We start from the raw sequence: 53305 nt of genomic DNA on the forward strand, positions 1-53305 counted from the left end.
ACCATCTTTCAGCACACCTGAAATCTGTACTGCCATACTCACTCCACAAATAAAAAAGGCGCCATTTCTGGCGCCCGTATTGGGGTTATAAATATTTCAACGGATACTGATACCGGAAGCAGCTTTTTTGGTCACAATCACTGTACAGTCTGTGATGTTACCTGCGCCCTGATTGCCTTTCTGGAAAATCTTAAACTCCAGAGTGACGCTACCACCACCACTCGGCATATCAATAACCGCACTGTAACTACCGGGAATGGCTCCTTTAGTTTCTCTGGTTGCGATTAATACGCCGTTTTTGCGAACTTCAAAACCATAACCCGTGTATCGCGTACCACCCGGGTTATTACCGCTCCCCGGATCGTCATACGCCACACCATTAAAAATAATGGGCGGAATAATGATTTGGCGGTCAAAGTTATGATCATCGTAAATGGTGACTGTAACCGTCCCGCCTGGTGTTTCCGTATCGCCCCACGAGCCAGTTTTTTTCGGGAATGGCTTAGATACAGCTTTAACGAAGTCACCTCTGACCTGAGTAGCCTCGAGCATTCCCTTAATCGTACAGTTCTCATTTATCGTGACGTTGTTGAGCGTCCCGGAGTTCGCATTCACGTTACCGCTGATATCGGCATTTTTCGCCGTCAGCCGCCCGTCCGGTGTCAGGGAAAATACCGGCGGATTGCCACCGCTGGTAATGGTGGGAGCCGTCAGATACTTCAGGAACACTTCGTTCATGAATATCTGGTTGCCCTGCGCCACAAACATCGGAGTTTCATTCCCGTTTGCCGGGTCAATAAACGCGATACGGTTAGCGGCAACCAGGAACTGGCTCAGTTTACCTTCCGGCGTGTCCTCCATACTGAGGCCAAGCCCCGCGACATAATGCCTGCCGTCTTTGGTCTGCTCAATTTTGACGCCCCACATGGCATTCCATTTATCGTTGGCGTCTTTCCACTCTTTCGAAAACTCCTCCAGTTTGCTGGCGTTATCCTCCGTCAGCTCGACTTTTTCCAGCAGCTCCTTGCCGAGATGGGATTCGGTTATCTGGCCTTTGAAAAAATCCAGGTAACCTTCCGCATCATCGCTCGCCCGACCGACAGCCTCCACGAATGCCGATTTGCCAACAGTATTCACACTGCGGATATAAAAATAATAATCATGGCCCGGCTTAATATTGATACTGGCAGCTATCCAGTACAGCGCCGTGCCAAGATAGCGGGCTGTAGTTTCAACCTGCCTGATATCCGCAATCCGCTTTTCCGAGAACCAGAACTCAAACTGTACCGTCGGATCATAAACGGCAAGATGGGGCGTGGCGGTTATCTGAAAATAGCCCGGCGTCAGCTCAATCCGCGACGGCGCTGCCGGTGCGGCAATCCGGAACGATACCGACGCCGGATCGCCCTGCTGTCCCCACGCATTTACCGCCCGGACTGTCAGCCTGTAGTTTCCCAGCGCCAGTTGCCTGAAGCGGTATGTGGTTTCCGTCGTCCGGGCCGTGCTGACCAGCCGTTCACTGCCATCATCCGCAGCCACAGTCAGGCGAAGCAGGAAGCTCACGCCCTTCACCACCTTCGGCGTGTCCCAGCGCGCCAGCACCTGATGTTCCCCGCTGTCTGCGGTGACTTCTGCAGTCAGGTGCTGCACCGCTGGCGGCGTGACACCATTCACCGTGCCGCTCTGGTCGCCGTCAAAGTGCGCCCCGTTATCCACGATGGCTTCTTTCTCCGGTACATGCTGCACGGCGGTGATGGCATACGTGCCGTCATCGTTCTCACGGATACTCACACAGCGGAACAGGCGCTGGCGCAGCGTCGGCAACTTCAGCCCCCACACGCTGTATTCAGCAACGCCGTCAGGAACACGGCTCACTTTCACCTTCACACCGTCGGTGACGGACTGGACCTCCACGCTGACCGGATTCCCCTGTCCGTCAACCAGGCTTATCAGCGTGGTGCCGGAGGATGGCAGCGTGATTTCACGGTCGAGCGTCAGTGTCCGCGTCTGGCTGTTCACCGCCAGCACGCGCCCGCCGATGCTGATCCCCGCATAGTCATCATCACAGATTTCAATGACATCGCCCGGTACATGGCGAAGCCCTTCGGCACCCACGCTGAAGTCCACAGTCTGCGTTTCCAGCAGTTCCGTTTTAATCAGCCATAGCCCGGCGCGGTGCGCCTGCCCCCGGCTGGTACAGCCAAAGGCATCCATCTTCGTGACGTTACGACCGTAACGGGCAATGGCCTGCGTGTCCTCCACAAGCTCTGTCGCCGTCTCCCAGCCGTTATTCGGGTCAATCCAGTTCACCTCAACGGCATTATGGCGGTCCTTCAGGGCGCTGAAGCTGTACCGGAACGGCGCGCCATCATCCGGCATCACCACATTACTGCGGTTATAGGTCCACACCTTATCTGACGGTCGGTCCTGCACGAACGTCAGCGTCTGCCCGTTCCATACCGGCATACAGCGCATCGCCGAGCAGAAATCACTGAGAACATCCCACGCCTTACGCTGTGTGGTCAGGTAAGCGTTACAGGTGATGCGCGGCTCCGTGCCACCAAAACCATCCGGCACCGACTGGTCGCAATACTGTCCGATGACATACAGCGCCCATTTGTCCACATCCGCCGCACCAAGACGTTTCCCCATGCCGTAGCGCGGATGGGTCAGCATATCCCACAGACACCAGGCCATGTTGTTGCTGTATGCTGGTTTTAACGTTCCGTCCCAGATACCGCTGTATTGTCGCGTCTGCGGATTATAGTTCGACGGCACCTGCAGAATGCGCCCGCGAAGATGATAATTACGACTCACCTGCTGGCTGCCGAACTGCTCCGAGTCCACCTGTACGCCGACCAGTGCCGTGTTCGGGTAGCACTGTTTCACATCGATGATTTCGGTGTATGACGACCAGAGCGTTTTGTTCTGCAGCTGGTCTGTAGTGCTGTCCGGCGTCATCCTGCGCATCCGGATACTGAACGGGCGCGGCGGCAGGTTACCCACCACCACCGAGGCCAGATACTGTGAGGTGGTTTTTCCCTTAATGGTGATGTCTTTTTCCGTCACCCAGCCACCGTTACGTTGTATCTGAACCAGCAGGCGGACTTCCGACGGATTCCGGTCCCCCTTTGAGGTGGTTTCCACCAGTGCCTGCACACCGAAGGTAAAGCGCAGACGGTCGATGTTTGCAGACGTGATGGTCCGGGTGATCGGCGTGTCATATTTCACTTCCGTACCCAGCACCGTCTCGGATCCGGAGGATTCAAAACCCTCCGGCGGTGTCTGCTCCTGCTCACCTGCCCGGAACACCACTGTGACACCGGAGATATTGGTATTCCCCTCACTGTCCAGCACCGGCGTACTGTTCAGCAGCACGCTTTTTAATCCATCCACCGGACCTTCAATCGGCCCTTCGCTGATGGCATCGATCACACTCAGCAGCTGCGTGGATTTCAGGTTGTCCTTCGCTTCGCGCGGGGTATGCCCCTTACTGCTTCCTTTACCCATTCGTCATGCTCCATAAACGACAAAACCGCCCGGAGGCGGTTTCACATAAAACATTTTGCATCAGCGACCAATCACCACAACCTGACCACCGTCCCCTTCGTCTGCCGTGCAGATCTCCTGAGATACCACGCGTGACCCCACGCGCATTTCACCGTACAGAACGGGCAGAACATTCCCCTGGGCAACCATGTTATCCAGTGAGGAGAAATAGGTGTTCTGCTTACCGTTATCCGTTGTCTGTGTGCGGGGAGTTCTGGCTTTCGGTGCCAGCATCTGAGCCACACCGCCGAGCACCATACTGGCACCGAGAGAAAACAGAATGCCGGTCATACCACCGGCCCCAATGGCTGCCCCCCATGCTGCAAGGGTGGCTCCGGCGGTAAAGAATGATCCGGCAATGGCGGCTGCCCCCAGGACAATCTGGAATACGCCACCTGACTTGGCCCCGGCGACTCTGGGAATGATATGAATCACAGCGCCGTCAGGCAGAGCCTCATGTAACTGCGCCGTTAATCCGGACGTGCTGACATCCTGCCCGGCAATACGTACCTGATACCAGCCGTCGCTCAGTTTCTGACGAAACGCAGGGAGCTGTGTGGCCAGCGCCCGGATGGCTTCGGCCCCCGTTTTCACACGAAGGTCGATGCGGCGGCCAAATCGTTGTAAATCCCCGTAAAGGCAGATGCGTGCCATGCCCGGTGACGCCAGAGGGAGTGTGTGCGTCGCTGCCATTTGTCGGTATACCTCTCTCGTTTGCTCAGTTGTTCAGGAATATGGTGCAGCAGCTCGCCGTCGCCGCAGTAAATGGCGGCATGATTCGGCACCGATGAACCAAAACAGCACAGCAGCACATCGCCCGGTTGTGCTGATGACAACGGAACCTGATACAGCCCTGTGGCCTCCAGATTATCCAGATAGAGATTCTGACCGTTACGCCACCAGTCATCCTCGCGATGAAAATCCGGCATCTCAATCCCAGCCAGATGATAAGCATCCCGGAACAGCGTGTAACAGTCCGTCACCCCGTGCTCAAAGCGCCGCCCGGTGAGATGCGGCACACAGCGGAACTTATGAATCGCCCCCCGGCAGACCAGCCACCACGGCAAATCACTCTGCACCTGCAGCCGCCGGTCGGCCTCACTCAGCCAGGACAGACCACCGGGGTGGCTGTGGACCAGCGCCACAATCTCACCCTGTATTTCGGCCTGCAGCCAGTCCTCCGGAGCCATCCGGAAATAATCCTCCGGCTCACCGGAAATATTCACGCAGGGAAAATATCTTTCCCCCTCCGGCGTTCTCACCACGAAGCCGCACGACTCCGCTGGCGCACATCGTCGGGCGTGCGCCAGAATCGCTGATTCTGTCTCTGTCATGGGATTACTGCGAAAGTTTGTTAATGGAAAGGAAGCCGCCAAAGTTGCCGACGTTATTGCGAAACTTACAGCCACTCAGGCATTTGCTGCATTTATCCTTCGTGATATCGGTTGTCGTCTGGTCATATTCATCCGCGACAGCCGGACCGTGATAACCGCACTCATCGCCGCGATAGGTCCAGGTGCAGGTGTTGGCCAGCATGATACGTCCCGGAAAAACAGCGCCGTCCGTTTCCGTCGGCGTGGCCAGTACAAAAGAGGCACTGACCGCGCTCAGTTCGCTGCACTGCTCGATGCGCCAGCGGCTGATCACCTCCTGCTCCGGATCGGCGTCACTGTTTCCGTTGACGAAGTTCACCGCATCCAGAAAACGGGCGTAAACCTTGCGCCGGACCACCGTTCCGCCGACCAGACTCTGCAGGTCTTCCACCATCCCGGTGGCCATACCGTACAGGTTAGAAACCGTCAGCGTGGGGCGCGCACTGGTGCCTTTGCCATTCAGTTCGAAACCACTCCCCTGAATGGGATACGCCTGATACTGCCGCCCCTGCCAGGTGACCGGCTCACCTTTTTCGTTCTGCTCATTACAGAAAAAATAACGTTCTCCACCAACCTCTGTCAGATCGATTTCCCAGAGCACCACGCTGGCAGACTGCTCCGCACGGGTGCATTCATTCAGTGTTTCCTGTCGGATATCCTGCATCAGTTCACCACCTGTTCAAACTCTGCGCTGAACTCAACACGCAACATACTGACCCGCGACGACCATTTTGCGCAGGTCACCTTTATCTGCCGGTAGCCATAAGGCGGCGTCCACAGAAAGGCCTTCCAGCCCCCGTGCTCAGCCAGAAACGACTCCAGCGCCGCGGCCTCCCAACGGGGAACAGAAAGCGTCACGCTGTACGTTTTCAGGTCGACATTCAGCCCGGCAGGCGCTCGCTGGGAATAGCCATCACCAAAGCGCACCTTCCTGACGGAAGGGGCCGAAGCCACATCCATACCGGGTTTCACTTTCCAGCGGAAGGTTTTCATCGTCCACCTCCGGAGAACAGGCCACCATCACGCATCTGTGTCTGAATTTCATCACGGGCACCCTTGCGGGCCATGTCATACACCGCCTTCAGAGCAGCCGGACCTATCTGACCGTTCGTGCCGTCGTTATTAATCACTACATGGTTATTCTGCTCAAACTTCCCGGACGCCTTCGACCGGCTGTCCGCCAGACTGCCAGGTGTACCGACATAACCGCCGGTGGCATAGCCGCGCATCAGCCGGTAGAGATTCCCCACGCCAATCCGGCTGGTTGCCTCCTTCGTGAAGACAAATTCGCCCCGGTGAACAATCCCCGCTGGCTCATATTTGCCACCGGTTCCCGTAAATCCTCCGGTCGCAAAATGGAATTTCGCCGCAGCTGCCTGAATGGCTGTACCACCTGACGCTGATGCGCCACTACTGGTAGCACCGCCAATGGCGCTGCCGATACTCCCGACAATCCCCACCATTGCCTGCTTAAGCAGAATTTCTGTCATCATGGACAGCACGGAACGGGTGAAGCTGCGCCAGTTCTGCTCACTGCCGGTCAGCATCGCCGCCATATTCTGCGCAATACCATCAAAGGTCTGCGTGGCAGTACTTTTAACCTGCGACATACTGTCCGTGGCACTCTCTTTCCACTCGCTCCAGCCGGACTTGAGGCCAGCCATCCAGCTCCCGCGAAGCAGGTCTTCAGCTGCCCAGGTCTTTTTCTGCTCTGACATGACGTTATTCAGCGCCAGCGAATTATCGCCATACTGTTCCTTCAGACGCTGTTCCGTGGCGTCCCGCGCTGCCTGCCGGTCAGTCAGCCCCCGGTTTTTCGCCTCAATGGCTGCCCGTTTTGCCCGTTGCTGCTGTGCGAATTTATCCGCCTGTTGCGCCAGCGCATTCAGGTGCTCCTGATACGTGACCTTATCGCCAAGTACAGCCAGCTGGCGTTTGTACTCCAGCGTCTCGTCTTTATGCGCCAGCAGGGATTTCTCCTGTGCGGACAGCTGGCGACGTTGTGCCGCCTCCTCCAGTACCGCGAACTGACTTTCTGCCTTCCACAAATCCCGGCGCTGCTGGCTGATTTTCTCATTCGCTCCGGCATGCTTCTCCAGCATCCGGAGTTCTGCCTGAAGCGTCAGCAGGGCAGCATGAGCACTGTCTTCCTGACGATCGCCCGCAGACACCTTCACGCCGGACTGTTTCGGCTTTTTCAGCGTCGCTTCATAGTCCTTTTTCGCCGCCGCCATCAGCGTGTTGTAATCTGCCTGCAGGATTTTCCCGTCTTTCAGTGCCTTATTCAGTTCTTCCTGACGGGCGGTATATTTCTCCAGCGGCGTCTGCAGACGTTCGTAAGCCTTCTGCGCCTCTTCGGTATATTTCAGCCGTGACGCTTCGGTATCGCTCTGCTGCTGCGCATTTTTGTCCTGTTGAGTCTGCTGCTCAGCCTTCTTTCGGGCGGCTTCAAGCGCAAGACGGGCCTTTTCACGATCATCCCAGTAACGCGCCCGCGCTTCATCGTTAACAAAATAATCATCCTTGCGCAGATTCCAGATGTCGTCTGCTTTCTTAAACGCAGCCTCTGCCTTAATCAGCATCTCCTGCGCGGTATCAGGACGACCAATATCCAGCACCGCATCCCACATGGATTTGAATGCCCGCGCTGTCCTGTCTGCCCAGGTCTCCAGCGTGCCCATGTTCTCTTTCAGGCGGCGGGTCTGGTCATCAAACCCTTTCGTTGCGGCCTCGTTCGCCGCCTGCAATGCCCCGGCTTCATCGCCGGAACGCTGCAACTGAGCAACATACGCAATCTGCTCCGCCGTCACGTTATGGAACTGGTGTGCCATCGCCGTCAGCCCCGACGTCGGGTCTGTGGTCAGCTTCCCGAAGGCTTCAGCGACCTTGTCCACCTCCACACCGGATGCAGAGGAGAAACGCGCCACACTCTGGCTGATGGACGCAATCTGAGCCTCACCGCTTACCCCCGCCTTAACCAGTGCGCTGAGTGACTCGCTGGTCTGGTTAAACGTCAGCCCTGCCGCCTGCCCGGCTCTGGACAGGACCAGCATACGATCTGCCGTCAGACCCGACTGATTACCGGAAAGGACCAGCGTTTTGTTGAAATCGGACAGGGTTGAGTTGCCCTGATACCAGGCATACGCCAGCGCCCCTGTAGCCACCGCCAGCGAGGTGGCCCCGACCATCGGCAGGGTGATCGCACCGGCAAGCCCCCTGAACATGGGGATCATCCCGCCGAAGGAGTCCTTCACCTGCCCCCCCTGTTGCAGCAGGATCAGCCACGGACTTTGCCCGCCTGCAAGCTGTGTGGTCACGTCGGTGAACTGCGCAGGCAGCATACGCATGGCGGCTTTATACTGCCCGACGGAAATCCCCGCTTTCTGTGCAGCCAGCGCCTGCCGGTTCATTGACTGTTCAACGACTGCCGCTGTTTTTTTCGCATCACTTTCCGTACCGGAAAAATGACGCCTGACTCTGGCCATCTGCTCGTCAAATCTTGCCGCATCCAGACTTAAATCAACGACCAGATCGCCTACCGGTTCAGCCATACCGGACTCCTCCTGCGATCCCTTCTGATACTGTCATCAGCATTACGTCATCCTCCGCCATGTCTGCCACATCCGGGGAAGCGGGGATCACTTCATTCCCGTCCGGGTCAAAGCGGACGCCTCCGGCAAGCCCTGCCGCTTTCTGCATCAGCACATCATCTTCAGGCTCTTCGTCAGCCTCACGCCGGTTCAGCAGACTGAAATCCAGCGGATGCATATCCGGATCGCTGAAAAACAGGCTGAGTACGGTGTACGTCAGCCCGGAAAAGTGCATATCCAGCAGAACATCATGAAAATAGTGGGTACTGTAAAAGCGGTGCCAGTCGGCATACTCCGTGGATGACATCCCGGCAAGCATGGCGCGCCAGTCGGGTCGCCCCATCTCACGCGCCAGTTTCAGGGCAAAACTCAGCTCACCGTCGAACACTTTCCCGCAGAAACAGGCTCTGCAGGCCCGGCGTCCTCTGTCTGTTCAGGGGCATTATTCACCACAAACTCATACATACCGGACAGCCGGTACACCACGTTTTCAGCATGAGAAATTGCCTCTGTGGGCCAGGTGGTAAGCACTTCCTGCTCAATCTGTTTAACGGCTTCATTCATGGAGGGCATCTGCGTCTTCTTCGGATGGTTATGCCACAGGGACATCGCCACCACAAAAGCACCGGTTCTGATGACGTCTTCCACAGTAAACTTCCGGTTGCTGTCGGATTCTGCCTGCTGTTTCATCAGGGCGAGATGCTCAATACGCTGCAGGGCTGACAGTTCAGAAAGCGTGACGGTCACGCCGTTATGTTCAAATGATTCTGTTTTCAGGAACATCGCTGACTCTCCGGATTAACTGGCGGTGACGGTGATTTCTGCAACCGCAGCAAACTCACCATTACCGGATACGACCGGAATGTTGACCTTACCTGCAGCAACGCCGTTCACGGTGATGGTCATACCACTGACCGACACGGTGGCTTTTGTTTTATCCGCAGACACCGCACGGAAGCTCTTGTCGGTTACACCTTCCGGCTGGAATGCCACGGTCAGCGTGGTGCTCTGCCCTTTCACTACGGAAGCACTGGCGGGCGTCACCGTCATGCCGGTTGCCGCCGTCACCGTACTGCGATCTTCAGCCATCGACGGGCGTCCCACATTGGTGACCTTCACCGTGCGGGTGATCACTTCCTTCGCCGTCACCGCTTTACCGATACTGCTGACCCAGCCACGGAACACATCGACCGTGCCGTTTGGGAAGCGGATTTTATAGGCACGGGTATCACCTTCATTAAACCACGCCAGCAGCGCCTGCTGCCCCTGCTCTCCGGGCATCCACGCCAGCGTGAAGCTGGTATCTCCGGCTGATTTCTGCCCCTGCCCGGTCGCAGTCCAGTCCGCATCTTCATCATCGAGATAACTGTCGTCATAGGACTCAGCGGTCAGTTCGCCGGGCGTCAGGTCTTTAACTTTTGCCAGACGCGACCAGTCAACGTCTGAAAGCGGGTTCGCATAAGGGTCACCGTTCCCCTTATAAACCCACAGTGTGGTTCCGGCCCCTTTCACCGGCATTGTAGGATTTGGTACAGGCATAGCGTCCTCACATTTCATAGGTAATGACATAAGTCAGATCGGCTGAACTCCACAGGCCCGCATCATCGTCGCGTCGGTAGTCATAGCCACTGGCCACCATACTGGTGATCAAATCTGACAGTGCCGGGATATCGCTCATCACCGGATAAATCCGGGACTCCATCCACGAATCCAGCTCTGAATCCGGCACCTGAGCAGGCAGGAAAACTTCAATATGCAGCTCCGCCTGCCAGGTATCGCTGTCCAGCTCTTCGCCCGTGTATTCAGCGCCGGTGAGATAAACGGCAATTGCCGGAAAATCCGCCTCATCAAAAACGGCGGGGCGACCATCAAAAAGCGTCGCCCCGGTGTCATGCTTCTCCAGTGCATCCAGTACGGCTGCACGGAGTTCAGTATGTTTCATCGCTTTATTACCATTCTCAGTTGATGCTGCAGCGCATAGCCCAGCTCTTTCGGAAGACGTTCACGCCGTATCCGTTCAATATTCTGTTTAAACGCCGTGGTCAGCGGCACCGCCATCGGGATTTTCACCACATCAATGGGGTAACGGTTTTTCCCGGCCACACGCTGCATGACATGCCACCGGCCATTTTTCAGTTGCTGAATAAACGCGCCGGGAATACGACGGTTTCCCACCACAAGCACGCTGCCGCCACCTTTCAGGGATGAACGCTGCCCCTTTTTACGACGCCTGCGGCGGGACAGGACAACCCGCGCATTACCCAGCTTGATTACGGGCAAATCCCCCCGGTTAACTTTGATTCTGGCCTGCGGATTTTTGACCGTGGCCCTTTTCAGCCTGGCTCTTTCCTTTACCAGTTTCCGGCGTACCTTTGTCTCACGGGCAACCTGTGACGCCGACTGCGATATCGCGGATGAAGCAACGCGGTTAATGGCCATTGCGGCGGCACCAGGCACCGCCGTTTTGCTTATACGGCTGAGGTTTTCAACGGCCTGCACAAGACCTTTTATGGCCATACATCCCCCTTTCAGCGGCGACGGTTAACGGCAGGCGGCACGCCCCGTCCAAGCCAGAGATGACAGCTTCCGCCATCATCCGGCGAAACCCGGTCTACCCAGAAGTTTTCCTCACCGATGGTCAGCGTGTCTCCACGCCGCAGCTGCCGCACATCATCAGTCCGGACAAACAGGGACGGGCTGGAGCCTTCAACGCGCACGCCCTGTCCGGCATAGCTGATATTTTCAGGGTCATCAAAAACACCACGTATTACAGCACCGGACTGCTCACCGGATGTAATGGTGGCTGACGTTCCCATGTACCCGCGTATCGTTTCATCGGCGCGGGCAATGGCAGCATCGAACAGGTTATCAAAATCAGCCACAGCGCCTCCCGCTATTGCATTCTGACCAGGCTACGCGCTGTCATTTCGGCTGCCACACCGGCAGAGACACGAAGCGCCGTTCCCGGCAGCACAAATGCCACAGGTTCATCCCGCGTGGCGTGAAGTGCATCGGTATGCAGCGTCACCAGTGCCACGACCGTGACCAGTTCAGCCGTATCCTGAATCACGGTGTCCGGCTGCGCTGATACCACCTCATTTTCATGCCCGGTCAGCGCATTTTCCTGGCTGAGAGGGGTGTCCTGACCGGCAATGTCATCCGTGTCATCAAGCTCCTCTTCCAGCTCTGCCACACGGAGCGCCAGTTCTTCTTTCGTCCCCGTCAGGCTGACATCACGGTTCAGTTGTTCACCCAGCAAGCGGAGACGGGCAATCAGTTCATCTTTCGTCATGGACTCCTCCACAGAGAGAAAATGGCCCCGAAGGGCCACGATTACGCCAGTTGTACGGACACGAACGCATCAGGGTCAGCCAGCAGCATCAGTGGTGCTGACTGAATCATGGTGAACTCACGCGCCGGATCGCCGGTGGTCACCCAGTTTTTCGGGTAGCGGGCAGAGGCGTTAATGCCTTCGCGCTGTGCGTCCGCATCCTGAATGCAGCCATAGGTGCGCAGACCGCGTGCCTGAGTGTTCCCCAGCACCATCGTGTTGTCCGGCAGGAAGTTCTTTTTGACGTCGTTTTCCACGTACTGTCCGGAATACACGACGATCGCCATATCGCCATACATCCCCTTGTAGGACACCGCTTCGCCCAGGTCTTTCACCGCTGTCTCCAGCTCGGAATGAGAGCCGCGACGGGTATCCAGCTTCTCCTTGACGGCCTTGAAGGAACGGAACAGCGCCCAGCCTTTCGGATCAAACACGATGATATTCACCACACCGCTGGCGTTCAGCGCGTAGGCTTCGATATCGTCGGTCGGGTCATACGTGGACTTGTCGCGCTTGCTCCACTCCGTGCCACCGGACTGTGTGATGTTGTTCGCCGCACTGCGCCCCATATCCACCTCAACCGGATCAAAGGCTTCACCGGTCATGGTGTATTTGCCCTTAAGCACGGCAGAAACTGCCTGCATCTCTTCGACCTGGGCAATGGCCAGCTCTTCATCACGCATGTTCTGCATGATGATGCGACGGCGGCGGTAAGCCGGGTCCGCCAGATTCTGCGGATCTTCATCCGGCAGGCGACGCAGGGTCATCTGCGGATTCACCTCATGCTTCGGCTTGACATATCCCGGCGTAAATTCAGAGGTGGAGCCGCCACGGGAACGGATAACCTCACCGGAAACAATCGGCGAAACGTACAGCGCCATGTTTACCAGTCCCGGAATTTGTGAGAGATAGACTTTCTCCGTGGTGAAGGGATAGCTCTCACGGAAAAAGAGACGCAGAAACAGCGGATCAAACTTAAATTTCTGCTCATTTGCCGCCAGCAGTTGGGCGGTTGTGTACATCGACATAAAAAAATCCCGTAAAAAAAGCCGCACAGGCGGCCTTTAGTGATGAAGGGTAAGGTTAAACGATGCTGATTGCCGTTCCGGCAAACGCGGTCCGTTTTTTCGTCTCGTCGCTGGCAGCCTCCGGCCAGAGCACATCCTCATAACGGAACGTGCCGGACTTGTAGAACGTCAGCGTGGTGCTGGTCTGGTCAGCAGCAACCGCAAGAATGCCAACAGCAGCGCCATCGGTGGTGCCATCCCACGCAACCAGCTTACGGGTGGCGGTGTCCAGCATCAGCGGGGTCATTGCAGGCGCTTTCGCACTCAATCCGCCGGGCGCGGTTGCGGTATGAGCCGGGTCACTGTTGCCCAGCGGCTGGTAATGGGTAAAGGTTTCTTTGCTCGTCATAAACATCCCTTACACTGGTGTGTTCAGCAAATCGTTAACGGCATCAGATGCCGGGTTACCTGCAGCCAGCGGTGCCGGTGCCCCCTGCATCAGACGATCCAGCGCAGTGTCACTGCGCGCCTGTGCACTCTGTGGTGCTGCGGCCAGAATGCGGCGGGCCGTTTCCACGGTCATACCGGGGGTTTCTGCCAGCACGCGTGCCTGTTCTTCGCGTCCGTGAGCCTCCTCACAGTTGAGGATCCCCATAATGCGGCTGTTTTCTGCCGCAACCGCTGCGGTGATCTGCGCGTTCACGTCCGGCTGCGCCGCGCTGGCGTTTTCGCCCTCCGTAGCTGGCACCACGTCAGTAACGTCAGCCTGCGAAGCGGTGGCTGAAACAGTTGTTGATTGAGTCTCTTTGGTCATTCGCCCTCCTGAGAGACGGGATTTACGTGCATCCAGTGCATCACGCATGACGGTGATCGCATCGGTACTGTTAACAAGTTCATCAGCCAGTCCGGCATCAATGGCCTCCTGACCGCTGTACACTGCAGCCTCGGTATCCAGCACAGCCTGCACGGACAGGCCGGTATATGCCGACACCTTCTGCGCAAACATCTGGCGGGTTGCATCCATCCGGGACTGCAGTGTCTCCCGGACGTCATCCGGAAGATGGCTGTAGGGGTTGCCATCCACCTTATGGCTGCCGCTGTAAATCAGCGTGATTTCCACACCCTGTTTCTCCAGCGCAGCACCGTAATTACTGTGAGCCATCATGACGCCGATGGAGCCTGTCCGGGCGGTCTGCGTGACCAGACGCCGGGAGGCGGCACTGGCAAGCAGCTGACCTGCACTGCAGTTCATATCGTTGGCCAGCGCCCATACCGGTTTTATGTCACGCACACGGGCGATGATGTCAGCGCAGTCAAATGCTCCCGCCACCATTCCGCCTGGCGTGTCCATATCGAGCAGAATGCCGTCCACCATCGGGTCGCTGGCAGCCTGTTGCAGACGGGCAATAATGCCGTTGTAACCGGTCATCCCCGAGTACGGCTGCAGCGCCCGCGTCCGGCTGACCAGCGTGCCGGACACCGGCAGCACGGCGATGCCGTTCATGACCTGATAACTGCGGGCCTGTCGTGGTCCGTCATCATCACCGGATAATGCCAGCGTCGCGGGTGCCTCCTGGGCAGTCAGGCTGTCGCCGGACACCGCATCTGTCAGGCGGCTGATCCCAAGCTGGCCTGCAAGCGCACAAAAGAAAACCCGCGCATAGGCGGGTTCAAGCATCAGCGGCTCATTAAAGGCCATGCTGGCAATATGCGGGAGATTACGCAGCTCTGCTGTCACTCTTCTCCTCCTCTGTTGATTGTCGCAGCCCGGATTCAAATGCTGCAGCCGCCCAGGCGGGCGGTTTAAGACCAGCCGCGCGGCGCTCCATCGTTTCACGGACCTGCTGGGCAAAAATTTCCTGATAGTCGTCGCCGCGTTTTGCGCACTCTTTCTCGTAGGTGCTCAGTCCGGCTTCTATCAGCATCACCGCTTCCTGTACTTCTTTCAGACCATCGATGGCCATACGACCGGAGCCTATCCAGTCACAGTTCCCCCAGGCACTGCGGGCTTCCTGAAAACTGAAGCGCGCTTTTGAAGGTAACGTCACCACGCGGCGAACGATGGCCTCTTCCAGCCAGCACAGAAACATCTGGCTCGCCTGACGGGATGCGACGAATTTTCGCCGCCCCATAAAGTGCGCCCACGACTCGTTCGCGCTGGCCCGTGCCGTGGAGTAGCTCATCTGAGCGTAATTCCGGGAAAGCTGCTCATACGAGACACCCAGCCCGGCAGCGATATACCGCAGCAGTGACTGCTCAAACACGGAGTAGCCGTTATCCGTGTCCTGAGCCGTCTGCAGGTTCAGTGAGTCACCCGGCATCAGGTGCGGTACTTTTGCGCCTCCCAGCCGGACCGGCGCTGCGGCGTAATACGCGGCAATTTCACCAATCCAGCCCGTCAGCTTGTCCCGCTGCTCCTGACTGTTCGCGCCCAGAATAAAATCCATCGCTGACTGCGTATCCAGCTCACTCTCAATGGTGGCGGCATACATCGCCTTCACAATGGCGCTCTGCAGCTGCGTGTTCTGCAGCGTGTCGAGCATCTTCATCTGCTCCATCACGCTGTAAAACACATTTGCACCGCGAGTCTGCCCGTCCTCCACGGGTTCAAAAACGTGAATGAACGAGGCGCGCCCGCCGGGTAACTCACGGGGTATCCATGTCCATTTCTGCGGCATCCAGCCAGGATACCCGTCCTCGCTGACGTAATATCCCAGCGCCGCACCGCTGTCATTAATCTGCACACCGGCACGGCAGTTCCGGCTGTCGCCGGTATTGTTCGGGTTGCTGATGCGCTTCGGGCTGACCATCCGGAACTGTGTCCGGAACAGCCGCGACGAACTGGTATCCCAGGTGGCCTGAACGAACAGTTCACCGTTAAAGGCGTGCATGGCCACACCTTCCCGAATCATCATGGTAAACGTGCGTTTTCGCTCAACGTCAATGCAGCAGCAGTCATCCTCGGCAAACTCTTTCCATGCCGCTTCAACCTCGCGGGAAAAGGCACGGGCTTCTTCCTCCCCGATGCCCAGATAGCGCCAGCTTGGGCGATGACTGAGCCGGAAAAAAGACCCGACGATATGATCCTGATGCAACTGGATGGCGTTGGCGGCATAGCCGTTATTGCGTACCAGATCGTCTGCGCGGGCATTGCCACGGGTAAAGTTGGGCAGCAGGGCTGCATCCACACTTTCACTCGGTGGGTTCCACGCCCGCAACTGCCCACCAAATCCGCTGCCACCGCCGTGATAACCGGCATATTCGCGCAGCGATGTCATGCCGTCCGGCCCCAGAAGGGTGGGAATGGTGGGCGTTTTCATACATAAAATCCTGCAGGTCCCCTGCGTCGCTGTGTCATGCCGGTCTGCACTTCCAGCTCTGCAATATATTTTTTCAGGTCAGACACGGAAGTGGCCGTAAACTCCACCCTTCGTCCGTCTTTCTGTACTGTTGCCACCCGTTTACCTGTCATCAGGTCATGCAGTGCCGCACGGGCAGCGGCAAGTTCTTCCTGTCGCGTCATTCATCCTCTCCGGATAAGGCACGGGCGTAATCTGCCAGTGTTTTCTTGTTGGTTGCTGCACTATCCTCTTCCTGCAGGCTCGCCAGCAGTGCACTGAGATCCAGTTGCCAGCGGGAAATACTGATGCGCAGCGCCGCCAGCGCATAAACGAAGCAGTCGAGTGCCTCATTGCGTCGCTTTTTGCTGTCCCACAGTATTTTTTTCCTGCCATCCACCCATTTTTCGACCTGCTCTTCAGCAGTCAGCTGCTGCGCTTCGGTCAGATCAAAAATATCCGGGTTATTCGGGAAGTGAACGGCACCGGGAAGCGGTTCATCCCCTTCCGGCGTCAGTGTGAAGCGGTTATAAATCTGCTCTTTCGCGGTATCCGTACCGATTTCGGTAAGGTAAACCCCGTTTTTGTTTCGCTTACGTGGCATGCTGGCCACCGGCTTACCGTAGACGGATGCCCCTTTAATGGGGATCACCCGGAACAGCCCATGCTTTTTCGAGCGTTCATACACAATGGTCGGGTCAATCCCGCCAGTATCCCAGCAGATACGGGATACCGACATTTCTGCACCATTCCGGCGGGTATAGGTTTTATTGATGGCCTCATCCACACGCAGCAGCGTCTGTTCATCATCGTGGCGGCCCATAATAATCTGCCGGTCAATCAGCCAGCTTTCCTCACCCGGCCCCCATCCCCATACGCGCATTTCGTAGCGATCCAGCTGGGAGTCGATACCGGCAGTCAGGTAAGCCACACGGTCAGGAACGGGCGCTGAATAATGCTCTTTCCGCTCTGCCATCACTTCAGCATCCGGACGTTCACCGATTTTCGCTTCCCATGTCTCACCGAGCGTGGTGTTCACGAAGGTTTTACGTTTTCCCGTATCCCCTTTCGTTTTCATCCAGTCTTTGACAATCTGCACCCAGGTGGTGAACGGGCTGTACGCCGTCCAGATGTGGAAAGTCACGCTGTCCGGCGGCTCAATCTCTTCACCGGATGACGAAAACCAGAGAATGCCATCACGGGTCCAGATCCCGGTCTTTTCGCAGATATAACGGGCATCAGTAAAGTCCAGCTCCTGCTGGCGGATGACGCAGGCATTATGTTCGCAGAGATAAAACACGCTGGAGGGATCATCCGGCGTCCATTTGAGGCCAAACGGCGTCTCTTTATCGCCAAATTTAAGGTACTGCTCCTCCCCGCAGTGCGGGCAGGCAACATGAAAACGCATAAAATGCGGGGATTCACTGGCTGCACGCTCAATCTGACAGGTGCCTCTCACTTTGGGCGTGGAGCCACGGATGGACTTTGGCCAGACCGAGCCTTCAATACGCTTGTCACCCAGGAACGTCGGAGAGCCTTCCTGTTCAATATCATCATCAAAGGCAGCAAGTTCATCATAACCCGCCACATCCACCGACTTTTCACGGTAGTTTTTTGCCGCTTTACCGCCCAGACACCAGAAGCCACGACCATTGGTGAAACGCTTCATGGTGAGCGTGTTATCCCGGTGCTTTTTGCCATACCACGGAGCCAGCGCCAGCAGCGACGGAATATCGCGGATGGTCGGCTCAACGTGGGTTTTCATAAAGTTTTCGGCATCGCCATCCGTCGGCAACCAGATAAGGGTGTTACGCTGCTTATGCTCTATGAAGTAGGCATAAACACCCAGCAGCATTTTGGAATAACCAACACGGGCAGACTTCACCACATTCACCTCGCGGATGTAGTCGCTGCCCATCGCATTCATGATGGCCCGCTGAAAGGGCAGTGTTTCCCAGCGCCCTTCCTGGTATGCGGATTCTTTCGGGAGATAGTAACTGGCATCCGCCCATTCAACGGCGGTCTGTGGCTCCGGCCTGAACAGTGAGCGAAGCCCGGCGCGGACAAAATGCCGCAGCCTGTTAACCTGACTGTTCGATATATTCACTCAGCAACCCCGGTATCAGTTCATCCAGCGCGGCTGCTTTGTTCATGGCTTTGATGATATCCCGTTTCAGGAAATCAACATGTCGGTTTTCCAGTTCCGGAAAACGCCGCTGCACCGACAGGGGGATCCCGTCGAGAATACTGGCAATTTCACCTGCGATCCGCGACAGCACGAAAGTACAGAATGCAGTTTCCACCACTTCAGCGGAGTCTCTGGCATTTTTCAGCTCCTGTGCGTCGGCCTGCGCACGCGTAAGTCGATGGCGTTCGTACTCAATAGTCCCTGGCTGGAGATCTGTCTCGCTGGCCTGCCGCAGTTCTTCAACCTCCCGGCGCAGCTTTTCGTTCTCAATTTCAGCATCCCTTTCGGCATACCATTTTATGACGGCGGCAGAGTCATAAAGCACCTCATTACCCTTCCCACCGCCTCGCAGAACGGGCATTCCCTGCTCCTGCCAGTTCTGAATGGTACGGATACTCGCGCCGAAAATGTCAGCCAGCTGCTTTTTGTTGACTTCCATTGTTCATTCCACAGACAAAAACAGAGAAAGGAAACGACAGAGGCCAAAAAGCCCGTTTTCAGCACCTGTCGTTTCCTTTCTTTTCAGGCGGTGTTTTAAATAAAAACATTAGGTTACGGCGAAGAAGAACGGAAACGCCTTAAACCGGAAAATTTTCATAAATAGCGAAAATCCGCGCGCCTTCCGCCCCGTAGTCTGCCGGATTGCCGGAAAGGACCCGCCAGCCATTCGGGTTTACTTCACAATGGGATTTAATATCTGAACGACCAAAGTCGTGCGACCACGGTCGCACAGACCTGAATACACGTCCTGTTTCTTCCACCCCCGCACAGGACTGGCGAGCATGAGGGACACCCCCGCGAATCATAAACGCGGTAAAAACCCGGTGTGCATCGTTTTTGATTATTCCCGCACACTCGCGCAGAAGGAGTTCCCCGTCGGGCTACGGTCATGGTTAATGCGGGAATACAGCGACGATACAGCGCATGATGTGTCAGGCTTGAATACCTTTATCCGTTAAAAGGGATATCAGTTAAGTTATCCCGTGTAGGGTATAAGCCATTATCAAGCCCACCAGTAGATGGGCTTTGTAATGGCTACTTCGCTTTTGCTTCCGCTCGCTTACGCCGGCGCTCTTCTTTCCTCTCGGCTTTTGCCATGTCCATGAATGCCTGCATGATCGAGTTCCGCATCATGTAGCTAACAAAGTGATGATTGACACAGCCGTTGAGGCGCAGCTGCTCTCCAAACTCATCCACCGAGGCCAATGCTTCCATCATGCCCTTCTCGCCTTTCATGAACTCTGAGAAGTCGCGCCCCGCTCTGGAGGCGCATTCAATGACACGATCACTCATCCCGGAAGCCCGGGGATCGTTATCTGCAGCTGGTTAGCCAGGGAGTTAATCTCAGCGACCAACACTGGCTTCGTATAGCGCCATGCCGCCAGCCCTTGTCCACAGAAGCTCGCCATATCTTTTTTCTGATCAAACTCATGACACTTCATATTGAGCTGCGCACTTAAGCTGTTGCGATGCTGAAGTTCTCCGGTGAAGTAGTCATCCAGGACTTTATAGGCTGCATATTTAAATCCGGGGTTTAGCCATGCTGCATAATCATAAGCAACAAACTTCCCGCCATATGTTCCACCGTGTACACCGCGCTCAGTAAAAACCACAGATTCGTGGTTTTTCTCCAGCTCGGCTAAGAACTCTTTGGTCTGCTTGTTTCGCAGGTAGTGGTACGGAGATTCAGATTCACTTTTACCACTGGCTTTCCACATATCAGTGAGGCAGATCATGCCATCTTCACCGATACGAATTGGTTGATTGAAGAGGGTTAATGATTTCATAGCGTGTACCTACTCTTTGAAATGAACCTTTGCCGCACAGGAAACCAGCCCACCGAGGCTCGCCAGCACTAACTGGTATCCTCAAAGGCCCATTCCAAAGGGGCAGGTTCGGTATAAAAAACATGCGTTGCGGTACGCATTTATTGCAAAAAGCCCCGCATCGCGAGGCTCATTAAATTGACTTTGTGATTTGCAAAAAAATTATTTCAGGCATTGCGTCCTGATGTACTCCTGCAGGTAGTTAACCTGCGCGGTTATCCTGTCGATTCCACTTCTGAGACGGTAATAATTGAGTTCAGCATCTGCTGTAAGTCCTGGGCTTTCTCCATCGCCCATGCTGCTGGCTCCGGTCGTTGACTTTGCACAGGTGGCGGCGACTTGCAGGCGCTTACGCCCAGCAGAAACATCAGCACGGAGACTTTCGATAGTCGCGTTAGCATCAGCAAGCTCCTTTGTGTATCTGGCGTCGAGTTCTGCTACATCACGTTGACGCTTCTGCATATCAGCGATGATGGATGTGGCTTTATCGCGCTGGTCTTTGTAGGCGATGGCGTTATCACGGTAATGATTAACAGCCCATGACAGGCAGACGATGATGCAGATAACCAGAACGGAGATAATCGCGGTTACCCTGCTCATTGTTGCCCCCACAAACAGACCTCACGCTCAATCTCACGACGAGTCATCAGGCCTTTCCATTGCTTAGCGCCAGCGTATGTCCAGCGACGTAGCTGGTCACATGCGCCCTTGATATCGCCCTGGTTTATTTTGCGAAGAAGAGTAGATGTTCTGAAATTGCCTGCGCCCACGTTATAGACGAACGAGTAAAGAGCGCCGCGCGTTGTTTCCGGTATATCGACTTTGATGTACGGGTTAATTTGTCTGGCGACAGTGGCAAGGTCTTTATTCAGGAGGGCTTTGCATTCTGCTTCGGTATACGTTTTACCGAGCATAATGTCTTTTCCGGTGTGCCCGTAACATACAGTCCATACGCCAACGATATCTTTATATGGTATGTAGCTGACACCTTCCAGACCATCGTCACCACTCGGACCAGTGATGAGCACAGACGCTATGGCAACAGCCCCACCACCAATAGCAGCTGCAACAGCCTTGCGTAATGATGGCGACATTATTCACCTCTCGCAGCCTTACGCTTATCTTCTTTAATCTTGAAATAAAGGTTTGTCAGGTACGTCAGCAGGCCAAATACCAGACTACCCAGCACACCTATTGCCGCCCACTGTGATGGCGTGACTTTATCGAGCAACTGTAAAAACCAGTAGCCAGCACTGCCTGCAGAGGTGCCATAGGCGACACCTGTTGTTAACTTATCCATTGATTTCATATCCTCACCCCGATGTACACGGATGGTGCAATATGTTTGAAAAGATCGGAGTCTACGGGTTAGTTTTTACAGCAAACGTTGTTCTCAACGACGCTCAAAAAACAGAAAATTAAAATAATGTGGTTAAATATTTTAAAAGAAAAACCATCTATTAAATAATAATGCGGGATATATTTTTCTATTTAGTGTAATGTGTACGGCCATTTATACAGGAAAAGCCTATGTCAGAACGTAAAGACTCAAAATCACGCCGTAATTATCTCGTAAAATGTTCCTGCCCAAACTGTACCCAAGAATCAGAACACAGTTTTTCTAGAGTACAAAAAGGTGCCCTTTTGATCTGCCCTCATTGCAACAAAGTATTCCAAACAAATCTTAAAGCTGTTGCCTGAGTGTTTTGATTACTTACAAAGAGTTTTTATATTTTAATAATATATTTAAATCAGATAATAAAAAACCCGCCTGCGCGGGTTTGAGATTGTGATGCTTTTTGTGGTAGTTACCCACTTACGCACTTTGTATTGCTATGCCAGCAGTTAGCTTCTACTGTAAAACTATTCATGCAGCAAACCTGCACTTCACCACAAAATGGGATTCAATACCCACAACTCTATCTGCATCTCTACTCAGGCATCAGCCTTCTTCGTTATCGTATACAGACAAGCTATGAGTTTTAATCAGTAATAATGACATTTGCTGCTGCAGGACCTTTAGCACCACTCTCTACAGAGAAGGTAACCTTTTGGCCTTCAAATAAGGTTCGATAATTATCATTCTGAATTGCAGAAAAATGCACAAACACATCTTTACTACCATCAACAGGAGAAATAAAGCCAAAACCTTTATCAGCGTTAAACCATTTTACTAAACCAGTCATTTTATTTGACATTCTACATTCCTTAACTTGAGCCTTTCGGCATAAATGATTTGTATAACAGAAACGACTTCATACTTAATTGGAGAGACTCAAAGAAGGAATAAGTGAATAACACCTGAAATGAGAACTGCTTTAGTAAACTACTTCGTATATCGTCTGTTCTTCAAACCGACGCAGCCATTAACGCATAGTTGTACACTTGGAAGCAATGTTTATTTTAGACATCCAGCCACCTCCCCATTTAAAACACAAAAACCCGCTCATTAGCGGGTTTTCTACTTTTTCTCAACACCGGACATACAAAGCCCATCGTTGAGAAAATCCTATCCATATTTTTTGAAAAATGCAAGCATCATGTCGATATCTTCGGCGAAGATTATTTATCTTGTCACTTTTCTCAACTGTGCTTCTGCATATGCTTCTTCCTGCCAGCACTTTGTAACCAGTTTATCAATAACATCAGCATACCCCTTGTACCACTGATAATCCGTCAGGTCCGGTACCAGTTTCTGGACATGATGCCGCGCCAGTGTGGTTGGTAAACGGCTAAACCGGTTTCCATTGCAACGCCCACAAATCTTATAAACAGGCGTGCCATGAAGCCGGGTCCTTTTTTCATCCAGGACAATACCTTTACCCTTACACCCTCTGCACGCTGTGCTGACTTCTCCCTTACCATGACAATGCTGACATAGTTCCTTCACCCACTCTTCCTTGATAACGGATTCCCCGCTTCTGGAATGTTTCACCACTTCGCGCAATACATTATGAAATCCCGTACCAGCACAATGCTCACAGCGAGCCTTACTTGCCGCAGACCTGGAATAATCAGCAAAGGCAAAATTCACGAGGTAAGGAATAATCTGTAACCGTGTTTCTGCACTCAATTTATTCAATGTCGGGTTATCCAGTGCCATCGCGTAATTGAGCAGACCTTCAATCGCAAACTGAGGGTCCTGAACACCAACTTTTGCCAGGAATAAGGCAAACCCAAGCGGTGCTTTCGACTGCACCATCCCCTGCGCAGCCATCACATCCGTAATTGATAAACCACCTGAGTCTGTCGCCGGTGCGTCATCGCTCAATTTTGGAGATTTTGGGGAGTAATATTTTGGTAAGGCCTCAAGATTCATTCTCGCTCTCCATTTACACCAGCACGCCAATTGGCAGCAAAAAACAATAAAACGGCATCAACCGATCGTTATCTCTGGCTACATACAATTGTCTCTGCCAGTGTTTTGGCGTAATTCTTCAGTATCCGGTAATCGGTCAAAACAGAACCGGGAAACGATATAAGCGCAGGCGCACCCAGCGGTAGCGAAGGAGTTCTGCCATATATGACTCACACATCATTCATCCCCCAGTTCGGTGATGATCAGTTCCAGCTTTCCACCCTTGGTAACGGGCATTTTCACAACGCGATAATCAACGACCTGAGCATCATCCAGCCAGAAACCTGCTTTGGTGAGTGCGTCAAAAGCTGCTTTTTGCAGATTATCCAGGTCACGGCGACGGCGATCCGGCATGTGGCACTCAATACGGATTTTCACTGGCATAGCCAGACCGATATCCAGCATGGAGCCTTTGATGATTCGGGCGACGTTATCGCGGTATACCTGCCCCTCTGCGCTGATGTGCGTGCGCCCGCGATTATGGCGGTAGTAGCGGTTATTGCTCGGCGGCCAGGGTAGTGTGATGTAGTAAGTATTCACTCCTTGATTACCCCCTCTTTCAGCCAGATAACCTGCGTTCTCGCCATACCTTCCAGCGCGCATTCTTTTGCATACTCAGCATCGACAAAATGTGTGCGGCGGTCGATTTCGTCGTGACAGGCAGAACATGCAATGGTGGCAATCAGGTCTGGCGGTTTGATACCGGTACCGCACAATCCAGCCAGCCGGATATGTGCCAGTACAGACGTTTCAGAATTGCCATTACATACGCCAGGGATTCTTACCTGGCATTCCCGACCACGCGCTGCTTTTCTCAAATCAGCCATGATTCCTCCTTGCTGCCAGTCGCAACCATTTTTTATCAACCAGGCTGGCGGTATATCCGAGCAGTGTTGGTATTTCGGATGGCTTCAGCTCAGGTTTACGCTTACGACGATTTGGTACTTTGTAGATGTGTCCGTTCATGACACGAATAAGCGGTGTAGCCATTACGCCTCCTGCTTATCACGCAGCAGCTGATACTCGCAGCTCTGCGGAATAGTCAGGTGGCAGCCAATACTCATCGCCCAGGCTTCAACCTTACTCAGGAAGACATACATCTCTCCGGTATCAAGATCGGAGGTATGGCGTAACGACTGGATAGTAGTGATTTCGCCGGTTACGACATCAACCAGGTCCTTGGTTTCATAACCGAGGTATGTGTGTTTGAGAGCATCTTTTACCCATGCTGCGGTAGCGAACGATTTCCCCCTGCTGATGAGGTATTCACTGATTTCGCTGTACCACATGTGGCTGAGTGCATTCTGGGAAAGACTGCGTCTCTCCCGCCACGGTTTAAGCACCATGCGAAAGCATTTTCCATCCTCCAGATAAGGCTGGATCTGCTGACCGATAGCGGTGAAGTTACCGCGATGCAATTTGATGCCGTCTTGTGGGAGGTTCACGCTTCACCTCCGCAGAGGTCAAACGTTGGATGCAAAAAATCGCAGGTGCATTTCTGCATCTGTGAAGGGAGAAGAGAGTTTGGATTGTGTGTGCGCATAAACGTCCCCGTTTAGCGCAGAAGTCACCGGAGGTGTTCAGGCTCCGATGACATGATTATGGCGAGTTGATTATGGAAAATCAATTGAAGATGAAATTCAACAATGCCCCATGGTGCTATGGCGCTCAATTAATTATATAACTTCAGAGAAAACTGATAACCCATTGATGATCACATTAGCTCAGACTAAGAAGACTGACAACGGGGACGAACATGAACAGCAACGCCTGACATAGGTAAATCTCAAAAGCGAATCATATAATCCTTACCCCATCACTCAGAGACATCGCATAATAACATTCATACCACTATATAACCTCCAAATAACAACAACAATTCATTGGTTGCATTAATATCAGCGTGTTCCGTTGTTCAGGAATAAAACTTTTTATTTAACAAACAAAGAGAGTTCAATGATGAGCAAAATTACAGGCGTGTTAGTTGATAGCCATATCTATGATATTAAAAATGATATGGAGAGTGGTTACTGTTTCCCTAACAGTTTGTTCCCAGGAGCAACCTTCAAGATGGTCATTGATAATGACCCTATTAATAATGACAAGGTAAAATGGACCTGTAGCACTAATGCAGACAATAATGTTCTGGCGGTTAGCCAGGATGGCACAGTAACTTTTCCGGGCGTAGATGAAAAGTGCGTTGGGAAGATTTTTGTCATTTTCGCCACTGATAAATCAACAAACAAATCTGCCGGCATCTATGTTTTTATTGTGAAGCGTTTTTTCAAATACAGCATTGAACTTTATAACTCAGTTAAAGATATTTTACCGTGGATTGAAAACATGAACGGGAATTTTCCTGAGGCACGTGACATCTATAGTTACGATTATGATAACTATAGTGGACCGCATATTATCAATCGAGAAGTTAACGCAGGGCTTTACCAGGAATGGGGCACGTTATCTAATAGTGGATGGGACGCAAGTTGTGAGCTTGAGGGTATTTGTAGCATTTACGCTTTTGATAAAGACAATAATACTTATTATTGCCTGCGTGATTATGGAGAAATAGAGTGTATTGATCGTTTTTGCGTCGCTCAGGCAGTTGCATCCTACGGAGAATCCATCGACTGATTGTGTTTTTTTCAACTATCATTTGCATTATTACAGCGTAAAGATTCACTGAAATTATAAAATTTAACTTGCGCAAAACCACCCGTTCAGCGGGTGGTTCTCATTTTTATCCACTATGTATATGAAGCTTAAAAAAATAAACGGACTTAAGCGCTCCTTTTTATATTGCTACAAACAATTAATTCTCGACACCTAATAACTAAAGCCCCGCCCCCATATACCGCCAATACCCGTTTCATAACAAAATGCTGGTGACATTTCTCACCGGAAACTTTATTGCTACTGCTCAGAACGCAAATGCGGCAATACTCGGCTCCACTTATCATCCTGCCACGGCTGGAATCTTACATGTGCCGTTTCTCTGGCAAGGATTTCGCGCGCCTTATGTAGTATCTGGGGATATTCTTGCTCAATAGAAGTAAAGCGACCGGCTTCGCGATGCTCCGCAACCTGAAGAAGTGGAGTAACATTCTGGCAGGCGGTTAACATCACATCCCCTGCTCGCCATAACCAGGCGAGTGTGCAAAGTTCGTTATCAGTGAATTGTTTTGTGATTGGGGATTGTTGAACTTCTCGATCGAGAATATCCAGAACCCAGCGGCGGAATTCTTTGGCTACAGGAGTGCGGGCGAACATAGCGATCAAATGGGCACCACGGAGGGAGAAAATGCGTATTGTTTTCTGGTAGTTCCCTGAGACACTCAAATTGAGGGTCTCAGTCATATCTGCCCTAAATTCATCGGAATTTCGATCGTAGATCTGAGTTACGGCATCAGATTTTTTATATCCGAGAGCTTGAGCAATCTCAACGGCAGTAAGCCAGATACTGTTGTTGTGTTTAACAGGATGGAATTTTGTTTGATGAAAGACTAGTTGTGTGCTCATGATGATTACCTATAAATCAAGTTAACCACCACCGCTGACGCCAATCAGTTTGGTGGTGAGACATGTAGGGTTGGCGTAACCGGGGTAATCAACCGGCCCGACCGAAGTCGGCCCTACACGCCCCACCATAATTCAGATGTGCGTATGCTTACGACAATAAAAAACACGCTCGCGGCGTGTAGTAGTCGCGATTACCTTATCCGGGACGCCAATCCCGTGTGCCGATTTTGCGGCAACGCACAGAATATAGCGCCAGATATTAGTTATCGTCAACCTCACTGATTTCCTCCCCCCGCCGCATAAACAAATAAAACCCGCTTCATCGCGGCACTCTGGCGACACTCCTTGAAAATCAGATTCGTGCTCACCTTTCCTTCCCGTTCTTCCCTGGTAGCGAACCTGTAATACACCGTTCGCCAGACCTTACCATCAATGACCAAGATTCCTGCCCGCGCCATTTTAGCCGCAGCCTGATTTATGCTGGTTACTGTTGCGCCTGTTACCTCAGCAACGTCCTGCGCACAGAAGCTCTTATGCGTCCCCAGGTAATGAATAATTGCCTCTTTGCCCGTCATACACTCGCCCCTTTCAGCCCAAACTTCGCTTTGATTTCGGCGATCTTCGCCAGCGCCTGAACACGATTAAGCGGCCTGCCACCCATGACAGGAAGTTGTTTTACTGGTTCAGGTATCGCCTCTCCACGGTTAATTCGCGCGGTCATACAGGCCAGTTCATCGGCAGCCTTGCGCCGTAATTCCGCATCAGTAAGCGCATTGGCCCGCATGTTCTGGTACAGGTTGGTAACCAGCCAGTAGTGCGCGTTTGATTTCCACGGATAAGACTCTGCATCTGGATACAGGCCACGCTTCCGGCAATACTCATAAACCATATCAACCAGCTCGCTGACGTTTGGCAGCCCGGCGTTAACGGATGCTTCTTCCCGGCACCAGGCGACAAACTGCCCGGGTGATGGCAGGAATGGTCGATTCTGCCGACGGGCTACGCGCATTCCAGCGTTAACCTGTTCCATCGTGGTGATCCCATTTTCCCGGAAAGCCAGAACCCACTGGCGGCGGATTTCGTTCAGTTCGTTCTGGTCACGGTTAGCCAGGCTCGCCGGGAAAGTTGCCAGTAACTGGCTGAACACACCGTTGATGATCTGCGCTACCTGCTGTACCTGCGGCTTTTCGTCGTACTGTTCCGGCATGTTGTTGGCGATCCGGCGCATCTGCTCACGGTCAAAGTTAACCATCTGTGCGGCGATGTTTTTCATAAATCCACCCCATAAATCCAGTCAGTGTTCGTCAGGTCGAGTTTTGATTTTCCGGCTGTCACGCCGGCCTGTTGCTTGTTACGGTTGATTTCGAGTTGGGTCCACTTTTCGCGGAGTTTGGCCGGACTTAGCACGTTACCGGACCAGAAGTTGTCCTGGCATGCCCAGCGGAACAGCACGCACATGTCGCGGTGGTTACGTCCGTCACGTTCACGCATCAGGCGGATATCGTTAGCCCACCCTGCAAAATTCGGTTTTCTGGCTGATGGCGCGATGGTCTTCACCATGTCAAACATCCACTCTGCGGCGGTCAGGTCTTCTGCTGTCCCCCACTTGCTGCCGCTCTGAATCGCAGCATCCGGTTTCACCACAGGAAGGTCGTTTTCTGGCTGGTCAGAGGATTCGCCAGAATTCTCGGACGAAAAAGGTTTTATATTGTCTTTTGTTAGTTTGTCTTTTGTGTTTACCTGATTCGGGTAAACGTCTTTACCTGATTTGGGTAAACTTTACTTACCTGATTCAGGTAAATTTACCTCTTTCAGGTAAACTTTATTTTTCTTACCTGATTCGGGTAATGTTGACCATTCACTGACCACATTATTAATGCCGATATTCCGCCCGCTCTGAATAAGAATCCCACGCTTTACCAGAACGCTTTTTGCAGCAGAACACTTGTGCGGCAATATCCCGGTCAATTCGGAAAGTTGCTCGTTGCTCACCCAATCCAGTTTTTTATTAAAGCCATATGTTTTGCGCATGACAGCCAGGAAGACCAGAAGCTGGTGCTGTGTTAATCCGGCCAGCATCACAGCTTCCAGCAACTCATTTGCAATGCGCGTATAACCATCATCGAGATCTGCCACGCGCGGCTCCTTTTGTGCCACATCCGGCACTGGAAAATTGAATATCTCAGCAGTGTTTGCCATAATTCCTCCCGCAATGAGTGTGTTACGATTTGCACCTGAAAGTCGGTTCTGTTCGCGCAGACCGGCTTTCGCCATTTCTGAACCTGTCATATTGCCCCCAGCATGGTGGTGACCATCGCCATCAGTGGACCAGCCAAATCCGGGTCCACACGAAACATCGACACAATGCCTTCACTCATCTCCTTCAGTTTCTGGTGGCGTGGTGCGTTGAGAATGACAGCCTGTTTTGCCTCACTGAGTTCCTTTTCCATTTCAGCCAGCCGAGCCATGAAGCTATCCTGCTCAACCAGGTGGCCGCGATATTCCAGCGGTAGTACCGCCAGAATTGCCGGGGTCAGTTCACGCACGTTATTTCGGTATTTTTCAGAATCGAATTTGTTATCGAGGAAGCGGAACAGCTTCTGGCGTGCACGGCTGACATCATCAGGAAAATCGATAGTGCCGCCGCCCTGCTCCCGATACTCATTCACAATGAGTGCGGCAACAACATCCTGATTATCTGCAGCCGACCAGGCGCGAACGGCATCACGGATTTTTTCGTGGCCTGGCGCCTGTTTTGTTTGAGAACGATTTATCAGCGCAGCCGGGGTAATTCCGCTAGTCTGTTGGTATGTAATTGGTTGCATAATTGATTCCTTTAGTTTGAATTGACTGTTAATCAGTCTGTTAAGTTGATTGCTTATTGTTAAAGAGCGTGAAATGGAAATTTAAGCTGCGTTCTTTTCGGTGTGTGGAAACAACTTCGGAAGGTCCGGGCGAATCTGGTATGCCTTCACAACTCCACCAGTAGCCGTAACAATGCTGCCGACATGTTCAGGGGATACCTTTGCTTTGTTGTGAAGCCACTTATAGACGGCCTGCTGTGAAACTTCGCAGGCATCGCCCAGTTTCTTTTGTGAACCGACGATATTGATCGCGGTTTTGATTGCTGGGTTCATAACAACCTCCGTGGTTAACTTGAATCAAGATTAAAACTATGGTTGTTTTTAGTCAACAACCATTTTCGTTTGATGAAATAAAACCTTGGTTGTACATTTGGTCTATGAAAACAACACTCTCAGAAAGACTTAAAGAAGCCAGATTAGCGCGAGGCCTTACACAAAAGGCGCTTGGGGATATGGTCGGGGTTAGCCAGGCTGCCATTCAGAAAATCGAAACAGGGAAAGCTAACCAAACAACTAAAATCGTGGAGATCGCAAACGCTTTGGGTGTGCGCGCAGAATGGTTATCTTCTGGCGTTGGAAATATGTCAGACAGTACCGTGCAACCAATACAATCAACTGTCAGCCATTCAAAATACTTCAAGATTGACGTTCTTGATATAGAAGTCAGTGCCGGACCGGGTGTCATCAACCGTGAGTTTGTGGAAGTTCTACGCTCGGTTGAGTACTCGTTTGACGATGCTCGTCACATGTTCGATGGCAGGAAGGCGGAAAATATCCGCATCATTAACGTGCGCGGTGACAGCATGTCAGGGACGATCGAACCAGGTGACCTGCTGTTCGTTGATATCACTGTTAAATCTTTCGACGGTGATGGCATCTATGCGTTTCTGTACGACGACACTGCCCATGTAAAACGTCTTCAAATGATGAAGGATAAGCTGCTGGTTATCTCTGATAACAAGAGCTACTCGCCGTGGGACCCGATCGAGAAAGACGAGATGAACCGGGTGTTCATATTCGGTAAGGTCATTGGAAGCATGCCGCAGACGTACAGGAAGCATGGTTAATTTATCTACGACTTAAGGGAGCGAAGGTTAAGGTTTATACCACTCGGATTAGATATTGCACTAAATTCTCTATAAGAACGCCAAATCTGTTTGCATATTTCAGTAAATATTCTCGTTGTTAGCTGAGATTTGTTGCTACTGTCAGCAAAACGTCCCCCTATCTCGTAGCGTTTTTTATTTCGAATCATTATGTTAAGATGTTTCTGATTATAATGAATGGAAACATAAAATGAGAAAAATCCTAATCGCTGCCATGATGGCATCTCTATTGGCTGGGTGTGCTTCTTCAGGCAACCAGCAACTCAAAAATGAAACTGAAATTAGTGTCCAGTCTAAACTTCAGGAAGGTAAAACAACCAAGAATGAGGTTAAATCTTACTTTGGTTCTCCTGATGCTGTTTCATATACTGACAGTGGAAACGAGATCTGGAAGTACGCCTTTGCAAAAGTAAAAGTTAATGGCACCACTTTTATTCCATTCTATGGATTATTCCATAATGGAACGAACGGTACGAAAAAAGAACTTACTATTCTTTTTAACGATGACACGATTAAGAAATACACAATGTCAGAAACCCAAATAAACTCGAAATCAGGTTGGGCTGACTGATAATCATACCCGGCAACCGCGCCGGGTTTTCTTTTCCTCCCCCTCATAACTCATACCGTCCAAAAAACCACCACACCTCACTTCAGTTATCGCTATGCGATGCAAGTCACAAAATAAATCCATCCTAAATACAACCAGTTATATTTAAAATAACCGACAAAACAACTTTTGTTGTTGACGATAAAACAACTATAGTTTTAAATAAATTCATCGCAACAACACAACGATACGGCAACCACCTGTTTCACCGTTGCGATGACCGCTTAGATCCGCAGTTTGAATTTCAGCAGGCTCCGGGGAGTGCGAGGGGTGAAACGGACGCGTGAACGTCGGTGTGACCAGCTGAAATCAACTCAACATTTCATACCTTAGTCGCTTCAACGAGGCGGCTTAGTTATGACAACCGGCGGCCATCCACCGCCTGAATACGCGCAGAAGTCTTTATATGTTCAGCAGCCCAGCTTACGGGCAGGAGTTTTTATGGTTCATCAACATTACGGAACGCAGACCGTTAATCGCGGTGCGGTCATGCCAGGAATGCTGGTCAAACACAAAGATGGTACCTGGACTGCATCAGCTAATTTACGCGGACGGCTGTATCTGCATCGCGGCATCGAGCGCACTTATACCCGTGACTTGCTCGTGGAAGTTTTTCTCGACGGACGCGGCAACGGCCTGAATCACTAATCCCCTTTCCTGTTTTCCTAATCAGCCTAGCCTTTCCAGGGCAATAGTTTCACAGCCATTTTCAGGAGTTCAGCCATGAACGCTTATTACATTCAGGATCGTCTTGAGGCTCAGAGCTGGGTGCGTCACTACCAGCAGATCGCCCGTGAAGAGAAAGAGGCAGAACTGGCAGACGACCTGGAAAAGGGTCTGCCCCAACATTTGTTTGAATCGCTCTGCATCGATCATTTACAACGCTGCGGGGCCAGCAAAAAAGCCATTACTCGTGCATTTGATGACGATGTTGAGTTTCAGGAGCGCATGGCTGAACACATCCGGTACATGGTTGAAACCATTGCTCACCACCAGGTTGATATTGATTCAGAGGTATAAAACGGATGAGTACAGCACTCGCAACGCTGGCTGGGAAGCTGGCTGAACGTGTCGGCATGGATTCTGTCGACCCGCAGGAACTGATCACCACTCTTCGCCAGACGGCATTTAAAGGTGATGCCAGCGATGCGCAGTTCATCGCATTGCTGATCGTCGCCAACCAGTACGGCCTTAATCCGTGGACGAAAGAAATTTACGCCTTCCCTGATAAGCAGAACGGCATCGTTCCGGTGGTGGGCGTTGATGGCTGGTCCCGCATCATCAATGAAAACCAGCAGTTTGATGGCATGGACTTTGAGCAGGACAATGAATCCTGTACATGCCGGATTTACCGCAAGGACCGTAATCATCCGATCTGCGTTACCGAATGGATGGATGAATGCCGCCGCGAACCATTCAAAACCCGCGAAGGCAGAGAAATCACCGGACCGTGGCAGTCGCATCCCAAACGAATGTTACGGCATAAAGCCATGATTCAGTGTGCCCGTCTGGCCTTCGGATTTGCTGGTATCTATGACAAGGATGAAGCCGAGCGCATTGTCGAAAATACTGCATACACTGCGGAACGTCAGCCGGAACGCGACATCACTCCGGTTAACGATGAAACCATGCAGGAGATTAACACTCTGCTGATCGCCCTGGATAAAACATGGGATGACGACTTATTGCCGCTCTGTTCCCAGATATTTCGCCGCGACATTCGCGCATCGTCAGAACTGACACAGGCCGAAGCAGTGAAAGCTCTTGGATTCCTGAAACAGAAAGCCACTGAGCAGAAGGTGGCAGCATGACACCGGACATTATCCTGCAGCGTACCGGGATCGACGTGAGAGCTGTCGAACAGGGGGATGATGCATGGCACAAATTACGGCTCGGCGTCATCACCGCTTCAGAAGTTCACAACGTGATAGCAAAGCCCCGCTCAGGAAAGAAGTGGCCTGACATGAAAATGTCCTACTTCCACACCCTGCTGGCTGAGGTTTGCACCGGTGTGGCTCCGGAAGTTAATGCTAAGGCGCTGGCCTGGGGAAAACAGTACGAGAACGACGCCAGAACCCTGTTTGAATTCACTTCCGGCGTGAATGTTACTGAATCCCCGATCATCTATCGCGACGAAAGTATGCGCACCGCCTGCTCTCCCGATGGTTTATGCAGTGACGGCAACGGCCTTGAACTGAAATGCCCGTTTACCTCCCGGGATTTCATGAAATTCCGGCTCGGTGGTTTCGAGGCAATAAAATCGGCTTACATGGCCCAGGTGCAGTACAGCATGTGGGTGACGCGAAAAGATGCCTGGTACTTTGCCAACTATGACCCGCGCATGAAGCGTGAAGGCCTGCATTATGTCGTGATTGAGCGGAATGAAAAGTACATGGCGAGTTTTGACGAGATGGTGCCGGAGTTCATCGAAAAAATGGACGAGGCACTGGCTGAAATTGGTTTTGTATTTGGGGAGCAATGGCGATGACGCATCCTCACGATAATATCCGGGTAGGCGCGATCACTTTCGTCTACTCCGTTACAAAGCGAGGCTGGGTATTTCCCGGCCTTTCTGTTATCAGAAATCCACTGAAAGCACAGCGGCTGGCTGAGAAGATAAATAATAAACAGGAGGATATATGAGTCAGGTTGGTAATCATTCATTCGAATTTCCGGCATCGCAAGGTGTACAGGGTGGTACTGTTACACTCTTCCTTACCATACCAGGAAGATCGCTGGCTCGTTTCCTCGCTTCAGATAATTACGGCCATACACTGGAACGCTCTCAGCGAGAAATTAATCCAAATCGAGTACGAAAATTTTTAAATTATCTCACTAACGCAGACTCAAGAAATGAGCCTTTTATCATTCCCCCTCTCGTAGGTAACTGTGATTCGAATATAGAATTTGTACCGTTTGGCAACACAAATGTTGGTATAGCCAGAATTCCCCTCGACGCCGAAATAAAACTTTTTGATGGTCAACATCGTGCAGCTGGCATTGAGATATTTTGCCGAAGTTCCCCATCAACGCTCATGGTTCCCATGATGCTTACAATGAATCTGCCGCTAAAAACCCGGCAGCAGTTCTTTTCGGACATAAATAACAACGTTTCTAAGCCATCAGCGACCATCAATATGGCGTATAACGGCCGGGATGATATTGCTCAGGGAATGATATCCTTCCTGACCCAACATACTGTATTTGCCGATATAACCGATTTTGAACACAACGTAGTGCCATTAAAAAGTAATATGTGGGTGAGTTTTAAGGCACTCACTGATGCAACGTCAAAGTTCGCCAGGAACGGCAATCAACAACTTGAAATGGGATATATAGAATCTGTCTGGGAGGCATGGATTACACTAACTCAGATTGACTCAATCCGACATGGTGTACACCACGCTACGTACAAGCGCGATTATATTCAGTTCCATGGAGTAATGATTAACGCTTTCGGTTTTGCGGTTCAACAGATGATGGTTAATCATTCCATCGCAGAAATAACTTCTATGATCGAAAAACTATGTGCAACTACCAGCTCTGCAGAAAGAGAGGATTTTTTTCTGATGGATAACTGGGCGGGGATCTGCACGAAAGCCAGCCAGGAAAAACTATCTGTTATTGCCAATGTGGCAGCGCAGAAAGCAGCAGCAAACAGACTGATACAAGCTTTTACCAAAGGAAGTCTGGAATCAACTTAATGAATCAACATTGTCTCATATCAGCATGCTGTACGGCGTCTTTAAGGAGCGATGAACATGAAAAGCAAAATCATCAGGGAGCTACAGGCTCCTTTTTTATTATTCGCATTCACCCTCAAGCGTATTAACCAACAATTCAGGGATTAATGGAAGATGGCAGACATCATTGATTCAGCATCAGAAATCGAAGAATTACAGCGCAATACAGCAATAAAAATGCGTCGTCTGAACCACCAGGCTATATCTGCCACTCATTGTTGTGAGTGTGGCGACCCCATAGATGAACGAAGACGCCTGGCCGTTCAGGGTTGTCGGACTTGTGCAAGTTGCCAGGAGGATCTGGAGCTTATCAGTAAACAGAGAGGTTCGAAGTGAGCGAAATTAACTCTCAGGCACTGCGTGAAGCGGCAGAGCAGGCAATGCATGACGACTGGGGATTTGATGCGGACCTTTTCCATGAGCTGGTAACACCATCGATTGTGCTGGCACTGCTGGATGAACGGGAAAGAAACCAGCAATACATCAAACGCCGCGACCAGGAGAACGAGGATATTGCGCTAACGGTTGGGAAACTGCGAGTTGAGCTGGGAGCAGCAAAAAAACGCATTGCGGAACTGGAAACAAAAGCGAACCAGCAAACCAGAATAAGCGATAAGAACCTGACCAAGCTGATTGCCGATGCTGACAAAATGCTGGGTATGCGTTCGCCGGTTGTAGACAGCGAGTGGTGGACGCTCTTACGGCAGTTCCTGATTGAACTTCAGGATCGCCGCAAAAACAGCATTTCTGAATCTGGAATCCGTGCTGAAACCCTGAACGATTTAATCCGACATATTGACAGAAACGTGGATATTGATGCGATGAAATCGCCGTTTGAACTGTCATCTGAAATTGTGGATTACGTTAATAAGCAATTGCACAAGGAGAGTGCGTAATGCAGGTGGCATTTGTTGGCTTATTACCACATCCGATCCGTTTTTGGCTGTCACAGTCACTCATAAAGCCGCATGGTTTTACTGATGGCAACGGCATCACGGCCCCGAAGCGTCGTACAGGTATTGCAGCTGCACGACGTGCAGCAAAGAAACGCAGGAGAGCAAAACGATGAAAAACCGTAAGGCAAAAATTCTGTTAGCTCGCAGAAACGGCTTTGATGTCTGGCGGTGGGTGAGGATTAGTAACAGACGGTTGAGGTTGACGGGGTTTTTGGGGGTGATGGGTCACAGTTGTTGCAAAAAGCCCAGCACGGCGCAAAACCGCTGGAAAAACCACTTGCGCACTAAAGGAGACTGATATGGCTATTGCCGCAAGTTACACCATGCATCTCTATTGTGATTGTCGCCAGTGTACAGATGGTAAATATAAGTCGCCAGACTTCGGTGAGTATATCGGTACGTCATGGGCTGGCTGTGCAAAAGAGGCCCGTACAGACGGGTGGCGAATAAGCAAAGACAAAACGCGTGCTTTTGCGCCCGGGCATAAAGTTTTGAGGATTAACAAATGACACTAATTGAGATGGATGGTTTTCTGAAAGGTAAATGCATACCACGTGATTTAAAGGTTAACGAAACAAACGCTGAATATCTTGTCCGTAAATTCGGTGAACTTGAAGCTAAATGCGAGGCTCTGGCGGCTGAAAATGCTGGGCTTAAGGCCTTCAAAACCACCGTATATCAGCAGATGGGCGTCGGATGTGATGCTCCTGAATTCTCCATTGCGGTAGGTTTGAGTAATTTACGCCGTTTTGCTGACACACTCCACGCCATTGAGCGTGAGTTCTTTACCAAAGAGCTACCTGATGAAGAACACGAAGGCGAAACATTCAACGAATGCCCACTTAGCTGGGGAATGAGCGTTGAGCAGTACGTTTCCGAGTTCCGCAAATGCCTGGCTGAAGTACGGGCGCAGGGGGTGGAGATGTTTGCACAGAAATGTAACTCAAAATCCGAACAGTCGCTTGCATCTGATATACGCGACAACTGGAAAAACTCTAACTCGGTGGCCAGTTTTTGTTGACCACTTCAACGTTGACCAGGCTGCCAGCGGCGTTGCCTACAAAGAGCGGATGAATATACCGGTAATTGCAGAACAGGTAGCCCGTGAGCAACCGGAGAACCTGCACACCTATTTCATGGAACGGCTACGATACTGGCCGGCGTTGAATTAATCCACATGATGTGCAAGGGGCAATATCAGCATCCTCAGAGTGATGGATTGTCACCCGCGGAACAATTTTATCTGCTAGCTGTATGAAAAAACAGCAATACAACTTTTGCTGACTTTCCACCGTTAACGCGACACAACCTTTGTTCCTGGGCTTCACGTTGCAGAGCCGGTAATCTCCGTCTCTTTAAATTAAAAAGACGGAGACTATTAAAAACTCATTAAAACATCAGGAAACAACAGATTCCCCGTAAAACGCTACAGCCTGTGCAGACTGGGAGTCCATATCATCATGGAGATCTCTGGAGTATGGGAGGGAGTTGACTGTCGATATAAATATACTGTCATTTTCTAAAGTGAAAATTTCTGATTCGAGACTACCAATATCACCACGTACAGGATTAGTCCACCCACTAAACAGTAAAAATCCCCATTCCTGAAAAAGCCCGGAATTCACTTCACGTTTTACATCATGAAACATTTCTCCCGTCAGTTCATCGAATGGGACATTATTGATATCGCGTCGTGCCGGGACAGTCCCTTTTTTATCCTCAATCCAAAACAATGCATTGTAAAATCTGTCCGACGTTGCGGTACGAGGTTTAAAGAAGCGATAAGGTTTAATTAAATAAGATGACACATTTTTCCCTGTGGCTTTATCCTTCGCAAAAATAACAAATGTTTTACCAATGCAACTTTCATCAATATCATTTGAAAATGACACCACGCCGTCCTGATTTACAGTCAGCGAATTGTCTCCCGCATTGGTGACAACACTCCAGTCCAACGTATTATTATTGACAACATCATTGTCAACCACCATCTGAAATGTCGCCCCTGGAAATAATGTTTTCGGGAATGAACCATTAGCCATGTCTTTTTTTATATCGAAAACATGGTGGCTCACTAGAACACCGGTAATTTTTGGCATAAAAAACTCCTTATTTGTTTAATTGAAATGCGATCAATAAATTCGATCACCAGAGAGATATTATTACTTTTACAAGAATAAATGTTGTTATTTGTTTATTATAAAACAATCATCACCCAGAAAAGAAAAAGATGCAGCTCGTTAACAAAAACCTTTGTGGCATATTAAGGTTGTGTCGCGTTAACGGTGGAAAGTCAGCAGATAAAATTGTTCCGTGGGTGACAGCCATTACCGCGAAGGCATATTGCAAGGGGCGTTGCTTGTGGTCGATTCCTCACTCACTCCAGTTGATGGTTCGCTGCTTGTATGTGCTATAGAGGAGGAATATCGCATAAAGAGATATCGGAAGCATCCGCGCCGCTTCAGGCGTGCGCCTTACGAGTTTGGTGAGTACATCGCGTTACTGAGCCGCCAGGATGATGCACTTGTGCGCTGGCGTATAAAATCGATCAGCAGAAAACGTTGCGGTAAGTGCGGCGAGAGAGTTCCTGTTAATTCATGCCCGTGTAATGGTGACTCACAATGCTGGGTGACCAAAGGCTGATTCGAATTTAAGAACTGAAAGAACACCAAGCCGCCTGATGGCGGTTTTTTATTGGAGACAAGAAATGTCAGATTTGGCTATGAAGATTTTGAAATGGCAATCGACTGGCGATGTTGGCATCAGTAGCGCAACTCTTGCCTCAATCGCATGTGGACTGAAAAAGAATATCTATGGTCATCACTTCGGCGCTCCACATGACGCAGCCGATTTCCGGCGATGCGTTGCGCTTGTCGAGCAGATTCCAGAAATCAGAGATTCATTCGACAAGGTTGCAAAGCGCGTTCCGGCATTCAAAGGCATCCTCAACGAATGGGATTCCCTCGTTGCTCTGTTGAAGTCTGAAATGAAGATACACGGAAACAAAGCACCAGAGACTTACAGAAGAATTAGCGAACTACGCAAGGACTAACCATGGAATCACACAGCCTCAAACCCAATGAGGCCTGTTAACCCCCCCCTTTCATTCCAGCACCGGAGAAAACAATGAGCGAAGTTAACTTAATTGTGCCCAATGACTGGGTGACAGAGCAAAAACTGATCGAAATTACAGGTTTACGCCCAGGAACCATTGAGAGAGCACGTAAACAATCCTGGCTTGTCGGTCGTGAATATCTCCATGTTGCACCGGACGGTATTCCAAAAGAAAACAGCGAATGCATGTATAACCGCAAGGCTATCGACCAGTGGGTTGAAAGTATGTCAAAAAAACAGCCTGGTGCGCGTCGATGAAGAACCGTTTATGCTTAATACGCTCTTGGGCGTCAGGAGGGAACAATGGCTAAGACAGCATACCCAACAGGCGTTGAGAACCATGGCGGATCACTCCGCATATGGTTTATGTATAAAGGCACACGAGTACGGGAAAGTCTCGGTGTGCCGGATACACCAAAAAACAGGAAAATAGCTGGCGAGCTACGAGCGTCTGTTTGTTTTTCCATTAAGACGGGTAATTTCGACTATGCCGCTCAGTTTCCGGACTCTCCCAACCTGAGAAAATTTGGTGCGGAAAGTAAGGAAATTACCGTCGCAGACCTGGCTGAGAAATGGCTGGATCTGAAAAAGCTGGAAATCAGTACCAATGCGATGGGGCGTTACAGCTCCATTGTAAGAAATATGGTTCCCCGAATCGGAGGCAACAGACTTGCATCTGCTGTGACCCAGGAAGAACTGCTGTTCATACGAAAGGATTTGCTGACCGGATATCATGTTCTGAAACGTGGGCAAAAAACACCCATTAAGGGACGTTCCGTGCCAACAGTTAATAACTACATGAACACCATGGCGGGGATGTTTCAGTTCGCAGCCGACAGCGGATACATCAAAGAAAATCCGTTTGCAGCCATTTCGCAACTGAAGAGATCACGAACGGAACCTGATCCGTTAACCCGTGATGAATTTGTCAGGTTGATTAACGCATTTAAGCATCAGCAATTAAAAAATATGTGGTCACTGGCTGTTTATACGGGAGTTCGCCACGGAGAGTTGGTTTCTCTGGCATGGGAAGATATAGACCTGAAGGCTGGGACAATGACGATCAGAAGAAACCACACATTAACGAAAGAGTTCACTCTTCCTAAAACCGAAGCGGGAACAAACCGTGTTATCAACCTAATTCAACCAGCAATAGACGTGCTTAAGAATCAGGCTGAAATGACACGGCTTGGTAAGCAGTATCAGGTTGAAGTGAAACTTCGTGAGTATGGTCGAACTGAAATGCATCCGTGCACTTTTGTTTTCAATCCGCAAATCGTTACGCGTAATGGCCTTGCCGGGTACCATTATGCAGTTGGGTCGATTAATCAGTCATGGGAAACTGCAATGCGACGCGCCGGGATTCGCTACCGCAAAGCATATCAGTCCAGGCACACTTATGCATGTTGGTCTTTGACCGCTGGAGCTAACCCTAACTTCATCGCGAAGCAAATGGGACACTCGGATGCTCAGATGGTTTATCGCGTTTACGGATCGTGGATGGCAGAAAACAATCAGGATCAGGTATCCATTTTAAACCAGAAATTGAGTGAGTTTGCCCCATCCATGCCCCACGCTGTGGGATCGGATGTAATTAAACAAGCATAGTCAACAGGTTACAAAACCTACACCTGCATGGACATCATTTCCTGGTACGCCGCCACCAGCTTATTACGCACCTGAATCCCCATTTGCATCGAAACCGACGCTTTTTGCATATCGGTCATCACATCGTTTAGCGCCACGCCGGGTTCACCGAGGGTGAATTTTTCTGCCTGGGTGCGGGCGGCGGTTTGCGTATCACTTATACGATTGAGCGCGGCATGAAGTTGTCCGGCAAAACTGATGCCAGGTTGTGGTAGTGATTCCTGCGCACGGGCACTCATCGCCGTAGCCTGTAACTGGCTGATAACCCCTTCAATCCCCTGTATGGCTGACATATTCATCTCCTGGACCATTTCTGGTAGCAGAGATTAACAGTAAGTCAATAAGATAAAGGCGTTAAATAACGATAAAAAACCGGGTTAATTGGCGCATAGAAAAAAATAAAACCACAAATAATGAGGCCGTCAATTTTTCGAGTTTGCTGACCCGGGAGTGCGTCTTGTTCCACTTTGCCAATAACGCCGTCTTTCATCTGCCGCGAGGTGCGCGATGAATACGACTGCAGCCCAGACAAAATCTCTTGAGTGGCTTAATCGCCTACGCGCGAATCAGAGAATCCCTTTGATTGTTGCTGGTTCCGCTGCAGTGGCAGTGATAGTCGCGTTAGTTCTATGGGCAAAAGCCCCTGATTACCGCACGTTATTCAGCAACCTTTCCGATCAGGATGGTGGCGCGATCGTCAGCCAACTGACGCAGATGAACATCCCCTACCGCTTTAGTGAAGCCAGTGGTGCAATTGAAGTTCCGGCGGATAAGGTCCATGAATTGCGTCTGCGTCTGGCGCAGCAAGGCTTACCTAAAGGCGGAGCGGTCGGCTTTGAACTGCTCGATCAGGAAAAGTTTGGTATCAGCCAGTTCAGCGAACAGGTGAATTATCAGCGAGCGCTGGAAGGCGAACTTTCTCGTACCATCGAAACTATCGGCCCGGTAAAAGGGGCTCGCGTGCATCTGGCGATGCCAAAACCGTCTTTATTTGTCCGTGAACAAAAATCCCCTTCCGCATCGGTAACGGTGAATTTATTGCCAGGACGAGCGCTGGATGAAGGGCAAATTAGCGCCGTTGTGCATCTGGTTTCCAGTGCAGTAGCTGGGCTGCCACCGGGTAACGTTACACTGGTGGATCAAGGTGGGCATCTGTTAACCCAGTCCAACACCAGCGGGCGCGATCTCAATGACGTTCAGTTGAAATATACCAGCGATGTCGAAGGCCGCATTCAGCGTCGTATTGAAGCAATTCTGTCGCCTATTGTCGGCAACGGCAATATTCATGCGCAAGTCACAGCGCAGCTGGATTTCGCCAGTAAAGAGCAAACAGAAGAGCAGTATCGCCCTAATGGCAATGAGTCACAGGCAGCACTTCGTTCCCGTCAACTGAATGAAAGCGAGCAGAGCGGTTCCGGTTATCCGGGCGGCGTGCCGGGGGCATTGTCTAATCAGCCCGCGCCTGCAAATAACGCGCCGATCAGTACGCCTCCGGCAAATCAAAACAATCGCCAACAACAGACGAGCACCACCAGCAATAGTGGGCCGCGCAGCACACAGCGTAATGAAACCAGCAACTACGAAGTCGATCGCACCATTCATCATACCAAAATGAACGTCGGCGACGTGCAACGTCTGTCTGTCGCGGTAGTGGTGAATTACAAAACGCTGCCGGATGGCAAACCGTTGCCACTGAGCGCCGAACAGATGAAACAAATTGATGATCTGACCCGCGAGGCAATGGGCTTTTCGGAAAAACGCGGTGATTCGCTCAATGTCGTCAACTCGCCGTTTACCAGTAGTGATGAAAGTGGTGGTGAGTTGCCGTTCTGGCAACAACAAGCGTTTATCGATCAGTTACTGGCTGCCGGACGCTGGTTGATGGTGATACTGGTGGCGTGGCTGCTGTGGCGTAAAGCGGTGCGTCCGCAATTAACCCGCCGCGCCGAGGCGGTGAAAGCCGTTCAGCAACAGACACAAACTCGCCAGGAGACGGAAGATGCAGTGGAAGTACGCCTGAGCAAAGACGAACAACTGCAACAACGCCGCGCTAACCAACGTCTGGGGGCTGAGGTAATGAGCCAGCGCATCCGCGACATGTCTGATAACGATCCGCGCGTAGTGGCGCTGGTCATTCGCCAGTGGATAAATAACGATCATGAGTAACCTGACAGGCACCGATAAAAGCGTCATTCTGCTGATGACCATTGGCGAAGACCGGGCGGCAGAGGTATTCAAGCACCTGTCCCAACGAGAAGTGCAAACCCTGAGCGCGGCAATGGCGAACGTCTCGCAGATCTCCAACAAACAGTTAACTGAAGTACTGGCAGAGTTTGAACAAGAAGCCGAACAGTTTGCCGCACTGAATATTAACGCCAATGATTATCTGCGTTCAGTGCTGGTCAAAGCGCTGGGCGAAGAGCGTGCCGCCAGCCTGCTGGAAGATATTCTCGAAACCCGCGACACTGCCAGCGGTATTGAAACGCTCAACTTTATGGAGCCGCAGAGCGCCGCCGATCTGATTCGCGATGAACATCCGCAGATTATAGCCACCATTCTGGTGCATCTGAAACGCGCTCAAGCCGCCGATATTCTGGCGTTGTTCGATGAACGCCTGCGCCACGACGTGATGCTACGTATCGCTACCTTTGGCGGCGTACAACCTGCCGCGCTGGCTGAACTGACAGAGGTGCTGAATGGCCTGCTCGATGGCCAGAATCTCAAACGCAGCAAAATGGGCGGCGTGAGAACAGCAGCGGAAATTATCAACCTGATGAAAACTCAGCAGGAAGAAGCGGTTATTACCGCTGTGCGTGAATTTGACGGCGAACTGGCGCAGAAAATCATCGACGAGATGTTCCTGTTCGAAAATCTGGTGGATGTCGACGATCGCAGCATCCAGCGTCTGTTGCAGGAAGTGGATTCCGAATCGCTGCTGATCGCGCTGAAAGGGGCCGAGCAGCCACTGCGCGAGAAATTCCTGCGCAATATGTCGCAGCGTGCCGCCGATATTCTGCGCGACGATCTTGCCAACCGTGGTCCGGTGCGTCTGTCGCAGGTGGAAAACGAACAGAAAGCGATTCTGCTGATTGTGCGCCGCCTTGCCGAAACCGGCGAGATGGTGATTGGCAGCGGCGAGGATACCTATGTCTGATAATCTGCCGTGGAAAACCTGGACACCGGACGATCTCGCGCCACCCCAGGCGGAGTTTGTGCCACTGATGGAGCCAGAAGAAACCGTCACTGAAGAGGCCGAACCCAGCCTTGAGCAGCAACTGGCACAACTGCAAATGCAGGCCCACGAGCAAGGTTATCAGGCGGGGATTGCCGAAGGTCGCCAGCAAGGCCATGAACAAGGCTATCAGGAAGGTCTGGCTCAGGGGCTGGAACAAGGACTGGCACAAGCAAAATCCCAGCAAGCGCCGATTCATGCCCGGATGCAGCAACTGGTCAGCGAGTTTCAGACCACCCTTGACGCGCTGGATAGCGTGATTGCTTCACGCCTGATGCAGATGGCGCTGGAGGCAGCGCGTCAGGTGATCGGCCAGACGCCAACGGTGGACAACTCGGCACTGATCAAACAGATCCAACAGTTGTTGCAGCAAGAACCGTTATTCAGTGGCAAACCGCAGCTACGCGTGCATCCGGATGATCTGCAACGTGTTGATGAGATGCTCGGCGCAACCTTAAGTTTGCATGGCTGGCGCTTGCGCGGCGACCCGACTCTGCATCCTGGCGGTTGTAAAGTCTCCGCTGATGAAGGCGATCTCGACGCCAGCGTCGCCACCCGCTGGCAAGAACTCTGCCGTCTGGCAGCACCAGGAGTGGTGTAATGACCACGCGCCTGACTCGCTGGCTAACCACGCTGGATAATTTTGAAGCCAAAATGGCTCAGTTGCCTGCGGTGCGTCGCTACGGGCGATTAACCCGCGCCACCGGGCTGGTGCTGGAAGCCACCGGATTGCAACTGCCGCTCGGCGCAACCTGTGTCATTGAACGTCAGAACGGCACTGAAACGCACGAAGTGGAAAGCGAAGTGGTTGGCTTTAACGGTCAACGGCTGTTTTTAATGCCGCTGGAGGAAGTGGAAGGCGTGCTGCCCGGCGCACGCGTTTACGCCAAAAATATCTCCGGCGATGGGCTGCAAAGCGGCAAGCAGCTTCCACTTGGTCCGGCGTTATTAGGTCGCGTTCTGGACGGCAGCGGTAAACCGCTCGATGGTCTGCCCTCCCCCGATACGACTGAAACTGGCGCCCTGATTACCCCGCCGTTTAACCCGTTGCAACGTACACCGATTGAGCATGTGCTGGATACGGGCGTGCGCCCAATTAATGCCCTGCTTACCGTTGGGCGCGGGCAGCGTATGGGGCTGTTTGCCGGATCTGGCGTTGGTAAAAGTGTGCTGCTGGGAATGATGGCGCGCTACACCCGTGCCGATGTGATCGTCGTTGGTTTGATTGGTGAACGTGGGCGCGAAGTAAAAGATTTTATTGAAAATATTCTCGGTGCCGAAGGGCGTGCGCGCTCCGTGGTGATTGCCGCTCCGGCGGATGTTTCTCCGCTCCTGCGAATGCAGGGTGCCGCCTATGCCACGCGCATTGCCGAAGATTTTCGCGATCGTGGTCAGCATGTGTTGCTGATTATGGACTCCCTCACCCGCTACGCGATGGCCCAGCGTGAGATTGCGCTGGCGATTGGCGAACCACCCGCCACCAAAGGTTATCCGCCGTCGGTATTCGCCAAATTACCGGCGCTGGTCGAACGTGCCGGAAACGGAATCAGTGGCGGCGGCTCGATTACCGCGTTTTATACCGTGCTCACCGAAGGCGATGACCAGCAGGATCCGATTGCCGACTCCGCGCGGGCGATCCTCGACGGTCACATCGTGCTGTCTCGCCGTCTGGCAGAAGCCGGGCACTATCCGGCGATTGATATTGAAGCCTCAATCAGCCGTGCAATGACGGCGTTGATCAGTGAGCAGCATTACGCGCGGGTACGCACCTTCAAACAGCTGTTGTCGAGTTTTCAGCGTAACCGCGATCTGGTTAGCGTCGGCGCGTACGCCAAAGGCAGCGATCCAATGCTCGATAAAGCTATCGCCTTGTGGCCGCAGCTGGAGGGCTATTTGCAACAAGGCATTTTTGAACGCGCGGACTGGGAAGACTCTCTCCTGGGGCTGGAACGTATTTTTCCGACGGTGTGATTACGCAGGAGATAGCAACAGATGGCAGAACATGGCGCCCTGGCGACCCTGAAAGATCTGGCAGAAAAAGAGGTGGATAATGCGGCCCGCCTGCTGGGTGAAATGCGTCGCGGATGTCAGCAGGCGGAAGAACAACTCAAAATGCTGATCGATTATCAAAACGAATATCGCAGCAACCTGAACAACGACATGAGTGCAGGAATGACCAGTAATCGCTGGATCAACTACCAGCAGTTCATTCAGACGCTGGAAAAGGCCATTACCCAGCACCGCCAGCAGCTTAATCAGTGGACGCAGAAAGTTGACATTGCTCTGAACAGCTGGCGAGAAAAGAAACAACGCTTGCAGGCCTGGCAGACCCTCCAGGAACGGCAATCCACGGCGGCCCTGTTAGCAGAAAACCGCCTCGATCAGAAAAAGATGGACGAGTTCGCCCAGCGCGCCGCCATGAGGAAAACTGAATGATTCGTTTAGCGCCCTTGATTACCGCTGACGTTGACACATCCACATTGCCCGGTGCTAGCGCCACTGACACGGCACAGGATTTTCTTGCGTTGTTGAGCGGGGCATTAGCAGGAGATGCAGCACCAGGCAAAGCTTCGCCATTGCTTCAGGTTGCAGTGGATACCCCACACGCGCAAGGTAAAGAACGCGCCAACGAAATTCTGGCCGGGGTATTGCCGTCTGATTTACACATCGCTACTGACGAAACGCTGGCTGAAATAACCGCAGCACTACCCGATACAACGCCGCTGACGACGGCTCTGGTTAATACGCTGGCAGCCATGCCAGAAAAGGAAACGGTCGCCGACGATAAAACGGATGACCTTAATGAAGATGCTGTCGCCAGCCTGAGCGCCCTTTTTGCTATGCTGCCCGGTTTTGACAATCCCCCCAAAGTGACTGATGCGCCTGTCACAGCGTTACCGACGCAGAAGCAAGCACTCTCAACAAAACTGACTACCGCGCAACTCGCAACAGCTCAACCTGACGACGCCCCTGGTGCGCCAGATCAGCCATTAACACCGCTGGTCGCTGAAGCCCAGAGTAAAGCGGAGATCATCAGCACGCCTTCACCTGTTACTACTGTCACCAGTCCGCTAATTACTCCGCACCAGACGCAGCCACTGCCCACCGTCGCAGCGCCTGTTTTGAGCGCACCGCTGGGTTCCCACGAATGGCAACAATCCTTAAGCCAGCATATTTCGCTGTTTACCCGCCAGGGGCAACAAAGTGCCGAACTGCGTTTGCATCCGCAAGATTTAGGCGAAGTGCAAATCTCCCTTAAGGTGGATGACAACCAGGCGCAAATTCAGATGGTTTCACCGCATCAGCACGTGCGCGCCGCTCTGGAAGCGGCTTTGCCGGTACTGCGCACACAACTGGCAGAAAGCGGAATTCAGTTGGGGCAGAGCAATATCAGCGGAGAGAGTTTTAGCGGTCAGCAGCAGGCAGCTTCCGAGCAACAACAACGTCCACGCACATCAGGCCATGAACGCCTGACAACCGAGGATGACGATGCATTGCCAGTTCCCACAACTCTTCAGAGAGTTTCATCGGGCAATAGTGGCGTCGATATTTTCGCCTAACGTCAGAGGTAGCACCTTAATCCGCGTCTTTTCCCCGCTTTGCCACACTTAAGACGCAGGATAATTAGCCGATAAGCAGTAGCGACACAGGAAGACCGCAACACATGACTGATTACGCGATAAGCAAGAAAAGCAGGCGATCGCTTTGGCTCCCGATCCTGGTATTCATCACTCTCGCGGCTTGTGCCAGCGCGGGTTACAGCTACTGGCATTCGCAACAAGTGACCGCTGGCGACAAAGCGCAGCAACACGTCGTGCTCTCACCTGTCTTCTATGCGCTGGACACTTTTACGGTCAATCTTGGCGATGCAGATCGCGTGCTTTATATCGGCATAACGCTGCGGCTGAAAGATGAAGCCACCCGTTCGCGGCTGAGCGAGTATTTGCCGGAAGTCCGCAGTCGCTTGCTGTTACTGTTTTCGCGCCAGGATGCCGCCGTGCTGGCAACGGAAGAAGGCAAGCAAAAACTGATTGCCGCAATTAAAGCCACACTCTCCCCCCCGCTTGTTGCCGGGCAACCGAAACAGGATGTCACCGACGTGCTGTATACCGCTTTTATTCTGCGATAACGACATGGGCGATAGTATTCTTTCTCAAGCTGAAATTGATGCGCTGTTGAATGGCGACAGCGAGGTCAAAGACGAACCGACAACCAGTGTTAGCGGCGAAAGTGACATTCGTCCGTACGATCCTAATACCCAACGACGGGTTGTGCGCGAACGGTTACAGGCGCTGGAAATCATCAATGAACGTTTTGCCCGCCATTTTCGTATGGGGCTGTTCAACCTGCTGCGCCGTAGCCCGGACATTACCGTCGGGGCTATCCGCATACAGCCGTACCATGAATTTGCCCGCAACCTGCCGGTGCCGACCAACCTGAACCTTATCCATCTGAAACCGCTGCGCGGAACAGGGCTGGTGGTGTTTTCGCCGAGTCTGGTGTTTATCGCCGTGGATAACCTGTTTGGCGGCGATGGACGCTTCCCGACCAAAGTAGAAGGTCGCGAGTTTACTCATACCGAACAGCGCGTCATCAATCGCATGTTGAAGCTGGCACTTGAAGGCTATAGCGACGCGTGGAAGGCGATTAATCCGCTGGAAGTCGAGTACGTGCGTTCCGAAATGCAGGTGAAATTTACCAATATCACCACCTCACCGAACGACATTGTGGTTAACACGCCGTTCCATGTGGAGATTGGCAACCTGACCGGCGAATTTAATATCTGCCTGCCATTCAGCATGATCGAGCCACTGAGGGAATTGTTGGTTAACCCGCCGCTGGAAAACTCGCGTAATGAAGATCAGAACTGGCGCGATAACCTGGTGCGCCAGGTGCAGCATTCACAGCTGGAGCTGGTTGCCAACTTTGCCGATATTTCGCTGCGCCTGTCGCAGATTTTAAAGCTGAAGCCCGGCGATGTCCTGCCGATAGAAAAACCCGATCGCATTATCGCCCATGTTGACGGCGTTCCGGTACTGACCAGTCAGTACGGCACCATCAACGGTCAGTATGCGTTACGGATAGAACATTTGATTAACCCGATTTTGAATTCTCTGAACGAGGAACAGCCCAAATGAGTGACTTGAATAATCCGGCCGATGACAACAACGGCGCAATGGACGATCTGTGGGCTGAAGCGTTAGGCGAACAAAAATCAACAAGCGGCAAAAGCGCGGCTGAAGCCGTGTTCCAGCAGCTTGGCGGCGGCGACGTCAGTGGAACATTGCAGGATATCGACCTGATTATGGATATTCCGGTTAAGCTGACCGTCGAACTGGGCCGCACACGAATGACCATCAAAGAGTTGTTGCGTCTGACGCAAGGGTCAGTCGTGGCGCTGGACGGTCTGGCGGGCGAACCACTGGATATTCTGATCAACGGTTATTTAATTGCTCAGGGCGAAGTTGTCGTAGTCGCTGATAAATATGGCGTGCGGATCACCGATATCATTACCCCGTCCGAGCGAATGCGCCGCCTGAGCCGTTAGTGATGAATAACCACGCTACTGTACAACCTTCCGCGCCGGTTTCTGCTGCTCCGCTCCTTCAGGTGAGCGGCGCGCTAATTGCCATTATTGTCCTGATCCTCGCTGCGGCCTGGCTGGTAAAAAGGCTGGGATTTGCTCACAAACGTAATGGCACGAACGGGCTGAAAGTCAGCGCTAGTGCCTCGTTGGGGGCGCGTGAACGGGTCGTGGTGGTCGATGTGGAAGATGCGCGACTGGTGCTCGGCGTTACTGCCGGGCAAATCAATCTGCTGCATAAACTTCCCCCTTCTGCGCCAACGGAAGAGTTACCTCAAGCCGATTTTCAGTCGGTCATGAAAAATTTACTTAAGCGTGGCGGGAGAGCCTGATGCGTCATCTCTTGTCTGTCGCACCGGCCCTTCTCTGGCTGTTTACTCCCCTCGCCTTTGCTCAACTGCCTGGCATCACCAGCCAGCCGCTGCCTGGCGGTGGACAAAGCTGGTCACTCCCGGTGCAGACGCTGGTGTTCATCACCTCGCTGACTTTTATTCCGGCAATTTTACTGATGATGACCAGCTTCACCCGCATCATCATTGTTTTTGGTTTATTGCGTAACGCACTGGGAACGCCCTCCGCGCCGCCCAACCAGGTATTGCTGGGGCTGGCGCTGTTTTTGACCTTTTTTATTATGTCTCCGGTAATCGACAAAATTTATGTCGATGCGTATCAGCCGTTCAGCGAAGAGAAAATTTCAATGCAGGAGGCGCTGGAAAAAGGGGCGCAGCCACTGCGTGAGTTTATGCTGCGCCAGACCCGCGAGGCGGATTTAGGGTTGTTTGCCAGGCTGGCGAATACCGGCCCGTTGCAGGGACCTGAAGCAGTACCGATGCGCATTTTGCTCCCGGCCTACGTGACCAGCGAGTTGAAAACCGCCTTCCAGATAGGCTTCACGATTTTCATTCCGTTTTTGATTATCGACCTGGTTATTGCAAGCGTGTTGATGGCATTGGGGATGATGATGGTTCCCCCCGCGACCATTGCTCTGCCGTTTAAACTGATGCTGTTTGTACTGGTGGATGGCTGGCAATTGCTGGTCGGTTCACTGGCACAAAGCTTTTACAGCTAGAGAGGCCAAATGACACCCGAATCGGTCATGATGATGGGGACAGAAGCGATGAAAGTCGCGCTGGCACTGGCTGCCCCGCTGTTGCTGGTGGCGCTGGTCACTGGCCTTATCATCAGTATTTTGCAGGCCGCCACCCAGATTAACGAAATGACGCTGTCGTTTATTCCGAAAATCATCGCCGTATTTATCGCCATTATTATTGCCGGACCGTGGATGCTCAACCTGTTGCTGGATTACGTTCGTACCTTATTCACTAACCTGCCGTATATCATCGGGTAATCGATGTAATGTTGCAGGTAACAAGCGATCAATGGCTTTCCTGGTTAAGCCTGTATTTCTGGCCATTACTGCGTGTGCTGGCGCTGATCTCCACCGCGCCCATTTTGAGCGAACGCAGCGTGCCAAAACGGGTAAAACTAGGCCTCGCAATGATGATCACGTTCGCCATTGCTCCGGCAATCCCCGCCAACGATGTTGCCGTTTTTTCGTTCTATGCCCTATGGCTGGCGGTGCAGCAAATCCTGATTGGCATTGCACTTGGCTTTACCATGCAATTTGCCTTTGCCGCTGTTCGAACCGCTGGCGAAATTATCGGTCTGCAAATGGGGCTGTCATTTGCGACGTTCGTCGATCCTGGCAGCCATCTCAATATGCCCGTCTTAGCGCGCATTATGGATATGCTGGCGTTACTGCTGTTCCTGACATTTAACGGTCATTTATGGTTGATTTCACTGCTGGTCGATACGTTTCACACTCTACCCATTGGTGGCGAACCGCTGAACAGCAATGCATTTCTGGCACTCACCAAAGCAGGGAGTCTGATTTTCCTTAACGGGTTGATGCTGGCGTTACCGCTGATTACCCTGTTGCTGACCCTGAATCTGGCATTAGGTTTACTGAATCGCATGGCCCCGCAATTATCAATTTTTGTTATTGGTTTTCCATTAACGTTGACTGTCGGTATCTCTTTAATGGCGGCATTAATGCCGTTAATTGCTCCTTTTTGCGAACATTTATTTAGTGAAATTTTTAATTTGCTGGCGGATATTATCAGCGAATTGCCTGTAATATGATTCCCTAATGTTTCTCTTGTTATCCTAAGGATTATCTGAAAAATAATACCAGCGAACATCTTCCAGGATACTCCTGTGGCGAAATATTTGTTTTAACCTCACTCACATATCGCAACATTTACTTTACTTTAAGACAATTCCAGGCAAATTATACAACGCTTTACGGGATAGTAAGTCCGCCTGAAAAATCGCGAGAGTGGCGCATTAGGTGACCCATGTCGTTCCGTTTAGTCATGATGAAATATTCAGGTAAGGGGAATTATCGTTACGCATTGAGTGAGGGTATGCCATGTCAACGATTATTATGGATTTATGTAGTTACACCCGGCTGGGTTTGACCGGGTATCTGTTGAGTAGAGGGGTGAAAAAAAGAGAAATCAACGACATTGAAACCGTTGATGACCTTGCCATCGCTTGTGATTCACAGCACCCTTCAGTGGTGTTTATTAATGAGGACTGTTTTATCCACGATGCTTCTAACAGTCAACGTATCAAGTACATCATTAATCAACATCCCAATACGTTATTTATCGTTTTTATGGCAATTGCCAATGTTCATTTTGATGAATATCTATTGGTCAGAAAAAATTTATTGATCAGTTCCAAATCGATTAAACCGGAATCTCTTGATGATATCCTTGGCGATATTCTGAAAAAAGAGACAACGATGGCCAGCATTTTAAATATGCCAACGCTATCATTAAGCCGGACCGAATCGAGTATGTTGCGAATGTGGATGGCTGGCCAGGGAACGATTCAAATATCCGACCAAATGAATATTAAAGCCAAGACCGTTTCATCGCATAAAGGCAATATTAAACGTAAGATCAAAACGCATAATAAACAGGTTATCTACCATGTCGTCCGACTGACGGACAATGTGACAAATGGTATTTTTGTCAACATGCGCTAGGGCATACTGACTGGTGGTATTCCACCAGTCAGGCTGACAGAAATTACTCTGCTTTCTCCACAAAGATACCATCCTGATGCCCTGCTTCATTAAAGAACCAGATGCCGAGCGGGTAGTCTTCCAGCGAAACCAGGTACATTGTGCCTTCACTAAACTCCTCAACTGCCAGTACCACGCCAGGACGACGCGGACCGCCATCCGTTTTGACTGTTACCCGATCATTCACCTTCATCGTTTTCCTCCTGTGGCTTTGTGCCAGTGTAGAACAATTTCGTTTTTCTGACAGCGCCAGGCGCGTGCGAGTGCTGATTTTCT

Annotated in this window: 72 protein-coding genes and 5 pseudogenes; 34 read left to right on the plus strand and 43 right to left on the minus strand. The window is 51.7% G+C overall.

What is annotated here, in order from left to right; translation table 11 throughout:
• Positions 1-96 precede the first annotated feature (96 nt).
• The 26 genes from D9741_RS17270 to essD form a co-directional block, all read right to left on the minus strand.
• Positions 97-3510, minus strand: coding sequence for a host specificity protein J (locus D9741_RS17270; RefSeq protein WP_130216532.1), 3414 nt, complete (start codon positions 3508-3510; stop codon positions 97-99).
• 60 nt (positions 3511-3570) lie between these two features.
• Positions 3571-4143 carry a tail assembly protein gene (locus D9741_RS17275; protein ID WP_240725498.1) on the minus strand — a complete coding sequence of 191 codons (573 nt, stop codon included), beginning with the start codon at positions 4141-4143 and terminating at the stop codon, positions 3571-3573.
• Positions 4140-4883 carry a C40 family peptidase gene (locus D9741_RS17280; protein WP_130216528.1) on the minus strand — a complete coding sequence of 248 codons (744 nt, stop codon included), beginning with the start codon at positions 4881-4883 and terminating at the stop codon, positions 4140-4142. Before D9741_RS17280 ends, D9741_RS17275 begins: the two co-directional genes overlap by 4 nt.
• Positions 4884-4887: 4 nt before the next feature.
• Positions 4888-5586 (minus strand): phage minor tail protein L, encoded by a 699-nt coding sequence (locus D9741_RS17285; protein WP_130216526.1) that lies wholly within the window; start codon positions 5584-5586, stop codon positions 4888-4890.
• Positions 5586-5915 carry a phage tail protein gene (locus D9741_RS17290; RefSeq protein WP_130216524.1) on the minus strand — a complete coding sequence of 110 codons (330 nt, stop codon included), beginning with the start codon at positions 5913-5915 and terminating at the stop codon, positions 5586-5588. Before D9741_RS17290 ends, D9741_RS17285 begins: the two co-directional genes overlap by 1 nt.
• Positions 5912-8473 carry a phage tail tape measure protein gene (locus D9741_RS17295; RefSeq protein WP_130216522.1) on the minus strand — a complete coding sequence of 854 codons (2562 nt, stop codon included), beginning with the start codon at positions 8471-8473 and terminating at the stop codon, positions 5912-5914. Before D9741_RS17295 ends, D9741_RS17290 begins: the two co-directional genes overlap by 4 nt.
• Positions 8466-8900, minus strand: a complete 435-nt coding sequence (locus tag D9741_RS17300) for a phage tail assembly protein T (protein WP_130216520.1) — start codon at positions 8898-8900, stop codon at positions 8466-8468. The genes D9741_RS17295 and D9741_RS17300 overlap by 8 nt, the downstream gene beginning before the upstream one ends.
• Complete coding sequence (locus tag D9741_RS17305) at positions 8882-9295, minus strand: phage minor tail protein G (RefSeq protein WP_130216518.1); 414 nt, start codon at positions 9293-9295, stop codon at positions 8882-8884. The genes D9741_RS17300 and D9741_RS17305 overlap by 19 nt, the downstream gene beginning before the upstream one ends.
• 15 nt (positions 9296-9310) lie before the next feature.
• Positions 9311-10051 carry a phage tail protein gene (locus D9741_RS17310; protein WP_001306179.1) on the minus strand — a complete coding sequence of 247 codons (741 nt, stop codon included), beginning with the start codon at positions 10049-10051 and terminating at the stop codon, positions 9311-9313.
• A gap of 7 nt (positions 10052-10058) precedes the next feature.
• Positions 10059-10454 carry a phage minor tail U family protein gene (locus tag D9741_RS17315; RefSeq protein WP_000683128.1) on the minus strand — a complete coding sequence of 132 codons (396 nt, stop codon included), beginning with the start codon at positions 10452-10454 and terminating at the stop codon, positions 10059-10061.
• Positions 10451-11029: a phage tail protein gene (locus D9741_RS17320; protein WP_130216516.1), complete on the minus strand. Its 579-nt coding sequence runs from the start codon at positions 11027-11029 to the stop codon at positions 10451-10453. Before D9741_RS17320 ends, D9741_RS17315 begins: the two co-directional genes overlap by 4 nt.
• An 11-nt stretch (positions 11030-11040) precedes the next feature.
• Positions 11041-11394 (minus strand): head-tail joining protein, encoded by a 354-nt coding sequence (locus tag D9741_RS17325; RefSeq protein WP_000752976.1) that lies wholly within the window; start codon positions 11392-11394, stop codon positions 11041-11043.
• 11 nt (positions 11395-11405) lie between these two features.
• Positions 11406-11804 carry a DNA-packaging protein FI gene (locus D9741_RS17330; RefSeq protein ID WP_130216514.1) on the minus strand — a complete coding sequence of 133 codons (399 nt, stop codon included), beginning with the start codon at positions 11802-11804 and terminating at the stop codon, positions 11406-11408.
• Positions 11805-11845: 41 nt separating this feature from the next.
• The gene (locus tag D9741_RS17335; RefSeq protein ID WP_130216512.1) at positions 11846-12871 is read right to left on the minus strand and encodes a major capsid protein; all 1026 of its coding nucleotides are present in this window, start codon (positions 12869-12871) and stop codon (positions 11846-11848) included.
• 55 nt (positions 12872-12926) lie between these two features.
• Positions 12927-13259, minus strand: a complete 333-nt coding sequence (locus tag D9741_RS17340) for a head decoration protein (RefSeq protein ID WP_001345004.1) — start codon at positions 13257-13259, stop codon at positions 12927-12929.
• Between the two features lie 9 nt (positions 13260-13268).
• A complete protein-coding gene (locus D9741_RS17345) occupies positions 13269-14588 on the minus strand; it encodes a S49 family peptidase (protein WP_089625925.1) in 1320 nt (439 codons plus the stop codon).
• Complete coding sequence (locus D9741_RS17350; RefSeq protein ID WP_001535134.1) at positions 14569-16170, minus strand: phage portal protein; 1602 nt, start codon at positions 16168-16170, stop codon at positions 14569-14571. Before D9741_RS17350 ends, D9741_RS17345 begins: the two co-directional genes overlap by 20 nt.
• Positions 16167-16373, minus strand: coding sequence for a gpW family protein (locus tag D9741_RS17355; protein ID WP_000198149.1), 207 nt, complete (start codon positions 16371-16373; stop codon positions 16167-16169). Before D9741_RS17355 ends, D9741_RS17350 begins: the two co-directional genes overlap by 4 nt.
• A complete protein-coding gene (locus D9741_RS17360) occupies positions 16370-18295 on the minus strand; it encodes a phage terminase large subunit family protein (protein ID WP_130216510.1) in 1926 nt (641 codons plus the stop codon). Before D9741_RS17360 ends, D9741_RS17355 begins: the two co-directional genes overlap by 4 nt.
• Positions 18270-18815: a DNA-packaging protein gene (locus D9741_RS17365; RefSeq protein ID WP_000453587.1), complete on the minus strand. Its 546-nt coding sequence runs from the start codon at positions 18813-18815 to the stop codon at positions 18270-18272. Before D9741_RS17365 ends, D9741_RS17360 begins: the two co-directional genes overlap by 26 nt.
• A gap of 139 nt (positions 18816-18954) precedes the next feature.
• Entirely contained in the window at positions 18955-19182 is a 228-nt protein-coding gene (locus tag D9741_RS23385) for a hypothetical protein (RefSeq protein ID WP_165383463.1), read from the minus strand.
• 229 nt (positions 19183-19411) lie between these two features.
• On the minus strand, positions 19412-19669 hold the full coding sequence (locus D9741_RS17375) for a hypothetical protein (RefSeq protein WP_001283921.1): 258 nt from the start codon (positions 19667-19669) through the stop codon (positions 19412-19414).
• A complete protein-coding gene (locus tag D9741_RS17380; protein WP_000839225.1) occupies positions 19666-20163 on the minus strand; it encodes a KilA-N domain-containing protein in 498 nt (165 codons plus the stop codon). Before D9741_RS17380 ends, D9741_RS17375 begins: the two co-directional genes overlap by 4 nt.
• A 201-nt stretch (positions 20164-20364) precedes the next feature.
• A complete protein-coding gene (locus D9741_RS17385; RefSeq protein ID WP_130216508.1) occupies positions 20365-20802 on the minus strand; it encodes a lysis protein in 438 nt (145 codons plus the stop codon).
• On the minus strand, positions 20799-21296 hold the full coding sequence (gene rrrD / locus D9741_RS17390; protein ID WP_130216506.1) for a lysozyme RrrD: 498 nt from the start codon (positions 21294-21296) through the stop codon (positions 20799-20801). The genes D9741_RS17385 and rrrD overlap by 4 nt, the downstream gene beginning before the upstream one ends.
• Positions 21296-21511, minus strand: a complete 216-nt coding sequence (gene essD / locus D9741_RS17395) for a phage lysis protein EssD (RefSeq protein WP_000839596.1) — start codon at positions 21509-21511, stop codon at positions 21296-21298. The genes rrrD and essD overlap by 1 nt, the downstream gene beginning before the upstream one ends.
• 221 nt (positions 21512-21732) lie before the next feature.
• Between essD and ynfU the strand changes: the two genes are divergently transcribed.
• Positions 21733-21903: a putative zinc-binding protein YnfU gene (gene ynfU, locus D9741_RS23615; protein WP_001405948.1), complete on the plus strand. Its 171-nt coding sequence runs from the start codon at positions 21733-21735 to the stop codon at positions 21901-21903.
• A gap of 281 nt (positions 21904-22184) precedes the next feature.
• On the opposite strand, the gene cspB is transcribed toward ynfU, so the two are convergent.
• From cspB to D9741_RS17435, 8 genes and pseudogenes are all read right to left on the minus strand, one after another.
• The gene (cspB, locus tag D9741_RS17400) at positions 22185-22400 is read right to left on the minus strand and encodes a cold shock-like protein CspB (RefSeq protein WP_000066486.1); all 216 of its coding nucleotides are present in this window, start codon (positions 22398-22400) and stop codon (positions 22185-22187) included.
• 368 nt (positions 22401-22768) lie between these two features.
• Positions 22769-23521, minus strand: a complete 753-nt coding sequence (locus D9741_RS17405; RefSeq protein WP_060710349.1) for an antitermination protein — start codon at positions 23519-23521, stop codon at positions 22769-22771.
• Between the two features lie 68 nt (positions 23522-23589).
• A pseudogene (locus tag D9741_RS17410) lies at positions 23590-23741 on the minus strand (YlcG family protein).
• Positions 23738-24100 (minus strand): crossover junction endodeoxyribonuclease RusA, encoded by a 363-nt coding sequence (gene rusA / locus D9741_RS17415; RefSeq protein ID WP_130210682.1) that lies wholly within the window; start codon positions 24098-24100, stop codon positions 23738-23740. Before rusA ends, D9741_RS17410 begins: the two are co-directional and overlap by 4 nt.
• The gene (locus D9741_RS17420; RefSeq protein ID WP_130216503.1) at positions 24097-24387 is read right to left on the minus strand and encodes a DUF1364 domain-containing protein; all 291 of its coding nucleotides are present in this window, start codon (positions 24385-24387) and stop codon (positions 24097-24099) included. Before D9741_RS17420 ends, rusA begins: the two co-directional genes overlap by 4 nt.
• A complete protein-coding gene (locus D9741_RS17425; protein WP_000224907.1) occupies positions 24380-24550 on the minus strand; it encodes a NinE family protein in 171 nt (56 codons plus the stop codon). The genes D9741_RS17420 and D9741_RS17425 overlap by 8 nt, the downstream gene beginning before the upstream one ends.
• On the minus strand, positions 24550-25005 hold the full coding sequence (locus tag D9741_RS17430) for a YbcN family protein (protein ID WP_130216501.1): 456 nt from the start codon (positions 25003-25005) through the stop codon (positions 24550-24552). The genes D9741_RS17425 and D9741_RS17430 overlap by 1 nt, the downstream gene beginning before the upstream one ends.
• Positions 25002-25103 (minus strand): hypothetical protein, encoded by a 102-nt coding sequence (locus D9741_RS17435; protein WP_073978393.1) that lies wholly within the window; start codon positions 25101-25103, stop codon positions 25002-25004. Before D9741_RS17435 ends, D9741_RS17430 begins: the two co-directional genes overlap by 4 nt.
• 413 nt (positions 25104-25516) lie before the next feature.
• Here D9741_RS17435 and D9741_RS17440 point away from each other — a divergent pair, with 413 nt between their 5' ends.
• Entirely contained in the window at positions 25517-26194 is a 678-nt protein-coding gene (locus D9741_RS17440; RefSeq protein WP_130210688.1) for a hypothetical protein, read from the plus strand.
• A 279-nt stretch (positions 26195-26473) separates the two neighbouring features.
• On the opposite strand, the gene D9741_RS17445 is transcribed toward D9741_RS17440, so the two are convergent.
• The 6 genes and pseudogenes from D9741_RS17445 to D9741_RS17475 form a co-directional block, all read right to left on the minus strand.
• Entirely contained in the window at positions 26474-27079 is a 606-nt protein-coding gene (locus D9741_RS17445; RefSeq protein ID WP_130210690.1) for a P22AR C-terminal domain-containing protein, read from the minus strand.
• Positions 27080-27354: 275 nt separating this feature from the next.
• On the minus strand, positions 27355-27654 hold the full coding sequence (locus D9741_RS17450) for a protein ren (protein ID WP_130216499.1): 300 nt from the start codon (positions 27652-27654) through the stop codon (positions 27355-27357).
• Positions 27651-28352, minus strand: a complete 702-nt coding sequence (locus tag D9741_RS17455) for a replication protein P (protein WP_130216497.1) — start codon at positions 28350-28352, stop codon at positions 27651-27653. Before D9741_RS17455 ends, D9741_RS17450 begins: the two co-directional genes overlap by 4 nt.
• A pseudogene (locus D9741_RS23620) lies at positions 28349-29368 on the minus strand (replication protein). The gene D9741_RS17455 and the pseudogene D9741_RS23620 overlap by 4 nt, the downstream one beginning before the upstream one ends.
• The gene (locus D9741_RS17470; protein WP_130216491.1) at positions 29365-29904 is read right to left on the minus strand and encodes a toxin YdaT domain-containing protein; all 540 of its coding nucleotides are present in this window, start codon (positions 29902-29904) and stop codon (positions 29365-29367) included. The pseudogene D9741_RS23620 and the gene D9741_RS17470 overlap by 4 nt, the downstream one beginning before the upstream one ends.
• Before the next feature lie 81 nt (positions 29905-29985).
• Positions 29986-30216 (minus strand): helix-turn-helix domain-containing protein, encoded by a 231-nt coding sequence (locus D9741_RS17475; RefSeq protein ID WP_001067459.1) that lies wholly within the window; start codon positions 30214-30216, stop codon positions 29986-29988.
• Between the two features lie 104 nt (positions 30217-30320).
• Here D9741_RS17475 and D9741_RS17480 point away from each other — a divergent pair, with 104 nt between their 5' ends.
• From D9741_RS17480 to D9741_RS17555, 14 genes and pseudogenes are all read left to right on the plus strand, one after another.
• Positions 30321-31010, plus strand: coding sequence for a helix-turn-helix transcriptional regulator (locus tag D9741_RS17480; RefSeq protein ID WP_044709189.1), 690 nt, complete (start codon positions 30321-30323; stop codon positions 31008-31010).
• Positions 31011-31239: 229 nt separating this feature from the next.
• The gene (locus D9741_RS17485; RefSeq protein ID WP_024225642.1) at positions 31240-31620 is read left to right on the plus strand and encodes an outer membrane protein assembly factor BamE; all 381 of its coding nucleotides are present in this window, start codon (positions 31240-31242) and stop codon (positions 31618-31620) included.
• Positions 31621-32100: 480 nt separating this feature from the next.
• On the plus strand, positions 32101-32307 hold the full coding sequence (locus tag D9741_RS17490; RefSeq protein WP_000233576.1) for a phage encoded cell division inhibitor protein: 207 nt from the start codon (positions 32101-32103) through the stop codon (positions 32305-32307).
• A 75-nt stretch (positions 32308-32382) separates the two neighbouring features.
• Complete coding sequence (locus D9741_RS17500) at positions 32383-32679, plus strand: host-nuclease inhibitor Gam family protein (RefSeq protein ID WP_061348553.1); 297 nt, start codon at positions 32383-32385, stop codon at positions 32677-32679.
• 5 nt (positions 32680-32684) lie between these two features.
• A complete protein-coding gene (gene bet / locus D9741_RS17505; RefSeq protein ID WP_000100847.1) occupies positions 32685-33470 on the plus strand; it encodes a phage recombination protein Bet in 786 nt (261 codons plus the stop codon).
• Complete coding sequence (locus D9741_RS17510; protein ID WP_000186835.1) at positions 33467-34147, plus strand: lambda exonuclease family protein; 681 nt, start codon at positions 33467-33469, stop codon at positions 34145-34147. The genes bet and D9741_RS17510 overlap by 4 nt, the downstream gene beginning before the upstream one ends.
• A complete protein-coding gene (locus D9741_RS17515; RefSeq protein WP_000149543.1) occupies positions 34144-34302 on the plus strand; it encodes a DUF1317 family protein in 159 nt (52 codons plus the stop codon). Before D9741_RS17510 ends, D9741_RS17515 begins: the two co-directional genes overlap by 4 nt.
• Positions 34299-35363, plus strand: a complete 1065-nt coding sequence (locus tag D9741_RS17520) for a DGQHR domain-containing protein (RefSeq protein ID WP_021557045.1) — start codon at positions 34299-34301, stop codon at positions 35361-35363. The genes D9741_RS17515 and D9741_RS17520 overlap by 4 nt, the downstream gene beginning before the upstream one ends.
• A 153-nt stretch (positions 35364-35516) precedes the next feature.
• Positions 35517-35738, plus strand: a complete 222-nt coding sequence (locus D9741_RS17525; RefSeq protein ID WP_000763363.1) for a TraR/DksA family transcriptional regulator — start codon at positions 35517-35519, stop codon at positions 35736-35738.
• Positions 35735-35950 (plus strand): annotated as a pseudogene (locus D9741_RS23625) (ead/Ea22-like family protein); the annotation flags it as partial. The gene D9741_RS17525 and the pseudogene D9741_RS23625, both read left to right, overlap by 4 nt.
• A gap of 707 nt (positions 35951-36657) precedes the next feature.
• Positions 36658-36867: a hypothetical protein gene (locus D9741_RS17540; protein ID WP_130216487.1), complete on the plus strand. Its 210-nt coding sequence runs from the start codon at positions 36658-36660 to the stop codon at positions 36865-36867.
• Positions 36864-36992 (plus strand): annotated as a pseudogene (locus D9741_RS23630) (hypothetical protein); the annotation flags it as partial. The gene D9741_RS17540 and the pseudogene D9741_RS23630, both read left to right, overlap by 4 nt.
• Before the next feature lie 337 nt (positions 36993-37329).
• Entirely contained in the window at positions 37330-37530 is a 201-nt protein-coding gene (locus D9741_RS17550) for a DNA polymerase III subunit theta (protein ID WP_130216540.1), read from the plus strand.
• Positions 37506-37616 (plus strand): annotated as a pseudogene (locus tag D9741_RS17555) (IS6 family transposase); the annotation flags it as partial. The gene D9741_RS17550 and the pseudogene D9741_RS17555, both read left to right, overlap by 25 nt.
• Positions 37617-37755: 139 nt before the next feature.
• On the opposite strand, the gene D9741_RS17560 reads toward D9741_RS17555, so the two are convergent.
• Positions 37756-38457: a hypothetical protein gene (locus tag D9741_RS17560; protein WP_130216485.1), complete on the minus strand. Its 702-nt coding sequence runs from the start codon at positions 38455-38457 to the stop codon at positions 37756-37758.
• Between the two features lie 214 nt (positions 38458-38671).
• On the opposite strand from D9741_RS17560, the gene D9741_RS23635 reads away from it, so the two are divergent.
• From D9741_RS23635 to D9741_RS17580, 4 genes are all read left to right on the plus strand, one after another.
• Positions 38672-39001 carry a hypothetical protein gene (locus D9741_RS23635; RefSeq protein WP_130216483.1) on the plus strand — a complete coding sequence of 110 codons (330 nt, stop codon included), beginning with the start codon at positions 38672-38674 and terminating at the stop codon, positions 38999-39001.
• 64 nt (positions 39002-39065) lie between these two features.
• Positions 39066-39410 (plus strand): hypothetical protein, encoded by a 345-nt coding sequence (locus tag D9741_RS17570; protein WP_032255648.1) that lies wholly within the window; start codon positions 39066-39068, stop codon positions 39408-39410.
• A gap of 74 nt (positions 39411-39484) precedes the next feature.
• Positions 39485-39730, plus strand: coding sequence for an excisionase family protein (locus D9741_RS17575; RefSeq protein ID WP_000005726.1), 246 nt, complete (start codon positions 39485-39487; stop codon positions 39728-39730).
• A gap of 45 nt (positions 39731-39775) precedes the next feature.
• Positions 39776-41080 (plus strand): site-specific integrase, encoded by a 1305-nt coding sequence (locus tag D9741_RS17580; protein WP_001140296.1) that lies wholly within the window; start codon positions 39776-39778, stop codon positions 41078-41080.
• Between the two features lie 17 nt (positions 41081-41097).
• Here D9741_RS17580 and fliE read toward each other — a convergent pair whose 3' ends face one another.
• A complete protein-coding gene (fliE, locus tag D9741_RS17585; protein ID WP_130216481.1) occupies positions 41098-41412 on the minus strand; it encodes a flagellar hook-basal body complex protein FliE in 315 nt (104 codons plus the stop codon).
• Between the two features lie 214 nt (positions 41413-41626).
• Between fliE and fliF the strand changes: the two genes are divergently transcribed.
• From fliF to rcsA, 14 genes are all read left to right on the plus strand, one after another.
• Positions 41627-43285, plus strand: coding sequence for a flagellar basal-body MS-ring/collar protein FliF (gene fliF / locus D9741_RS17590; protein ID WP_130216479.1), 1659 nt, complete (start codon positions 41627-41629; stop codon positions 43283-43285).
• Positions 43278-44273: a flagellar motor switch protein FliG gene (gene fliG, locus D9741_RS17595; RefSeq protein ID WP_032184453.1), complete on the plus strand. Its 996-nt coding sequence runs from the start codon at positions 43278-43280 to the stop codon at positions 44271-44273. Before fliF ends, fliG begins: the two co-directional genes overlap by 8 nt.
• Positions 44266-44952, plus strand: a complete 687-nt coding sequence (fliH, locus tag D9741_RS17600) for a flagellar assembly protein FliH (RefSeq protein ID WP_130216477.1) — start codon at positions 44266-44268, stop codon at positions 44950-44952. The genes fliG and fliH overlap by 8 nt, the downstream gene beginning before the upstream one ends.
• The gene (gene fliI, locus D9741_RS17605; protein WP_130216475.1) at positions 44952-46322 is read left to right on the plus strand and encodes a flagellar protein export ATPase FliI; all 1371 of its coding nucleotides are present in this window, start codon (positions 44952-44954) and stop codon (positions 46320-46322) included. Before fliH ends, fliI begins: the two co-directional genes overlap by 1 nt.
• Before the next feature lie 21 nt (positions 46323-46343).
• Complete coding sequence (fliJ, locus tag D9741_RS17610; protein ID WP_130208591.1) at positions 46344-46787, plus strand: flagellar export protein FliJ; 444 nt, start codon at positions 46344-46346, stop codon at positions 46785-46787.
• The gene (locus D9741_RS17615; RefSeq protein ID WP_130216473.1) at positions 46784-47911 is read left to right on the plus strand and encodes a flagellar hook-length control protein FliK; all 1128 of its coding nucleotides are present in this window, start codon (positions 46784-46786) and stop codon (positions 47909-47911) included. The genes fliJ and D9741_RS17615 overlap by 4 nt, the downstream gene beginning before the upstream one ends.
• Positions 47912-48015: 104 nt before the next feature.
• Positions 48016-48480, plus strand: coding sequence for a flagellar basal body-associated protein FliL (fliL, locus tag D9741_RS17620; protein ID WP_130216471.1), 465 nt, complete (start codon positions 48016-48018; stop codon positions 48478-48480).
• A gap of 4 nt (positions 48481-48484) precedes the next feature.
• The gene (fliM, locus tag D9741_RS17625; RefSeq protein WP_130216469.1) at positions 48485-49489 is read left to right on the plus strand and encodes a flagellar motor switch protein FliM; all 1005 of its coding nucleotides are present in this window, start codon (positions 48485-48487) and stop codon (positions 49487-49489) included.
• Positions 49486-49899, plus strand: coding sequence for a flagellar motor switch protein FliN (gene fliN, locus D9741_RS17630; RefSeq protein ID WP_130208597.1), 414 nt, complete (start codon positions 49486-49488; stop codon positions 49897-49899). The genes fliM and fliN overlap by 4 nt, the downstream gene beginning before the upstream one ends.
• A 2-nt stretch (positions 49900-49901) precedes the next feature.
• A complete protein-coding gene (fliO, locus tag D9741_RS17635; RefSeq protein WP_130216467.1) occupies positions 49902-50267 on the plus strand; it encodes a flagellar biosynthetic protein FliO in 366 nt (121 codons plus the stop codon).
• Positions 50267-51004, plus strand: coding sequence for a flagellar type III secretion system pore protein FliP (gene fliP, locus D9741_RS17640; protein WP_130216465.1), 738 nt, complete (start codon positions 50267-50269; stop codon positions 51002-51004). The genes fliO and fliP overlap by 1 nt, the downstream gene beginning before the upstream one ends.
• A 9-nt stretch (positions 51005-51013) precedes the next feature.
• A complete protein-coding gene (gene fliQ, locus D9741_RS17645) occupies positions 51014-51283 on the plus strand; it encodes a flagellar biosynthesis protein FliQ (RefSeq protein WP_000187358.1) in 270 nt (89 codons plus the stop codon).
• Between the two features lie 8 nt (positions 51284-51291).
• Entirely contained in the window at positions 51292-52077 is a 786-nt protein-coding gene (fliR, locus tag D9741_RS17650; protein WP_130216463.1) for a flagellar biosynthetic protein FliR, read from the plus strand.
• A gap of 289 nt (positions 52078-52366) precedes the next feature.
• Positions 52367-52990 (plus strand): transcriptional regulator RcsA, encoded by a 624-nt coding sequence (gene rcsA, locus D9741_RS17655; protein ID WP_130216461.1) that lies wholly within the window; start codon positions 52367-52369, stop codon positions 52988-52990.
• A 43-nt stretch (positions 52991-53033) separates the two neighbouring features.
• Here rcsA and dsrB read toward each other — a convergent pair whose 3' ends face one another.
• Positions 53034-53222: a protein DsrB gene (gene dsrB / locus D9741_RS17660; RefSeq protein WP_000867217.1), complete on the minus strand. Its 189-nt coding sequence runs from the start codon at positions 53220-53222 to the stop codon at positions 53034-53036.
• Positions 53223-53305: the final 83 nt, after the last annotated feature.

This window comes from Escherichia sp. E14V7, from assembly GCF_004212225.1.
Classification (GTDB): domain Bacteria; phylum Pseudomonadota; class Gammaproteobacteria; order Enterobacterales; family Enterobacteriaceae; genus Escherichia.

What these genes read in the sequence shown, in the direction of transcription:
- fliL (WP_130216471.1), top strand. Translation starts at nt 48,016, where the DNA reads ATGACTGATTACGCGATAAGCAAGAAAAGCAGGCGATCGCTTTGGCTC.
- D9741_RS17480 (WP_044709189.1), top strand. Translation starts at nt 30,321, where the DNA reads ATGAAAACAACACTCTCAGAAAGACTTAAAGAAGCCAGATTAGCGCGA.
- D9741_RS17425 (WP_000224907.1), bottom strand. Translation starts at nt 24,550, where the DNA reads ATGGCTACACCGCTTATTCGTGTCATGAACGGACACATCTACAAAGTA.
- fliQ (WP_000187358.1), top strand. Translation starts at nt 51,014, where the DNA reads ATGACACCCGAATCGGTCATGATGATGGGGACAGAAGCGATGAAAGTC.
- D9741_RS17490 (WP_000233576.1), top strand. Translation starts at nt 32,101, where the DNA reads ATGGTTCATCAACATTACGGAACGCAGACCGTTAATCGCGGTGCGGTC.
- D9741_RS17450 (WP_130216499.1), bottom strand. Translation starts at nt 27,654, where the DNA reads ATGACGGGCAAAGAGGCAATTATTCATTACCTGGGGACGCATAAGAGC.
- D9741_RS17575 (WP_000005726.1), top strand. Translation starts at nt 39,485, where the DNA reads ATGAGCGAAGTTAACTTAATTGTGCCCAATGACTGGGTGACAGAGCAA.
- D9741_RS17500 (WP_061348553.1), top strand. Translation starts at nt 32,383, where the DNA reads ATGAACGCTTATTACATTCAGGATCGTCTTGAGGCTCAGAGCTGGGTG.
- D9741_RS17320 (WP_130216516.1), bottom strand. Translation starts at nt 11,029, where the DNA reads ATGGCCATAAAAGGTCTTGTGCAGGCCGTTGAAAACCTCAGCCGTATA.
- D9741_RS17340 (WP_001345004.1), bottom strand. Translation starts at nt 13,259, where the DNA reads ATGACGAGCAAAGAAACCTTTACCCATTACCAGCCGCTGGGCAACAGT.
- cspB (WP_000066486.1), bottom strand. Translation starts at nt 22,400, where the DNA reads ATGTCAAATAAAATGACTGGTTTAGTAAAATGGTTTAACGCTGATAAA.
- D9741_RS17295 (WP_130216522.1), bottom strand. Translation starts at nt 8,473, where the DNA reads ATGGCTGAACCGGTAGGCGATCTGGTCGTTGATTTAAGTCTGGATGCG.
- D9741_RS17475 (WP_001067459.1), bottom strand. Translation starts at nt 30,216, where the DNA reads ATGAACCCAGCAATCAAAACCGCGATCAATATCGTCGGTTCACAAAAG.
- rrrD (WP_130216506.1), bottom strand. Translation starts at nt 21,296, where the DNA reads ATGTCGCCATCATTACGCAAGGCTGTTGCAGCTGCTATTGGTGGTGGG.
- D9741_RS17365 (WP_000453587.1), bottom strand. Translation starts at nt 18,815, where the DNA reads ATGGAAGTCAACAAAAAGCAGCTGGCTGACATTTTCGGCGCGAGTATC.
- D9741_RS17285 (WP_130216526.1), bottom strand. Translation starts at nt 5,586, where the DNA reads ATGCAGGATATCCGACAGGAAACACTGAATGAATGCACCCGTGCGGAG.
- fliN (WP_130208597.1), top strand. Translation starts at nt 49,486, where the DNA reads ATGAGTGACTTGAATAATCCGGCCGATGACAACAACGGCGCAATGGAC.
- D9741_RS17310 (WP_001306179.1), bottom strand. Translation starts at nt 10,051, where the DNA reads ATGCCTGTACCAAATCCTACAATGCCGGTGAAAGGGGCCGGAACCACA.
- fliJ (WP_130208591.1), top strand. Translation starts at nt 46,344, where the DNA reads ATGGCAGAACATGGCGCCCTGGCGACCCTGAAAGATCTGGCAGAAAAA.
- fliR (WP_130216463.1), top strand. Translation starts at nt 51,292, where the DNA reads ATGTTGCAGGTAACAAGCGATCAATGGCTTTCCTGGTTAAGCCTGTAT.
- D9741_RS17375 (WP_001283921.1), bottom strand. Translation starts at nt 19,669, where the DNA reads ATGAGTGATCGTGTCATTGAATGCGCCTCCAGAGCGGGGCGCGACTTC.
- D9741_RS17330 (WP_130216514.1), bottom strand. Translation starts at nt 11,804, where the DNA reads ATGACGAAAGATGAACTGATTGCCCGTCTCCGCTTGCTGGGTGAACAA.
- D9741_RS17420 (WP_130216503.1), bottom strand. Translation starts at nt 24,387, where the DNA reads ATGGCTGATTTGAGAAAAGCAGCGCGTGGTCGGGAATGCCAGGTAAGA.
- D9741_RS23385 (WP_165383463.1), bottom strand. Translation starts at nt 19,182, where the DNA reads ATGATTCGCGGGGGTGTCCCTCATGCTCGCCAGTCCTGTGCGGGGGTG.
- D9741_RS17570 (WP_032255648.1), top strand. Translation starts at nt 39,066, where the DNA reads ATGTCAGATTTGGCTATGAAGATTTTGAAATGGCAATCGACTGGCGAT.
- D9741_RS17405 (WP_060710349.1), bottom strand. Translation starts at nt 23,521, where the DNA reads ATGAATCTTGAGGCCTTACCAAAATATTACTCCCCAAAATCTCCAAAA.
- D9741_RS17525 (WP_000763363.1), top strand. Translation starts at nt 35,517, where the DNA reads ATGGCAGACATCATTGATTCAGCATCAGAAATCGAAGAATTACAGCGC.
- fliF (WP_130216479.1), top strand. Translation starts at nt 41,627, where the DNA reads ATGAATACGACTGCAGCCCAGACAAAATCTCTTGAGTGGCTTAATCGC.
- fliG (WP_032184453.1), top strand. Translation starts at nt 43,278, where the DNA reads ATGAGTAACCTGACAGGCACCGATAAAAGCGTCATTCTGCTGATGACC.
- D9741_RS17350 (WP_001535134.1), bottom strand. Translation starts at nt 16,170, where the DNA reads ATGAAAACGCCCACCATTCCCACCCTTCTGGGGCCGGACGGCATGACA.
- D9741_RS17515 (WP_000149543.1), top strand. Translation starts at nt 34,144, where the DNA reads ATGACGCATCCTCACGATAATATCCGGGTAGGCGCGATCACTTTCGTC.
- D9741_RS17560 (WP_130216485.1), bottom strand. Translation starts at nt 38,457, where the DNA reads ATGCCAAAAATTACCGGTGTTCTAGTGAGCCACCATGTTTTCGATATA.
- ynfU (WP_001405948.1), top strand. Translation starts at nt 21,733, where the DNA reads ATGTCAGAACGTAAAGACTCAAAATCACGCCGTAATTATCTCGTAAAA.
- dsrB (WP_000867217.1), bottom strand. Translation starts at nt 53,222, where the DNA reads ATGAAGGTGAATGATCGGGTAACAGTCAAAACGGATGGCGGTCCGCGT.
- D9741_RS17315 (WP_000683128.1), bottom strand. Translation starts at nt 10,454, where the DNA reads ATGAAACATACTGAACTCCGTGCAGCCGTACTGGATGCACTGGAGAAG.
- D9741_RS17510 (WP_000186835.1), top strand. Translation starts at nt 33,467, where the DNA reads ATGACACCGGACATTATCCTGCAGCGTACCGGGATCGACGTGAGAGCT.
- fliO (WP_130216467.1), top strand. Translation starts at nt 49,902, where the DNA reads ATGAATAACCACGCTACTGTACAACCTTCCGCGCCGGTTTCTGCTGCT.
- D9741_RS17540 (WP_130216487.1), top strand. Translation starts at nt 36,658, where the DNA reads ATGGCTATTGCCGCAAGTTACACCATGCATCTCTATTGTGATTGTCGC.
- D9741_RS17355 (WP_000198149.1), bottom strand. Translation starts at nt 16,373, where the DNA reads ATGACGCGACAGGAAGAACTTGCCGCTGCCCGTGCGGCACTGCATGAC.
- D9741_RS17485 (WP_024225642.1), top strand. Translation starts at nt 31,240, where the DNA reads ATGAGAAAAATCCTAATCGCTGCCATGATGGCATCTCTATTGGCTGGG.
- D9741_RS17580 (WP_001140296.1), top strand. Translation starts at nt 39,776, where the DNA reads ATGGCTAAGACAGCATACCCAACAGGCGTTGAGAACCATGGCGGATCA.
- D9741_RS17615 (WP_130216473.1), top strand. Translation starts at nt 46,784, where the DNA reads ATGATTCGTTTAGCGCCCTTGATTACCGCTGACGTTGACACATCCACA.
- essD (WP_000839596.1), bottom strand. Translation starts at nt 21,511, where the DNA reads ATGAAATCAATGGATAAGTTAACAACAGGTGTCGCCTATGGCACCTCT.
- fliH (WP_130216477.1), top strand. Translation starts at nt 44,266, where the DNA reads ATGTCTGATAATCTGCCGTGGAAAACCTGGACACCGGACGATCTCGCG.
- D9741_RS17385 (WP_130216508.1), bottom strand. Translation starts at nt 20,802, where the DNA reads ATGAGCAGGGTAACCGCGATTATCTCCGTTCTGGTTATCTGCATCATC.
- D9741_RS17440 (WP_130210688.1), top strand. Translation starts at nt 25,517, where the DNA reads ATGATGAGCAAAATTACAGGCGTGTTAGTTGATAGCCATATCTATGAT.
- D9741_RS17445 (WP_130210690.1), bottom strand. Translation starts at nt 27,079, where the DNA reads ATGAGCACACAACTAGTCTTTCATCAAACAAAATTCCATCCTGTTAAA.
- fliP (WP_130216465.1), top strand. Translation starts at nt 50,267, where the DNA reads ATGCGTCATCTCTTGTCTGTCGCACCGGCCCTTCTCTGGCTGTTTACT.
- D9741_RS17380 (WP_000839225.1), bottom strand. Translation starts at nt 20,163, where the DNA reads ATGAAATCATTAACCCTCTTCAATCAACCAATTCGTATCGGTGAAGAT.
- D9741_RS17455 (WP_130216497.1), bottom strand. Translation starts at nt 28,352, where the DNA reads ATGAAAAACATCGCCGCACAGATGGTTAACTTTGACCGTGAGCAGATG.
- fliM (WP_130216469.1), top strand. Translation starts at nt 48,485, where the DNA reads ATGGGCGATAGTATTCTTTCTCAAGCTGAAATTGATGCGCTGTTGAAT.
- D9741_RS17305 (WP_130216518.1), bottom strand. Translation starts at nt 9,295, where the DNA reads ATGTTCCTGAAAACAGAATCATTTGAACATAACGGCGTGACCGTCACG.
- fliE (WP_130216481.1), bottom strand. Translation starts at nt 41,412, where the DNA reads ATGTCAGCCATACAGGGGATTGAAGGGGTTATCAGCCAGTTACAGGCT.
- D9741_RS17280 (WP_130216528.1), bottom strand. Translation starts at nt 4,883, where the DNA reads ATGACAGAGACAGAATCAGCGATTCTGGCGCACGCCCGACGATGTGCG.
- D9741_RS17435 (WP_073978393.1), bottom strand. Translation starts at nt 25,103, where the DNA reads ATGCGCACACACAATCCAAACTCTCTTCTCCCTTCACAGATGCAGAAA.
- D9741_RS17335 (WP_130216512.1), bottom strand. Translation starts at nt 12,871, where the DNA reads ATGTCGATGTACACAACCGCCCAACTGCTGGCGGCAAATGAGCAGAAA.
- D9741_RS17290 (WP_130216524.1), bottom strand. Translation starts at nt 5,915, where the DNA reads ATGAAAACCTTCCGCTGGAAAGTGAAACCCGGTATGGATGTGGCTTCG.
- bet (WP_000100847.1), top strand. Translation starts at nt 32,685, where the DNA reads ATGAGTACAGCACTCGCAACGCTGGCTGGGAAGCTGGCTGAACGTGTC.
- fliI (WP_130216475.1), top strand. Translation starts at nt 44,952, where the DNA reads ATGACCACGCGCCTGACTCGCTGGCTAACCACGCTGGATAATTTTGAA.
- D9741_RS17520 (WP_021557045.1), top strand. Translation starts at nt 34,299, where the DNA reads ATGAGTCAGGTTGGTAATCATTCATTCGAATTTCCGGCATCGCAAGGT.
- D9741_RS17470 (WP_130216491.1), bottom strand. Translation starts at nt 29,904, where the DNA reads ATGCAACCAATTACATACCAACAGACTAGCGGAATTACCCCGGCTGCG.
- D9741_RS17270 (WP_130216532.1), bottom strand. Translation starts at nt 3,510, where the DNA reads ATGGGTAAAGGAAGCAGTAAGGGGCATACCCCGCGCGAAGCGAAGGAC.
- rcsA (WP_130216461.1), top strand. Translation starts at nt 52,367, where the DNA reads ATGTCAACGATTATTATGGATTTATGTAGTTACACCCGGCTGGGTTTG.